This is a genomic window from Marinobacter sp. G5_S1_61_S3 (assembly GCF_054968585.1).
In genome coordinates this window covers 57,672-115,342 of record NZ_JBQKUK010000012.1, presented here as the reverse complement: position 1 = coordinate 115,342, position 57,671 = coordinate 57,672, and the positions used below count along the sequence as shown (strand labels likewise).

The following is a 57,671-nucleotide window of genomic DNA, read 5'->3' as shown; positions in this document are numbered from 1 at the left end:
GCGAAGAAAGTGTGCGTTCAACTCGTTGTAACCCGTACCCTCCATGTGTTGCAGGCCACTCATGGTTCGCTCATCCATCAGAGCGGCGTCAATTCGCCCGCGCCTGAGCAGGGCTGGCAACTGGCTTGGTGATGACACGCTCAGAAAAATGTTATAACCATTGGCTTCGAGCCAGGCTTTCTCGTTGCTGCCGTCGACAACGCCGATACGGGCGGTGTCTGGGATGGGGCCGGGTTCTGTGTTGAAAAGGTACCACTTCTCCAGCGATACGGGGTCACTTCTTCTTGCCGTGATATCCAGCTCTGTGGACGGATCTATGGCAAAGTATCCGTCAATGAGATTGCGGCTGAGTGAGTGCGCAGCCCGGTTCTGGGGAGCGAGCCGAATGTTCGTGGACCAGCCGGCCTGGTTGGCCGCGCAGGTCACGGTATCTACGGTTTCGCCAACCACATTCGCTACGCCATCCGCTGTCTGCGCAGACATCTGGTAAGGCGGGGATTCAAATGTGTAGAGAGTGAGTGTGGGAGGCCCGGCGTGGCACACGGAAACAGCTAGGGTGCCGAGTACGCTCAGGGCCATAGGCCGAAGATCCATGATGACCGTGTCATCCCTTTTGTTGACAATGCTGACTGAAGACTAGCATTTGGATGTGGGTTTTGCCTTACTTTGTCTGACAGCGGCCCGACAAAGTTCAGGCATCTCCCCGCTCGAATGAATAACAATAAAGGCTTATGAATGTCTGATGTAAAAACATCGATTCTGGTTGTTGACGACGACCTGGCAATCCGTGAGTTGTTGCATGAGCACCTGTCTCGTGTCGGCTACGATGTCATGACCGCGGCCGAGGGCGACAGTATGCGCCGCACTCTGTCAGAGGCACGGGTCGATCTGATTGTCCTTGATGTCATGTTGCCGGGCGACGATGGCTTCACGCTGTGCCGTGAGATTCGTGAGCACTCACAGGTGCCGATCATCATGCTGACCGCGAGCTCGGACGAAACCGACCGTGTGGTCGGCCTTGAAATCGGTGCCGACGACTACCTGGCCAAGCCCTTCAGCGCCCGGGAGTTGCAGGCCCGGGTCAAGGCACTGTTGCGACGCTCCGGGTTCAATCGTGCGGACAATCCCCGGTTCGTATGCTTTGATCGCTGGCGGCTGGACACCCAGGCCCATGAGCTTATCTCGGACCAGGGAGAAGCCACTCCGTTGTCCGGCGCGGATTTTTCGTTGTTGCAACTGTTCCTGGCACACCCCAATGAAGTCCTGGACCGTGACACCATTTCCGGCGTTACCCGGGGGCGGGAGTCCATGCCGCTGGACCGGGTGGTGGATGTGGCGGTCAGCCGCCTGCGCCAGCGCTTGGGAGACCAGGGGCGGAGCCCCAGGCTGATCAAGACGGTGCGAGGGGCAGGGTATCTGCTGGCGGCAACGGTGACCCATGGCGCGGAATAACGAGGGAGCCTTAGAAACCGGCCGCAAGGTCTGGCGTCTTGTGCCTTCGTCGCTTCTCGGGCGCATTCTGTTGCTGACTCTGCTGGCAATGGGCGTTGCCCAGATCGCCTCCAGTGTGATCTGGGTGGGCACATTTCGCGCCCAGCAGGTGGAGGGCCTGGTCAGCACCACCCGCAACCTGGCCTCATCAGCGGCGGCAACAACGCAGTTCTTCAAGTCCCTGCCACTGGAATACCGGCATATTGTGCTGGACCAGCTGCGGGATATGGGAGGCTCCCGCTTTTTTGTCTCCCTCAACGACAAACACATCGATATGCGTGCGTTGCCTGACAGTGAACGCAAGCGGCTGGTGACAGACGAAGTCGTGGCGGTGTTGAAAAGCCGGTTGGGCAAATCGATAAATCTGCACGTAGAGTTTGTTCACCCCGATGACCTGCGAATACTGAATACCCAGTTGCCATTGGATGCGTTGCCGAAATCCTGGGCTCACTATGCTTTGACGCTGGAACCCATCAAACCGCCCGTTCTGGTGACTCAGGTGGAGATTGCCACAGGAGAGTGGCTGTACCTGGCTTCGCTGTTGCCGGCGCCCTATGTCTCGCTGGATGATGAAAGCATCCCGGGCCAGCAGATCGTGTTTATCCTGGTGATGATAGGGGTTCTGTTCCCGGTGCTGGCCTGGCTGGTGCGTCGCCAGACCCGACCATTGCACAAGCTGGCCAGGGCAGCGCGGGACCTGCCGCTGGATGAACACCGATCACCATTGAGAGAGCAGGGTAGTGCGGAAATTGTGGCGGTAACCCGTGGCTTCAATACCATGCATCGGCGGCTACAAAGTTACATCAGCGACAGGGATCAGCTGTTCCGCGCAATCTCCCACGATCTGAAAACCCCGATAACCCGGCTTCGCCTGCGCGCCGACCTGATTGACGATGCCGACATTCGCGAGCGATTCGAGAGCGACCTTCAGGAGCTGGAATTGCTGGTGAAGGGGGCCTTGCAGGGTATGAAGGACACCGACATCCATGAAAACGTGGAGTTGGTCGATATTGACGGCATGTTACGGCGAATGGCGGAAGCGTATGGAGGAGAGAGCCCGCGGGTGGTCGTGGAAGGAAACTGCGCGGCTTATCGCGGCAAACCACTGGCGCTCAAACGATGCCTGGGTAACTTGGTGGACAATGCCGTCAAGTATGGGGACTCTGCGACCATCAGTGTGGAGGACTCCCCTGAGCAGTTGACGATCCACGTCCGGGATTACGGGCCGGGTATTCCGGAGGCCGAACTTGGACGGATTTTCGAGCCCTACTACCGCCTGGGTCAGGAACACCGGCGAGGGCATGGGCTTGGTCTCGGCATAGCCCGTAACATTGCCCAAAGCCATGGTGGCGACCTTGAAATCGCGAATTGGCCAGGCGGTGGCCTGGACGTCACCCTCACGCTGCCCCGACATTGAGGCGGCATGTAACAACCGTGTTACATCGGCCTTTCAGTTTGATACGTTCCTCCCCGAGGTATTGCCATAGACTCCGATATTGCTAATACAACAAAAACAAGGAGTCATTATGAATACCCATAAAACGTATCGTTCTGCCCTGATCCTGGGCGCCAAGCCTCTTCACAGACTGACAGCCGCCGTAGGCGTGGCGTCGTTGGGGTTGTTTGCCGGCCAGGCGCATGCCCAGGAGAGCGTGGAAGAACGCTTGTCCGCCCTGGAGCAACAATTGGCTGAGGTCGAACCCCATGCCAAGGGTGAGCAGGGCTTCTCCTTCAACACCTACGCCCGTTCGGGCCTGCTGCTCAACAGCGATGGTAAAAGTGCCCCCGGCGGCCCCTACCTGACCCCCGCCGGCTCTGTTGGTGGGGCCGTGGGTCGGCTGGGTAACGAGCCGGACACCTATCTCGAGGCCATCCTCAACTACAAAACCGTGGCGGAAAACGGCACCAAGGCTCACTACCGCCTGATGATTGCCGACGCTACAACCTCCAGCAACGACTGGACTGCTGATGATGGCGCCCTGAACGTGCGGCAGGCCTATGTCCAGTTCAGTAACCTGGCCAGCTTCACGGGTATCTTTGAGGACGCCTCGATCTGGGCCGGAAAGCGCTTTGATCGCGACCTGGATTTCGACATCCATTGGCTCGACAGCGATATCGTCTTCCTGGGAGGCACCGGCGCCGGTATCTATGACGTGACGTTCAGCGAGTCAGTGACATCCAACTTTTCCTTCTATGGCCGCAGTTTCCTGGACTTCCCCTCCGACCCCACCACCACTGACGGCACTTCCGACACCGACAACCTGATTCTTACCGCCAATAACTATTTCGGTAACGTTGAGTGGCTGATCAGCGGCATGTCCGCTGCGGATAACGACGAGCGCATCGTCAATGGGGTTATGGAAGCGGCCGACACCGGTGTGCATACCATGCTGGCCTACCACGGCGACAGCTTCTTCGGACTCTCCGATGGCAGCTTCAAGGTGGCGCTGCTGCATGGCCAGGGGCTTGGCGCGGAGGTCAAGAACATTGGTGCCGATGGCAACCTGCATGAAGATGCCGCCAGCACACGAATCGCCGCCTACGGCACCACCCGACTGGGTGATAGCTGGCGCATTGCCCCGGCGATCATGGCGGAAACCAGCAAAGACCGTTATGTGGAAGGGGACGAGTACCAATGGTTGACCTTCAATACCCGCCTGGCCAATGAGCTTGGCGCCAACTTTGAAATGCAGTACGAAGCCTCCTGGCAGGTGATGGACCTGCAAACCGAAGGCTTCGAAGGCCGTGGTGATGTGGATGGCGACTACGCCCGCTTTACCATTGCACCGACTTTCAAGCCTCAAGTCGGCGGCTTCTGGAACCGCCCGGAAATTCGGGTTTTTGCTACCTACTCCACCTGGGATGACGAGCTCAACCGCTACGACGGTGGCGATGCCCTGGGGCAGGAAGACTTTGGCGGAAGCCAGTGGACCTTTGGTACCCAGATGGAAGTCTGGTTCTAAGCCTGACAAACGTCTCCACGACAAGAATAAGGAGTCATGATATGAAATCGTTCAAGCGTCATCTTACAGCTCTGGCGGTCTCTGCCGCCCTGATGCCAACAGCGGCCGTTCAGGCCGGAGAAGTTGAGGTTCTGCACTGGTGGACCGCCGGCGGTGAAGCGCGTGCTGCGGCCGCCCTCAAGAAAATGATGGAAGAGCAGGGCCACACCTGGAAAGACTTTGCCGTAGCCGGCGGTGGTGGTGAAGCCGCCATGACCGTCCTGAAAACCCGCGCCGTTTCTGGCAATCCTCCTGCTGCCGCCCAGATCAAGGGCCTGGATATTCGTGAATGGGCGGAGCTGGGTTTTCTGACCAGCCTCGACAGCGTCGCTGAGGCGGAGAACTGGGATCAGCTCATACCGCCAATGATTTCCGACGTTATGAAATACGAAGGCGAGTACGTGGCTGTGCCCGTGAACGTCCACCGGGTGAACTGGTTGTGGGTGAACCCGGAGGTCATGAAAGATGTTGGTGTTGAGGTTCCCACTACGCTGGACGAGTTCTTCGAGGTGGCCGACAAGCTCAAGGCCGAGGGCTACATTCCCCTGGCGCACGGTGGACAGCCGTGGCAGGACGCAACGGTGTTCGATGCTGTGGCACTTGCCGAGCTTGGCCCCGATGATTACCGCAAGGCTTTTGTCGACCACGACATGGACGTGATCAACAGCGACAAAATGGAAGAGGTCTTTGCACAATTCGCCAAGGTCATGAGCTACGTCGATGACGATGCCGCGGGCCGCGACTGGAACACTGCCACCGGTATGGTCATTCGAGGTGAGGCCGCCATGCAGATTATGGGCGACTGGGCCAAGGGCGAATTCACCGCCGCAGGTCTGACACCAGGAGAGGATTACGTGTGCGCGCCGGCCCCGGGCACAACCGGGCAGTTCACCTTTAACGTGGACTCATTCGCCATGTTCACGCTGTCCGAGGAGGAGGATATCAAGGCACAGAAGGATCTCGCCCGAACCATCCTGGAACCGGAATTCCAGACCCTGTTCAACCAGAACAAGGGCTCAATCCCGGTTCGTACCGACATGGACATGAGTGATTTCGATACCTGTGCCCAGGCGTCGATGGATACCTTCAAGTCCAGCGCGGATGACGGCGGTCTGGTGCCAAGCTTCTCCCACGGCCTGGCGACCACCAGCTACATCCAGGGCCAGATCTTCGATGTGGTCACCAACTTCGTAAACTCCAACAACCCGGACCCGGCAAAAACCACGGACCAGCTGGCAGCCGCCATCCAGTCCGCCATGTAATGCCGTATCAGGCCGCCCGATGGGCGGCCTTCGGGTTTCTTCAGGGGATTCCTCATGGAACACACTCAACGTCGCCCCACCGGGGTGGCCAGGGCATCGTCTGGCCTGATGGATGGCCTGCAGCGCTGGTTGCCCAAACTGGTGGTGGCCCCGACCTTCCTGCTGGTTGGCATCGGGATCTATGGCTACATGCTATGGACGGGCGTGCTGTCATTTACCAATTCCAGCTTCCTGCCCAGTTACAGTTTCGTCGGCCTTGAGCAATACGCCAAGCTGATGGAGAGCGAGCGCTGGATCGTCGCTTCATGGAATCTGGCGATATTTGGCGGGCTCTTTATCGGCATCTGCCTGTTGATCGGTGTGGTGCTGGCGATCTTTCTGGATCAGCGCATCCGCCAGGAAGGCGCGATCCGGACTATTTATCTCTATCCCATGGCGCTGTCCATGATTGTCACCGGCACCGTCTGGCGCTGGATTCTTAACCCGCGCCTGGGCCTGGAAAAACTGATGCACGACTGGGGCTGGACGTCCTTCAGCTTCGACTGGCTGGTGAATTCCGACTTCGCCATCTACACCATTGTGATGGCGGCGGTCTGGCAGGCCTCCGGCTTTGTGATGGCGCTGTTTCTGGCCGGGCTGCGGGGCGTCGACTCTTCCATTATCCGTGCTGCCCGAGTGGATGGTGCCAGCCTGCCGGTGATCTACTGGAAAATCATCCTGCCGTCCTTGCGGCCGGTGTTCTTCAGCTCCGTGATGGTGCTGGCCCACATTGCTATCAAGAGTTTTGACCTGGTGATGGCGATGACGGCGGGTGGCCCGGGCTATTCCACCGACCTGCCGGCGGTGTTCATGTACGCCCATACCTTTACCCGTGGCCAGATGGGGCTGGGCTCTGCCAGCGCCATGCTGATGCTGGGTGCGATTCTGGCATTGCTGGTGCCTTACCTGTATTCCGAACTGAGGGAGAAACGCCATGACTGATATGGTTCGTACCGGCTTTCGCCCCAGCCGCATTGCCATCTATGGCGTGCTGCTTCTGGCCTGCCTGGTGTACCTGATTCCGCTGATCGTGATGTTGATCACCAGTTTCAAGACGCCCATGGATATCCGCTCTGGCAACCTGTTGGCACTGCCCACCGACTGGACAACCATCGGTTGGACCAAGGCCTGGTCCGAGGCCTGCACCGGTGTGCAGTGTGAGGGCGTGAAAGGGTATTTCTGGAACTCGTTCAAGATGACGGTGCCAGCGGTGATGATTTCCACCCTGTTGGGTGCCTTTAACGGCTACGTGCTGTCGAAGTGGAAATTCAAGGGCTCGGATCTGTTGTTCGGGATGTTGCTGTTCGGCTGCTTTGTGCCCTTCCAGGTGGTGCTGCTGCCCATGGCGGCCACCCTTGGCAAGCTGGGCATGGCCAACACCACCGCTGGATTGGTACTGGTCCACGTGATCTACGGGGTGGCCTTTACCACGCTGTTTTTCCGCAACTATTACGTGGCCATTCCCGACGCTTTGGTGAAGGCGGCCCGGCTCGACGGCGCCGGCTTTTTCACCATCTTCTTCCGCATCCTTCTGCCCATGTCCACACCCATCTTCATGGTGTCACTGATCTGGCAGTTCACCCAGATCTGGAACGACTTCCTGTTCGGCGTGGTCTTCGCCAGCGGCGACAGCCAGCCGATAACGGTCGCGCTGAATAACCTGGTGAACACCAGCACCGGGGTGAAGGAATACAACGTGGATATGGCCGCCGCCATGATTGCCGCCCTGCCAACGCTGGTGGTGTACATCGTGGCCGGCAAGTACTTTATACGCGGCCTGACGGCCGGCTCGGTTAAAGGGTAAAACAACATGTCACAACTTGAACTGCGGGACATCCGCAAGACATACCCGGGGGCTCTCGATGAGACGCTCAAAGGCATCAATATTGACATCGCATCCGGTGAATTCCTGACCTTGGTCGGACCTTCCGGCTGCGGCAAGTCAACCCTGATGAACAGCATTGCCGGCCTGGAATCCATTACCGGTGGGTCGATTGTGGTGGAAGGCAAGGATATATCCACCATGGAGCCGAAGGACCGGGACATCGCTATGGTGTTCCAGTCCTACGCGCTGTATCCCACCATGTCGGTGCGCGAGAACATTGCGTTCGGCCTGAAAATTCGCGGTATGCCGAAAGACGAGATCCAGCAGGAGGTGGAGCGGGTGGCCGACCTGTTGCAGATTTCCGCATTGCTGGACAAAAAACCAGCCCGGCTTTCAGGCGGTCAGCAACAGCGGGTCGCCATGGGGCGCGCCCTGGCTCGAAGGCCGAAGATCTATCTGTTCGACGAGCCGCTGTCCAACCTGGACGCCAAGCTGCGGGTGGAAATGCGCACCGAAATCAAGAAGCTGCACCAGCGCCTGAAAACCACCATTGTGTACGTGACCCACGACCAGATCGAAGCCATGACGCTGGCGGACCGGATCGCGGTGCTCAAAGACGGCGAACTGCAGCAACTGGGCACGCCGAAGGAAGTGTACGACACGCCGGAGAACCTGTTTGTCGCGGGCTTTATGGGCTCGCCGTCCATGAGTTTTATCAATGTGACGGTAGAGCAGGCTGGAGCAGGCCTGGTGGTCAACGTTGAGGGCAGCGATGGCCGGAAACTTGCCCTGCCAGTGCCGGATTACCTGCAGGGGTGGGCCGGTAAACAGGTGGTACTTGGCATCCGGCCGGAGCACATAAGCCAGCCAGATGAACAGAAAAGGGATAGCCAGATGGTGGCCGAGAGCCGGTTTACGGTGGAGGTGACCGAACCCACCGGGCCGGACATCCTCGCCGTGATTCGCCTCAACAATGTTGATGTGCAGTGCCGGCTGGATGCGGAACACCCGGTGAACTGGGGGGAAGAGGCGGAACTGATGTTCGACATGAGAAAGGTCGTGTTCTTCGACCCGGACAGCAAGAAGCGCATCCGCCCATAGTCGCCCCAGTCCCTCTCTGTTTTCAGAGCTGCTCCAGATGTGCCAGCAAGTTGTCGGCACGCTGGAGCAGCGCCTCCCGCCTTTCTGGCTTCTGCTTGTCCCAGTTGCGGTAGATCATGCCCATGCGCGGATTGCTGGCAAAGTCTTCCCGATGACGATTGATGAAATGCCAATAGAGCGCATTGAACGGGCAGGCGTCGTCTTCCGTGGCCTTGTTGACCTTGTAGTGGCAGTTACTGCAGTGGTCCGACATGCGCTGGATGTATTTGCCGCTGGCGGCATAGGGTTTTGATCCCAAATAGCCACCGTCTGCGTGCATCACCATGCCCAGCACGTTGGGTAGCTCCACCCAGTCGTAGGCATCGGCATACACGGCCAGGTACCAGTCACAGATCTCCTCCGGCTTGACGCCGGCCAGAAGCGCAAAATTACCGGTCACCATCAGCCGCTGGATATGGTGTGCATAGGCGTTGCGACGGGTGGCATCAATGGCCTTGTGCATGCAGCGCATCCTGGTGTCTCCGGTCCAGTAGAACCAGGGTAGGGAACGGGTATTACCGAGCCGGTTTTCCTGTGCGTACCCTGGCATATGCAACCAGTAGATACCCCGCACAAACTCACGCCAGCCCAGGATCTGGCGGATAAAGCCCTCCACTGCGTTAATCGGCGCACGCCCCGAATACCAGGCCTGTGCGGCGGCCTCGCAGACGGCCAGTGGATCCAGCAAGCCGCAATTGATGTAGGGCGACAGGATGGAGTGGAACAGCCAGTCTTCATTGTCGGACATGGCATCCTGAAAGTCGCCGAAACAGGGCAGGGCGAAATCGATGAAGTACTCCAATGCCTGCTCTGCGTCCTCGTGGGTGACGGCAAAGTGAAAATCTTCCGTGGTGCCGAAGTGTTCGGTAAAGTGTTGCTCTACCAGCTCAATCACCTCCCGAGTCACCTTGTCGGGCTCAACGCGGTAGGGAGCCGGAGCCGCCGGTTTTCCCGTCCACTTGCGGCGGTTGTCGGCGTCGAAATTCCATTCGCCGCCCTCAGGCTTGCCATCTGGCGTCATCAACAAACCGGTTTTTCGTCGCATTTCCCGGTAGAAGAATTCCATGCGCAGCTGTTTACGCCCCTCTGCCCAGTCCGAAAACGCCTGCTTGCTGGCGATAAAGCGCGTATCCGGCCGGATCTCGACCGGCACACCCAGGCGCTCATGCCAATGGCTAACTTGCTCGTGCAATCGCCACTCGCCGCACTCTGTCGTGATCACCCTGTCAGCGCCGGTTTCTTTGAGCTGATTGGCGATGACAGACTCGAGATTTCGGGTTTCGTTATCGGGGTGGTAAGTCTGGTAGTGAACCTGCCAGCCGTCATCCTCCAGCCGCTGTGCGAAATGGCGCATGGCGCTGAACAGCAGAACCAGTTTTTTCTTGTGGTGATTGGTGTAGCTGGCCTCGTCGTGGACCTCTGCCATCACGATTCTGTCTCGTTCCCTGTCAGCGTTGTCGAGTGCGCTGATGGCGGTGGTCAGCTGGTCGCCGAGTATCAGAATCAGATTGGACATAGCGGGAAACGACCTCCGTACCTGGGGCAGCAATCACCCATGATCGCCACGATGTGGTACGAAGGATACGCCAGCGGCGCACGGCTGGTTCAGCTGGAAGCTAGCCGCCGGTCATATTCATGAAGCGAAGAATCTGAACGTCACCCTCGCTGGAAAAGTGATGGCGCTCCGGTTTCAGGTCCATGGCGTTGATGATGGTTTCACGGAGTTTGTCATCGGTTTCCGGGTGGCCGCGCAGCACGCGGCGCAGATCAACGGAATGCTCGTTGCCCAGGCATAGCAGCAGACGGCCTTCCACCGTGACCCGAACGCGGTTACAGGTAGAGCAGAAATTGTGGGAATGGGGCGAGATGAAACCGACCCGAATGTCGCTGTCCGGCATGCGGTAGTAGCGGGCGGGGCCGCCGGAATCTTCCGGTGTGGGAACCAGCTCATGGCGCTGGCTGATGATATCGCGCACTTCGTCGCTGGTGCACAGCACCTGACCGCGATCATGATCGGAAATTTCACCCAGTGGCATTTCCTCAATGAAGGTAATGTCCACTTTCTTTTTGCGGGCAAACTCAACCAGCTCTGGTACTTCCTGGTCGTTGCCACCTTTCATGACAACGGTATTGAGTTTGATGCCCTCAAACCCCGCTTCTTTTGCGGCGTCTATACCATCAAGAACCTGGGCAAGCCGGCCGGTGCGGGTGATGCGGCTGAATTTCTCGGCATCCAGGGAATCCAGGCTGATATTCAATCGTTTGAGCCCGGCCTTGCGCAGTGGCTCTGCCATGGTGGGCAACTGGCTGCCATTGGTGGTCATGGCGAAGTCCCGCAGGCCAAATGTGCCGATTTCCTTGACCAGTTCCAGAATGCCCCGTCTGACAAGTGGCTCTCCCCCGGTCAACCGAATCTTTTCGGTGCCCAGGGATACGAAGGTCTTTGCCACCTGGGCAATCTCTTCAAGTGTCAGCACCTGCTGCCGTGGCAGGAAGGTCATCTCCTCGGCCATGCAGTACACGCACCGGAAATCGCAGCGGTCTGTGACGGACAGACGCACATAGTTGACGGTGCGACCAAAACGGTCTGTCAGCGTGGCGTTGGGCATGGGTAAATTCCCCGTCTGGCTTTGTATACAACAAGCATAACCAATGTGTGGCGAATAACCCAACCCAATATCGACAAAAGAACCATTCGGGCGTAAGAACCGGTTTCATGAATTCTGCGTATACAAGTATCGGTTTGGCCACTTTCGGTGTGAACCTGATATCGATGACTTATTGGAGTTGATGAATGCATATCACCCGTTACACCGATTACTCCCTGCGTGTTCTGATTTACCTGGCGGTGCAGGGTGATGAGCTGGCGACCATTCAGCAGATCGCCGACAGCTATGAGATCTCCAAGAATCACCTGATGAAAGTCGTTCATCAACTCAACAAGAAGGGCTACATCGAAACCGTTCGTGGCAAGAAAGGAGGGATGCGCCTGCACATGGCGCCGGAGGACATTAACGTTGGCATCCTGGTCAGGGAAACCGAACAGGATCTCAGTGTTGTGGAGTGCTTTTCCTCCAGGAATGCCTGCCGCATCACGCCGGTCTGTGGGTTGAAATCAATGTTCGGCGAGGCCTTGGCGGCATTCCTGGAAGTGCTGGACCGATACACGCTGGCCGATATTATTAACGACCAGCATCGCCCTCAGTTACTACGACTTTTGCAGATCGCTTAACTCAAGGCCCGGTTGCTGAATTCCGGTAGCAGCCGGTTGCGCATCCGGTCCGGCAGTGAATAGCCGAAAATGCGTTTCAGCACGGTTGAATACTGTTTGGCGAAGGTGCCGGTGTTGTACGGAATACCGTGCTTTTTACACACCGCTTGAACTTTCTCCGACATTTCGGGGTAGCGGTGGGCTGGCAGGTCCGGGAACACATGGTGTTCAATCTGGTAGCTCAGATGGCCGCTCAGCAGGTGCACCCACTTACCGCCGGTAAAGTTGCTGGAGCCTGTCAGTTGGCGCAGATACCAGTGGCCCTTGCTCTCACCTTCGCATTCCTCCTCGGTAAACGTCTCCGCATCCTGGGTAAAGTGGCCACAGAAAATGACCGTGGACGACCACAGGTTACGGATCAGGTTGGCGCCAATGTTGCCCGCCAGTACCACAGGAGCCACCGGAAAGGTGATCAGCGGGAAGAACACATAGTCCTTGAAGGCCTGACGGCCGCCCTTGCGGAAGAAGTCTTTCAGGAACGGAATCTTTTCCCGTACCGAGATTTCCCGGCGGCGGATCCGTTCAGACTCCAGCTCATGCAACCCAACGCCCCACTGGAAGAACACACTCAGCAGAATATAGTTGATGAACTGCAGAGTATGAGCCGGCTTCCATTTGTCGTCGTCGCTCAGGCGGAGCAGGGCATAGCCGTAGTCCCGATCCTTGCCGATGATATTGGTGTAGGTGTGGTGCTCGTAGTTATGGGTGCGGCGCCAGGAATCGCCAGTGCACACCGTATCCCATTCATAGGTCTGGGAGTGCAGCGATGGGTCGTTCATCCAGTCGTACTGGCCGTGCATGACGTTGTGGCCGATCTCCATGTTTTCGATAATCTTGGAGATACCCAGCGCCGTGGTGGCGGCGAGGAACACGGGCGGGATAAACCCGAAGGGCATCAGCACCCGGCCGCCGATTTCCAGGGACCGGTGGAGCCGAACGATCCTGCGGATGTAACGTGCATCCCGTTCGCCAAGATCGGAGATCACCTGGTCACGAATGGTGTCCAGGTCGTTTTCAAGCTCTTTCAGTTGTGTTTCGTTCATCGTCTTCATGGTGACTCCTTGCAGAATGGTCGAACCATGTCTGCCAATAATGGGTTCAGGCGTTGTGGTGCGGCCGGTCAGAGTTCAACAGACACCGGCCCGCTCGGAACAGACACACAAAGCTGAATGGTTTCCTCGCCCGGGCCGGATGCTTTCCCGGTCAGGCGGTTGATCACAGTGCCGCTGGTCTTGCGGCAACTGCACTGGTGACAGATGCCCATGCGGCAGCCGTAGCGTGGCGACAGTTTCGCGACCTCGGCAATGTCCAGCAGCACCGCATCGCCTTCGGACGAGACATCCAGGTTGCTGCGTTGGAAATGCACGGCTCCTCCGAGGGACTCGGTGTCGAGATTTGCGGTCGGTGCGGAGAAGAATGTGCTGTGAATGCGGTCTTCGCCAATCCCCCGCCGATACAGGAGATCGTTGGCCAGATCCATGAGCCCTTTCGGCCCGCAGAGGTAGCACCGCCGGGCCGCAATGCCGGGAACCTCATCCAGATGTTGCTCGCTGAGGAACTGGGGCGGGTGGGTGTCGCTGGTGGCAAACACCTTCAGGGTGACGGCCGGCCAGCGACTGGCCAGCGCGTGCAGCTTTTCAGCAGCAATCACATCGGCCTGGGTGCGCACGAAATACAGCAGGGTCACCGGCGCCCGATAGTCTGATGCCGCCATGGTTTCCAGCTGGCTCAGCACCGGGGTGATACCGCTGCCACCGGCGATGTATAGGGCTGGCTCCTGCGGATCGGGAATCTGGAAGTCGCCGAACGCCTCGCCCAGCCCGATGACCGCGCCTGGCTCCAGGTGGTCGTGCATCCAGTTGGTCACCAGGCCACCGGGAAGCCGTTTGATGGTCAGGGTGACGGTGCCGTCTGCGCGCCATTGAATGGGCGAACTGGACAGGCTGAAGGTTCGGTTGCGACGCACGCCGTCAACATCGATGCCAATATTGACGTGCTGGCCGGCGGCAAAGCCTTTCCAGCGCCCGGCCGGCGCCAGGACAAAGGTTTTGGTGTCGGCGGTTTCGTTGTAGATGGCCTTCACTCTGGCCGGCGTGTATTGCCGTACCCACATGGGGTTGATGCGCTCCAGCAGGGGATCAAAAAAGGCAGCCGGGTCGTCCCGGTTAAAAAGCTGCCTGCCCAGCCAGTGCAGGGTCGGTGACTTTTCCAGTACAGATATCATGATTGCTCTCCTTTGTACTGATGTGTACAAGTGTTCACTAATGTGTACGACTGTACACACCGAGGTGTTAGGCGGCAATCAAGCCACTAACATTGTCCTGTAATGACAAGTTCGGGTTATTTTTAGTGTGGGCCTGTGTACACTTGTTGGCTTGTGATCAACCGATGAGCTAGTTCCAGGCGATGGCAGAAAAACAACGACGTAAGCCGGGTGAAACCCGCGAGAAACTGATGAACGCGGCATTGGCCCTGGTGGGAAAGGGGCGGCACTTTGCCAGCCTGGGCATCCGCGAAGTCACCCGACAGGCAGGCGTGGTGCCGACGTCTTTTTACCGGCACTTCCGCAACATGGATGACCTTGGGCTGCAGTTGGTGGACGAATTGGGGCTGGTGCTTCGACGGATGATGCGCGAGGCGCGGGCGAACGTATTGCAGGCGGACAAACTGATCGACGAATCAGTCGGTATTTTTATCTCCCATGCCCGCAATAATCGCAGCTTTTTCATGTTTATGGCCCAGGGGCTGGCGGGGGAGAGCCGGGCGGTACAGGAAGGCATCCGCAGCGAAATGCGTTATTTTGCCAGCGAACTGGCCAATGATCTTCGGCGTCTGAAAGTGGCGGATCACCTGAGCGATGCCGACCTGGATATGACCTGCGACCTGGTGGTGCGCAGTGTGGCCTTCAGCCTGACGGACATCCTGGGGATCTCTCCCGACGACGACTATCAGGAAGAACAGGTGCGGCAGCGAACCGCGCGCTTTCTACAGCTGATATTTGTGGGCGCAGCCAACTGGAAGAGTCAGTCCTGAGCCCACGTTGTGTTCCGGGTCACATGACGCTTTCGGCATCCTTGTAGAGGGATCGCACAGGCTGAGCGAACACCCGTTGCACCATGGGCTCGAAGTAGGAAAGCGGTAACGTTTCCGCATCAGGGTCGAACGCGGGTGAGTCATACTTGTGAACAAACTCGATGGTGCGTTCGAAGTGTGGATGGTCCCGGTACTGGTCTCTCATATCCCGGTTCATACCGAGATAGTGAAAGAAAAAGTAGCCCTGAAAGATGGCGTGGTGTTTTACCATCCAGTGATTAGCGTCGCTGACGAACGGTTCCAGTAGCACTGCGGCGACATCCGCATGGTTGTAGGTGCCCAGGGTGTCACCGATGTCGTGTAGCAGGGCGCAAACCACATACTCGTCGTCCTTCCCGTCCCGGTGTGCCAGGGTAGCCGTTTGCAGGCAGTGCGTCAGCCGGTCAACCGGAAAACCACCAAAGTCGCCCTCCAGCATTTTGAGGTGCGATAGAATTCGATCTGGCAGGCCTTTGGCGAATTCCCCGAAAGACGACGCGATGACCTGCCAGTCTTCGGCATTGCCGTCTTTCATATGAGTAAACGTGGCCTGGTTCTTTGTCGGTTGGTTCATCCTGTTCTCCCCCTTATTCCCGGAAACTGGCATCAATGCGGTCGAGCTTTCGTAGCAGGCCCGGCCAGGCCAGCTTGCCGCCCAGGCCTTTGGTCACCTGATCCGCCTGTTGCCGGATGGTATCCACAATGCCGGCAGGAATTGGCGTCAGCGGGCGATCGCCCGACAGTGCCCTGATCTGAATCTGACAGGACGTTTGCAGTATGTACATGGCCAGGAAGGCATCGGGAATACTGGAGCCGGTGGTCAGCAGGCCGTGGTTGCGAAGAATCATGAAATTGGTATTACCGAGATCCTTTTGCAGGCGGGCCTTCTCGTCTTCCCTTAGCGCCACACCTTCATAGTCGTGATACGACAGGCTCGCCAGTGCAAACAGGCTCTGCTGGGATAGCGGCAGCAGGCCCTCCTGTTGGGCGGATACAGCAATACCGTCGGTGGTGTGCAAATGCATGACGCAGGCGGCATCGTCCCTGACCTGGTGGATGGCGCTATGGATGGTAAAACCCGCGGGATTGATATCGAAGTCGTCGGGGTTGATCTTGTTGGCGTCCTGATCCACTCGCACCAGGCTGGAGGCTGTAATTTCCTCGAACATCATACCGTATGGATTAATAAGAAAGTGGTGCTCGTCACCGGGTATCCGTGCGGAGATATGGGTGAATACCAGATCGTCCCAGCCGTATAGGGCGACCAGACGATAGGCCGCGGCGAGGTCGACTCGGAGCTGCCATTCTTCCTTGCTGACCTGATCTCTTTTTGACGGAATTGAAAGTTGTTCGGACATGGTGCGGCCTCTCAAATCGGGTGTTCTTGTTGTGGTGAGTGTTTAGCCATTCATTGAGTGTAGGTGCGAGTGATCGGCGAAGACTGTCAAATCGTTTACAATTCTTTCCCATGAAGAATATCAAGACTGTCCTTGCCCGCTGCCCTTTATTCTCCGGCTTTTCAGAGTCGGCGATTGATGACCTGGAAGGTATCGCACGGATTCGCCGTTTTGAGGCTAACGAACTCATCTACAGTAAAGGTTCGGCAATATCGACCCTCAACATCATTGCCAGCGGGGTGGTTCGCATCAGTTCTGTGAACCCTGCAGGTCGGGAAGCCACCCTGATCATGTTCAGCGCGGGTACCTGGTTCGGAGATTCAGTGTTTTCTCCCGGGATGCGACGGGTATACGGCGCTACTGCCCACGAGGCCGTAACGCTGATAGAAATACCGGGCGAGGCATTTCGCGAACTCATGGCGACATACCCGGAAAGCTACCCGGTTATTCTTGATATGGTCAGCCGGCGGCTATGGGCCGCTATGTCCATTATTGAGGATGATGCACTACGAGGTGTTGCCGCCAGGATAGGGCGACGACTGTTGTTTCTGGCGGAAATCCAGGGCAATGGCGACGTCGGCACTGACCCGGTCACGATCTGGATCACCCGCGAGCACATTGCCAATATGATGGGCATGACCCGCCAGGGCGTGCATAAGTGGATTAAAGACTTTGAGCGTTCAGGGCTGCTGGAGCTGGCTTATGGCCGGATCGTATTACCGGATCCGACCGCATTGCAGCGACACCTGGAGACCATTGAGTAACTCAGCCCCACGGGCATCGGAGCCCTGTTAGCTCTTTTCCGCAGTCTTTTTGCGAGGCGCCTTTCGAGCGTTGGATTTGGTCTGATTCGGTGGTGGCGAAACCAGGCTTTCCAGTTCATCCAAAGCCTCACCGGTGTAGACCGCCAGCTTCTGCATACTGGGCAACGTATCGCGGCAGCCCGTGAAACCGAAGTTGAGCGAGCCGGCGTAGCTCAGGCAAGTAATGTTGAGCGCACCGCCGTGGGCAATAAGCGAAACCGGGTACATCGCCTCCAGTCGTGCTCCTTCATAGTAGAGGGTTTCCCCTGGCCCTGGCACGTTGGAGATGGTCACGTTGAAAACCGGGCGCATTCGCCCGCCCAGGCCTGACATCAACTGCAGGATGTAGGGCGACATCAGTAGCATGGTGTATTGGGTCAGGGCTTTACGCGGCAGTTTCTGAAGGTGCTGTTTGGCCCTGCGGGTAGAGTGTTTGATGCTCTTCAGTCGCTCGAGGGGGTCGGCTTCGTCGGTCGCCAGTGAGGCAATCATGAAGCTGATTTGGGTGCCCGTGCCCTGGTCATCGGAGGGGCGGATATTCACCGGAATTCCGGCGGTGAGTGGCGTATCCGGCAAACCATCCTGTTCAACAAGAAAGCGGCGCAGGGCAGTGCCACAGAGGTAGAGCACAATGTCGTTCAGGGAGCCGTTGGACGCCTGGGCGACCTGTTTGATCCGTTCGAGCTGGTAGTGCTGAGTGGCAAACCGCCGCTGACCGGTGACCCGGTGATTGAGGGCGGAAACCGGGCCGGCAAAGGGCGCGGTCAGCCCCTCTTCCGGGTGCCGTGCGGACTGGATCAGGCGGTTCATCGCATTCCAGAGCCTCGGTGCCATGTCGGCCTGAATTCTCAGGGCTTCCATGGCCTGGGACAGGGCGGCTGAAATGCTGGCTTCGGAATCTGTCTTGCTGCCCCGTGTCCGCTCCGGGCGTACCGACCATGGCGGCAGCATATTAATCTCACCGGGGTCCTCGCTGAGCACCCGCTGCATCAGCCGAACACCGCTGATGCCATCAATCATGGAGTGATGCATCTTGGTGTAGAGGGCAAAACGGTTGTTCTCCAGGCCCTCGATAATGTGGCATTCCCACAGCGGGCGGGAAAAATCCAGCGGGTTGGAATGCAGCCTGGATACCAGGATGCCAAGTTCCCGTTCACTGCCGGGGCGCGGCAACGCCGAGTGTCGAACGTGGTAGTCGAGATCCAGCTTCTTGTCGATCTTCCAGGACGGGGCGACCAGGCGGCCCAGGAACCCCGAAAAGGCGAGCTTGTAGCACCAGGGTGGCGCTACATCGGCATCTGCTTTCATGCGGGCGAGCATGTCTCTTAGAAACGTCTCCGGAGCATCTTCCGGTAGTGAAAAAATCTGCAGGTTGCCGACGTGCATCGGGGTGTCTTCCGATTCCACCGCCAACCAGGAAGCGTCCAGTGTGCCCAGGCGTTTCATTGATCGTCCTCTTGCTTTATGAAGCTGCCAAACTGCACTGAATCTGATGCGTTTGGATTCGTATAGTTGTTGTTCGAAAGTATACGCAACAACCGGGACAATCACACGAACAAGCAGGTTGAAAGGTTCAGGTTTTTGCGCGCAATCCCATTCCTACCCTTTGCGCAATTACATGTTGTTGCGAATCCATATTCACTCTTTTTCGGCAGCTTATGCTATTTTCACTAGCTGGCTAATCTAATCACAACAACAATCCTTGGAGGCTTTGTGGAATCGAGTCCACTGATCTCTGCGGGGCTGCCGATTGCCCTGTTTATCATCATGATCGGTATAGGTATGACCCTGACGGTCAGGGACTTCCGCCAAGTGGCGGTTTTTCCAAAAGGTATGGTGGTGGGTACCGTTGCCCAGATACTGCTCATGCCCATGGTGGCCTTTGCCATTGCCTCCATGCTCGACCTGTCATCGGCCATTGCCGTGGGGCTGGTAATCATTGCGGCCTGTCCGGGCGGCACTACCTCCAACCTGTTCGTGTTGCTGTCCCGGGGGAACATTGCCCTGTCGATCGTGTTGACGGTCACCGCCAGTCTTATAACCATCGTGACTCTGCCGTTATTCACCAACTATGCGCTTCAACTCTATGCTGGCACCGAGGAGTCCATCACGCTGCCGGTGGGAAGAACGGTAGGTATGCTGGTGGGTATTGTCCTGTTCCCTGTGGCGATTGGGATGATCTTCCGCACCCGGGCACCAGAGCTCTCGCGCCGTGCTGAAAGCGCAGTCAGCGTGTTCGGGGGTGTGGTTTTGGCGTTGCTGGTTGTCGGTTTGATCTGGGGCGTACGCGATCAGATCTGGGACCTGCTGCGACAGGCCGGCCCGGCAACCCTCCTGCTGAACATTGCCGGTATATTCCTGGGGCTCCTGGCGGGCCGCGCCGTGGGTCTGACCCAGCGCGAATCCATTGCCGTTGCTGTGGAGTTGGGCATTAAAAACAGCACCATTGCCCTGTTGGTAACGCTGACGCTGCTGGAGTCCAGCACCATGTCGATTCCCGCAGCGGTATACGGCGTGCTGATGTTCCCGATCGGTTTCCTGCTGGCGGCCTATGGCCGGAAAGTGATTCCAGCGACTACCATCACGACCACCACCCCGCCGCGCACAGAGACCAAGGCCGGGTAGGCACGGCGCTGCTTAGTGGCTATGCTCCTGACTTGGGCCGTTTTTTCTGTCGGGAGCCGCCACCATGAACTTTCTCAACGGAATAACCCTGCTGCTGGTGTATCAGTTGGTAGGGGAAGTCACTGTTCGTCTTCTCTCACTGCCGATTCCAGGGCCCGTGCTGGGTATGGTGATGTTGTTCCTGACGCTGATGATTCGGGGCGCCTCGCCAGAGCCACTTGAGAACGCTTCCAGCGCATTGCTCAGCCATCTGTCGCTACTGTTCGTGCCGGCGGGTGTTGGCATGATGAGTCATTTTGGCCGGATTGCGGATGAGTGGCTGCCGATCACGCTGGCCCTGTTTCTCTCCACTATTATCACCATGGTCGCCACCGCCGGCATTATGCAGGTAACCTCGCGATGGTTTGCCCGACCCGAAAATGCGGGAGGGCAGCGGGATGAATGAGCCGGTCATTCGTGATATCTGGGTTTATCTTTCAACGTCGCCGTTGCTTGGCCTGACCATTACGCTGGTGGCCTATGGCCTTGCCTATCGGCTCTATCTCAAGTCCAACTCCAGCCCCCTGGCCAATCCGGTGGTTACCTCAGTGGCGATGCTGATTGCCCTGTTGATGCTCACTGGTACCTCCTACGAGGAGTACTTCGAAGGCGGGCAGTTCGTGCACTTCCTGTTGGGGCCTGCCACGGTGGCGCTGGCGGTTCCCCTTTACCAACAGTTTTCCCGGCTGCGCCAACTCTGGTTGCCGGTATCCATTTCCCTGGTGTGTGGTGTTGTGATTGCAGCGGGCAGCTCCATTGGGCTTGCCTGGCTTCTTGGCGGCTCCACTGAGATCCAGGTGTCCCTGGCGCCCAAATCCGCCACGGCACCGGTTGCCATGGGGATCTCCGAAACCATCGGCGGCATTCCGTCCCTGACCGCCGTTCTGGTGGTGGCCACTGGTATTGTCGGTGCGGTGCTCGGTACCAAACTGTTTGAATGGATGCGTATCACCGACGACAGTGTGAAAGGCATCGCCATGGGTGTGGCGGCCCATGGCATTGGCACAGCACGGGCATTTCAGGTCAGTTCCCAGATGGGCGCTTTTTCGGGGCTGGCGATGGCGCTGTCGGCGTTTGCGACGGCATTGATTGTGCCCTGGTTGGTGGATTTACTCGGAATTTAGACCGGCAGCAGGAGGTAAAGTGATCGTTCACAGGAGATTGGTTGTGGTCTTTTCAGCGCTGATATCCGCTGGAACATGGGCTACCGCCAATGCGCAGCAAAGCGTGGAGTCGCAAGACAATGTCATCAAGGTGACGTCGCCCCGCCTTGAGAGAGACCTCTACGAGACCCCCGCTGCGGTGTCCGTGACCAATGCCCCGGACATCCAGGAGGGCCAGCAGAGGCTGCAACTGGACGAGTCCCTGGATACTGTCCCTGGCCTGTTCTTCCAGAACCGCTACAACTTCGCCCAGAATCTGCGGCTGTCCACCCGTGGTTTTGGTGCCCGGGCGCCATTCGGCATTCGCGGCATTCGTATACAGGTGGATGGCATCCCCTACACGTTGCCCGATGGGCAGTCTCAGATTGATGCGGTGGACCTGGACTCGGCACAGCGCATTGAAGTGATTCGCGGGCCGTCGTCGGTTCAGTACGGTAACGCCTCCGGTGGGGTGATCGACATTACCACGGCCCGTGGAGACGAAATGCCGCCGGGCGCGCGCCTGCGTCAGGATGTGGGAAGCAACGACAATTACAAAACCACGTTCCAGGCCAACGGAAGTGAGGGGGCGACGAGTGGCATCGCAACTGCGTCCTGGCTTAACTACAACGGTTACCGCGATCAGAGCCAGGTTGAGAAAGGCCTTTTCAATGGGCGGGTGTCTCATGGTTGGGGAGCCGGGCAGCGTTTAACGGCCACCTTCAATGCCTTGCACACGCCAAAAGCAGAAGACCCCGCCGGCCTGACAGCGAGCCAGGTGGAACAGGATCGCCGCCAGGCGACGGCCAATGCCGAACGGCTCGACGCCGGCCAGGACGTTGACCAGCAGACGCTTGGGTTGCTGTATGAAACCGCCGAGATGGGTACTGGGGACCTGGCCGTTAGTACCTTTTTTACGCACCGTGATTTTGCCCAGCAACTGCCGTTTCCCGGCCCCAGCCGAATTGCCTACGACCGGCAGTTCTACGGCGTCAGTACGGATTACCAGCAGGGCAGCAAGGTAGCGGGCCTTCCGCTGACCTGGGTGGTGGGCGTTGACCTTCATCGCCAGGTTGATGAACGCCGGCGCTATTCGGTGTCGTTTAACGGTGATGTCACCGGACAAACCCAGGACGAAACCCAGAACGGCACTACCGCCGCGGTGTTTGCCCAGGGTGACCTGGCATTGACGGAGCGCCTGAACGTGTCTCTGGGCACCCGGTTTGATCGCCTGCGGCTGTCGGTGGATGACCACAGGATCAGTGACGGAGACGATTCCGGCAGCCGCACCTATCGGGAATTCAGTGGTTTTGCAGGAGTCAGCTATCGGTTGGCGCCACGCCAGCAGTTCTACGCCACAGTGGGCACGGCCTTTGAAGCACCCACCTTCACGGAGTTTGCCAATCCCGACGGCAGCGGTGGCTTCAATCCAGACATTGAGCCCCAGCAGGCGCTTAACCGGGAAGTCGGTATACGCGGCGGCCTGGGGCAGGGGGTCCGTTATGACCTGGCACTGTTCTCCATCCGGGTGGACGACGAAATCCTGCCCTATGAGATCAATAACCGTACCTTCTACGAAAACGCAGGGCGCACAGAACGGAATGGGGTGGAGCTCGGCCTGAAGTGGGATATCTCCTACACCTGGCGGGTAACCAGTGCCGTGACCCTGGCGGACTACACGCTGAAGGACTTTACCGACGAACAGGGCAATGACGCCGATGGCAATCGCCTGCCGGGGTTACCGCAGGAGCAATGGGTTACGGAGGTTGAGTGGCGCGGTGACGGGCAACGGTTTGCTGCCCTGGAGTGGCAGTACGTGGGTGACCTGTACGCCGAGAACAGCAACCAGACCAGGGTCAGTGACTACTGGCTGCTGGGGATTCGGGCCGGTGACAGCGTTCGCGTGGGCAGTCAGAAATTCAGCGTCTACGGCGGTATCCGCAACCTTCTGGATGAGGATTACTTCAGCAATATCCGCATCAATGCCAATGCAGACAGGCCTATAGAAGATCGCGGCTACTATGAACCCGCGCCCGGCAGAACTTTCTATGCCGGGCTGGAGTGGGCATTCTGACAATTAATAGCGACATTCAATCCGCGTCGTCCGGTTCCCGTTGCGGGCAGTGGCACTCCTCCATGACCACGCCGTTGTCGACGCTTTCAAGGTGGACATCAAAGCCCCACAAACGATGCACGTGACGAAGCACCTCGTCAGTGTCGTCGCCAAGTGGAACCCTGTCGACGGGGATGTGCCGCAGGGTCAGTGATCGATCCCCCCTGACATCCACATTCCAGACCTGGATATTGGGTTCGCGGTAGCTCAGGTTGTATTGCCGTGCCAGCTTTTCCCGAAGGCTGCGGTAGCCGGGGTCATCGTGGATGGCGGTGATCCGGTAGACGTCTTCCTCATCATCGTTCTGAATGGCAAAAAGCTTCAGATCCCTCATCACTTTTGGGGACAGGAACTGCTGGATGAAACTCTCATCCTTGAAATTCTTCATGGCGAAATGCAGGGTTTCCAGCCAATCAGAACCGGCAAAGTCCGGGAACCATTCGCGGTCCTCGTCGGTGGGATTCTCACAGATCCGCCGCAGGTCGGTGAACATCGAAAAACCCAGAGTGTAGGGGTTGATGCCCGAATACCAGGGGCTGTCAAACGGTGGTTGGTAAACCACGGCCGTATGACTTTGCAGAAACTCCATCATGAAACCGTCGTTCACCAAGCCCTTGTCGTACATCCGGTGCAGCAGGGTGTAATGCCAGAAGGTGGCCCAGCCTTCGTTCATCACCTGGGTCTGGCGCTGCGGGTAGAAGTACTGCCCCAGCTTTCGAACGATACGGATGATTTCCCGCTGCCAGGTTTCCAGTAGTGGCGCGTTCTTCTCGATGAAGTAGAGGATGTTTTCCTGGGGTTCTTCCGGGTAGCGCTTCTTGCGGCTCACCGGGTCGTCATCCTCGCCCATTTTGGGGATGGTGCGCCAAAGATCGTTGAGCCGGCGCTGCTGATATTCCTCGCGTTCCTTTTGCCGGCGCAGCTCTTCGGCGGCAGAGATCGGCGCGGGGCGTTTGTAGCGGTCAACGCCGTAGTTCATCAGCGCGTGGCAGGAATCCAGGATTTCTTCCACCGCATCCAGGCCATAACGCTCCTCGCACTCGGCCACGTAGTTACGGGCGAATACCAGATAGTCAATGATGGCGCTGGCGTCGGTCCAGGTGCGGAACAGGTAGTTGCCCTTGAAGAACGAGTTGTGGCCATAGGAAGCGTGGGCAATCACCAATGCCTGCATGGGCAGGGTGTTCTCCTCCATCAGGTAAGCGATGCAAGGATCGGAGTTGATCACGATCTCGTAGGCAAGCCCCATCTGCCCCCGCTGATACCCTTTGGAGGTAGACAGGAACTGCTTGCCGAAAGACCAATGGTGGTAACCCACGGGCATACCGACGGAGCTGTAGGCATCCATCATCTGTTCGGCGCTGATCACCTCCACCTGATTGGGGTAGGTGTCGAGACCGAACTCCGCCGCGCATTTGGCGATTTCCTCGTCGTATTTCTCGATCAGCGGGAAGGTCCACTCGGAACTGGTCGAGATAGGTTCCCGGGTTTTCGGCTCGTTGGGTCTGTCGATGGTGTCGGTCATGCGGCTTTCCTCTCGAACAACTGGCGGAAGACCGGATAGATTTCACCAGGGTCGGCGATCTGTTGCAGCGCGAAGCTCTGCGGGAACCGCTCCTGAATTTTCTCGTATTCGTACCAGAGCATCTGGTGATCCTGGGGCGTGATCTCCACATAAGCGTAATACTGCACCAAAGGCAGGATGCTGTCGGCCAGCAACTTGCTGCAGATGGGAGAGTCATCGTTCCAGTTGTCACCGTCCGAAGCCTGGGCGGCATAGATGTTCCACTCCGCAGGGGAGTAGCGGGACTCGATGATCTTGTGCATCAGTTTCAGAGCACTGGATACGATGGTGCCGCCTGTTTCCCGTGAGTAGAAGAACTCTTCCTCGTCCACTTCCTTGGCGCTGGTGTGGTGGCGGATGAAGACCACTTCGATCTTCTTGTAGTTCTTCTTCAGGAACAGATACAGCAGGATGAAGAAACGTTTGGCGATGTCCTTGTGCATCTGGGTCATCGACCCGGACACATCCATCAGGCAGAACATCACGGCACTGGTGGCTGGCTGGGGCTTCTTCACGTGCTGGCGGTACCGCAGGTCAATCTCGTCAATGAACGGGATACGCCGGACATTGGCCTTGAGATCGGCAATCTCATCCTCCAGGGCTTTGATCTGGTCCTCGTGGCTGAAGGCCGGGTCCAGATCCTCCGGCGCGCTTTTCAGCGCGGCCAGCTCTTCCTCCATTCGGCGGATTTTCTTGCGGCGCGCGCCACCGAGGCCAAGACGTCGGGCATGGGCGCCCCGCAATGAGCGAACCACGTCCAGCTTGGCGGGTATGCCCTGGGTTGAAAAGCCGGAGCGAACGTATTTGAACGCCTCGGTGTCTTTCAGCTTTTTACGGGCGAGATTGGGAAGTTCCAGATCATCAAACAGAAAGTCGAGGAATTCTTCCTGGGTAATCTGAAAGGCGAACTCATCCATGCCTTCGCCATCCGGGCTGGCCTGGCCCTGTCCCTGGCCTCCGCCGCCACCGCCCGGGGGTTTGGGCACCGTGTCACCCGTCACGAACTCCTTGTTGCCGGGGTGGACCATTTCCCGCTTGCCGCCCTGGCCATGGTGGAAGATTGGTTCGTCAGTATCCCTGGACGGAATACTGACATTCTCACCACGCTCAATATCCGTAATGGAGCGCCGGTGAACCGCGTCCGCCACGGCCTTCTTGATGTGATGGCGGTAACGGCGCAGGAAACGTTCCCGGTTTACCGCGCTCTTGTTCTTGCCGTTCAGTCGCCGGTCGACTACGTGGGTCATACCCATAGTTTCACTCCAGTTCAGCGTATGAAGGCTGACTTATTGAGACTTACGAACCCGCAGGTACCATTCCGCAAGGAGGCGGACCTGTTTCTCCGTGTAGCCTCGATCGACCATACGTTCGACGAACTGCTTGTGCTTGTTCTGATCCTCCTGGCTGGCCTTCGGATTGAAGGAAATAACCGGCAGCAGGTCCTCGGTATTGGAGAACATTTTCTTCTCGATCACGCTGCGCAGTTTTTCGTAGCTGAGCCAGGACGGGTTGCGACCCTGGTTGTTCGCCCGTGCCCGCAACACGAAATTGACCACCTCGTTGCGGAAGTCTTTCGGGTTGCTGATGCCGGCCGGCTTCTCGATTTTCTCCAGTTCGTCGTTAATGGACGAGCGGTCGAGAATTTCCCCGGTTTCCGGATCACGGTATTCCTGATCCTGAATCCAGAAGTCGGCATAGGTGACGTAGCGATCGAACAGGTTCTGGCCGTATTCGCTGTAGCTTTCAAGGTAAGCCGTCTGGATTTCCTTGCCAATAAACTCAACGTAGTGAGGCGCCAGGAACTCCTTGATAAACCGCAGGTAGCGGTCGTGGGTCTCGGCCTGGAACTGCTCCTGCTCAATCTGTTTTTCCAGCACATAGAGCAGATGAACCGGGTTAGCCGCCACCTCCGTGGTGTCGAAGTTGAAGACCTTGGACAGAATCTTGAACGCGAAACGGGTGGACAGTCCGTCCATGCCCTCATTCACGCCGGCTGAATCGCGATATTCCTGGATCGACTTGGCTTTGGGGTCGGTATCCTTGATGTTCTGGCCATCGTAAACCCGCATCTTGGAAAAGATACTGGAGTTTTCCGGCTCTTTGACCCGCGACAGGATGGAGAACTGCGCCAGCATATCCAGGGTGTCCGGTGCGCAGGGGGCGCCGGAAAGGGAACTGTCGCGCAGCAATTTGCGATAAATATCAATCTCTTCCGTCACGCGCAGGCAGTAGGGCACCTTGACGATATACACCCGGTCAAGGAAGGCCTCATTGTGCTTGTTGTTACGGAAGGTCTGCCACTCGGACTCGTTGGAGTGGGCCAGGATAATACCGTCGAACGGCACGGAGCCCATGCCTTCGGTGGTGTTGTAGTTGCCTTCCTGGGTGGCGGTCAGTAACGGATGCAGCACCTTGATAGGCGCCTTGAACATTTCCACGAATTCCATCAGGCCCTGGTTGGCCTTGCACAGGCCGCCGCTGAAGCTGTAGGCGTCCGGGTCATCCTGGGAGAAGTCTTCCAGCATGCGGATATTCACCTTGCCTACGAGGGCGGAGATGTCCTGGTTATTGTCATCGCCCGGCTCGGTCTTGGATACACCCACCTGGTCCAGTACCGACGGGTACATCTTCACCACACGGAACTGACTGATGTCGCCGCCGTACTCGTGCAGGCGTTTTACCGCCCAGGGCGACATGATGGACTTGAGGTAGCGGGACGGAATGCCGTATTCCTCTTCCAGAATACTCGCATCCTCAGCGGGATCGAACAGGCCTAGTGGCGACTCGTTAACGGGTGAGCCCTTGATCGCATAGAAGGGCACTTTCTGCATCAGTGACTTGAGTTTTTCAGCGAGAGAGGACTTGCCGCCACCGACGGGGCCAAGCAGGTAGAGGATCTGTTTCTTCTCTTCCAGGCCCTGGGCAGCGTGGCGGAAGAAGGAGACGATGTTTTCCACGGCCTCTTCCATGCCATAGAACTCGGAGAATTCCGGGTAACGCTTGATCACTTTGTTGGAAAAGATACGTGACAGCCGGGAGTCACGGGATGTGTCGATATGCTCCGGCTCGCCGATGGCCAGTAACATCCTTTCTGCGGCAGTGGCGTATGCCGCCGGGTCCTTTTTGCAGATCTCCAGGTATTCCTCAAGAGTGTATTCTTCTTCTTGAGTTGCTTCATACCGGTCTTTGAAATGCTGCATTATGCTCATAGATGGCCCCTCGCTTGCTCTCTTGCCATGAAAAGACAGCTTTTAGTTCACACAATATCCCCGTTGCTGTTGGGTCCGCCGCTCCAGGCGGTCGTTATGGTTATGGGTGGAAGTAAAGGGAGTAACAGACCGATTTACGCTGACGCGTTTATGTCGGTCTTGTTACTGTGAGCTTAGTTCAAGCTTCGGGACTTGGACAGGAGTAAAAGCGTTAAGGTTCATTAAATTGTGTATCAGCGCTTTCTGAGACGGAACACACTCTCCGTCGCGCCAGCAAGCCCTTTACGCTTGGTAAAAGGGTGATCTTTTGCCAGCGTATTGGTGAGTATATGTTCGATCTCGTAATCAGCGGAGTATAGTTTCAGTACTTCTTCGTCACTGACATTGAACGGCGGGCCCTTGATGTCGGTGTCGTAGTCCAGGGTGATCAGAAGTATGCGGGTGCCATCCGGAATCACGGCGGTCAGGTGGTCGACATAATCCTGGCGCATGTGGGGTGGCAGGGCGATCAGGGCAGCACGGTCGTACACCAGCCGAACGTGCTTCAGGTCCTCCGGGACCAACTGGAAAAAGTCGCCGCACCAAAGCTGGAGATCGTCGTGGGCAAATTTGGTGAAGGGTTCACCCGGGTGAACCTTCGCTTTCTCCTGGCCCTCTTCGAAGAAGTCCTTGCAGGCAACGTCACTCAATTCCACGCCGATGACAGCGTGGCCGCGGTCATGGAGCCACCACATGTCATGGGCCTTTCCGCACAGGGGAACGAGCACGGTACCGGTGCCATTGCCGGCGAGCTCTGGCCAGTGGTCATGGAGGTACTGATTGACGGTGCCTTCGTGGAAGCCGATTTCTTTCTTGGCCCAGCGTTCGTGCCAGAACTGATGTTCCATGTGTGTTCCCCTTTTCGCCAATTGGAGGTTTCGCTCAGTCTAACTTAATCTGGGGCTCTGTTGGTCGGCCAAAAACTTCATGAATAAGGAACGACGAATGAAAGCCGTATTTCTGGACGCAGACACACTGGGTAACGATGTGGACCTCTCGCCGATTGAGGCAGTGACCGGGGAGATGGTCAAACATCCGCGAACGTCCCCCGAGCAGGTGCAGGAGCGCATACGGGGATTCGACACGGTATTGGTGAATAAAGTTGTGCTGTCGCGGGAGCACTTCGAGGCCAGCCCGGAGCTAAAGACGGTTGCGGTGGTGGCGACGGGGCTGAACAACATTGATAAGGACGCGGCGAAAGACTACAGCGTAACGGTGATGAACGTGACCAACTATGGCCGCTCCACAGTGGCGCAACACACCATGGCGTTGATTCTCGCGCTGGCCACGCGCTTGGTGGATTACGACAAGGACGTGCGGGCCGGTCGCTGGGGGCAAAGCTCGATGTTCTGCCTGATGGATCATCCCATCATGGAACTGGAAGGGCGCACGCTGGGGGTTGTTGGCTATGGCGACCTTGGGCAGGGCGTTGTGGAGCGCGCAAAGGCGTTTGGGATGAATGTTGTGCTTGGCGCAAGGCCCGGACAGGCAACTGGTGAGGTGGATGGTTACCCCCGGATTCCCCTGGATGAGCTGCTGCCCAAAGTGGATGTGCTGTCGCTTCACTGCCTGCTGACGGACGACACCCGGAATATGATAGGCGCCCGCGAACTGAAGATGATGAAAAAGGAGGCGCTGCTGATCAATACCAGCCGTGGCGGCCTGGTGGACGAGCAGGCGCTGGCGGATGCCCTGCGGGCGGGGACTATTGGCGGTGCCGGCTTTGATGTGCTGACGGAGGAGCCGCCCCGAAATGGCAATGCGTTGCTGGCGGATGATATTCCCAACCTGATTGTGACGCCACATTCGGCCTGGGCGAGTCGGGAAGCGCGGCAACGGATTGTGGAGATTACTGCAAGTAACTTATCGACAATCTAATAAACCAATAAAAAATTACTAAATATTACCTTTGTAGAGGGGAAAGTGACGGCTCACTGAGCTATCTTTGGCGCCTAACAGAAAGTTAATGGTGGTAGGTCCAAGGAAATCGTTGTGATAACAGCGCAACGGTAGCTTCATCTCAGGGAGTCGTGATGCCCCCCAGTCAGTTTCATTTCATTTCAGGCCTGCCCCGGTCCGGGTCGACGTTGCTTGCAGGAATTCTGAGACAAAACCCCCGGCTTTACGCTTCTATGAGTAGTCCTGTCGGAGGGTTGATAAATGGCGCTCTGGAGCAGATGGGTGCCGGCAGCGAATTCTATACCTTCTTCGATGAAACCCGGCGTAAGCGCATATGCCGTTCACTCTTTGACGCCTATTACGAAGACGTCGGCCAGAGACCGGTTATTTTTGACACCAATCGCCACTGGACGTCCCGCCTCCATCAACTCGTGGAGTTGTTTGATGACTTTAAAGTGATCTGTTGCGTTCGTAATCCGGCCTGGATTATGGACAGCTTCGAAGTCATCCACCGAAAAAACCCCTTTGATTACAGTCGGATGTTTAATTCCGGCAATCGCCAGACCGTCTATAGCCGATGTGACGCCTTGATTAGCGCTGGCGGCGCGGTTGGCTCTGCCTGGACAGCTTTGAAAGAGGCCTACTACGGGGAGTTCTCGGACCGTCTGCTGCTTCTGGATTATGACTTGCTGACTCAGCATCCGGGCCGTTGTCTCGAGCTGATTTATCAGTTTATCGGCGAAGCCCCTTTTGAGCATGATTTTGACAGGGTGGAATACCAAGAAACTGAATTTGACGAAACCCTGGGCGTGAAGGGGCTTCATGCCGTTAAGAAGAAAGTGGAATTCAATAGCCGCCGCACCATCTTGCCGCCCGACCTGTTTTCGAAATATCAGGAAATGGATTTCTGGCAGGACAACACGGGTACTGCTGCCAACATCATCGCACCGAAGAAAAACTAGGCACGCCCCCAAGTGGTGGCGCGGAGAGGAATTATGCAAAAAAAGACTGTCCTGAATGGGCTTGGCGCATTGATGGCGCCTATGGGTATGTATGCCGCCGCTGCTACTGCATCGGCGGGTACCTATATGCCTCGGACCTATCTGCGAACCGCCCAGGGCATCCCTGATACCGCTGCTCAGTTGCCGTCGTTGAGCTCGCTGCCGAGAACTGCAGGCGAATTCTTGATCAATCAGCCAATACTAAGTGCTGACTTTCTGCAGGTAGAACAGGGGCAGCCGCTGCGGGAGTTGGTTCTCGTTGACGCCGGAGTGCCGCAAAGCGAGTGGTTTGATTACGCGACCAGGCCAGATACCGAGGTAGTCCACCTGTCTGACGGAAGCGGGCGACTTCAGCAGATCATCGACGTGCTTTCTGCTTACCGGGATCTGACGGCTATTCACCTTATCTCTCATGGTCAGGCCGGAGCTCTTATTCTCGGCAATGAGCGAGTCGATGAAGCTACTCTTGAGGATAACCCTGATTTCCTTGCCGCTTTTGAGGGGGCCACGCGCCCCGGCGCCGATCTTCTTCTATATGGTTGTGATGTTGCCGCGGGCGACGACAGTATTCTCGACATCATTCGTCGCGAAACACACCTTGATGTGGCGGCCTCATCCAGCCCTACCGGCAATGCCGGCCTTGGAGGCGACTGGGTTCTTGAAGTTGTCCGTGGGGATATTGAAACCACGTTGCCCTTCAGCGAAAAAGCTCTGAGGGACTTCTCTGGGGTACTTGGCAGCTTCTCGCCCCGTAATTTTTGTAACGACAGCAATGGCGGCAGGTACCGCTCAAACATAAATACTATTACGTCGGAAAATGGTGACTTCACCGTTACAACGTCCCCGAGTGCATTCCATTGCGGTTACAGCGGGCAGCTCGGTTATCTCAACCCTATCCAACCCTCTCATGCCATTTATCTGGCTAGCAACTCCGGAGGGGTTGAGTTCTCTTCACTTGTATTAGGGGGAGGATGCAGTGTCGTCGATGTTGCCGGCTATTCCGGGGGAGCACCGGTTGCTACTTCCCTGAACAACACTCCAGAAACTATGAGCAGTAACACCATTAACCTGAGCACATTCTCAGGAAAGAATGTAGATAGTTTGGCCCTCTATCTATCATCGTGCTCAGGCGCCACAGGAATATCTTCGTTCTCAACAGTGGAACCGAACACCGCCCCCACCGATATCGCTCTTGGATCAGCGAGTATCAACCAGTCATCAACAGGGGCTGGGGCGGTCATAGGTTCTCTCTCAACAACGGATGCAGACAGCGGTGACAACCATAATTACAGCCTTGTCTCAAATGGCGCATCAAGTAATGGTAGCTGCGGTGCTTCTGGCGATGACGACAATGCGAGCTTCCAGGTAGACAACGCCAACGATGACCTGGAGACGGCTGGCAGTCTGGCATCGGGCTCCTACGATGTGTGTATTGAAACTAGCGACGGTACGGCCAGTTACCAGGAGTCGTTCGCTATTACCGTGAACGATAATGTTGCGCCATCTTATCAAAACGGCACTCCGTCGGTTTCGGGGACCACAGCCAATCAGACAACGTTGACTACCCGCCTAGACGAGGCTGGTGTTACCTATTGGGTTGCCCTATCCGACGGCGCGGCGGCTCCCTTGGCAGTCAACGTCCGGAATGGGACTGACCGATTAGGCAACCCTGCTCCTTTTAGCGGTAGCTACAATGTCTCCTCCAATGGTGTGGACTTCACCGATGACATTACAGGTTTGTCGGCCGGGACATCCTATGACTTGTGGGTGGTGTCGGAAGATGGTGTGCCGAATTTGGGGAGCCCCACAAAAATAGATGTGACAACTCTCCGTGACAGTGATGGCAGCCTGATCACTGCGGCAGGCGTTGCTGAGCCGGTTGCACTGTTTACTACGGTCGATACGGTGGCCGAGACCGTCAATGTGTTTGACTTCACTCTTGCAGACGGAGGCACCAGTGACAACCTCCCCCTGAATGTCACCGAAATCACCTTGAACGTCTCCGGGAGCAGCTCGGATACGGAGCGTTCAAAGATCACCTGGCGGCTTAATGGGCCGGATGTAAGCAACGTAACGGGCACCTACAATGGGGGCTCCGATACGATTACTTTCTCCTCGTTGGGTGTTTCTGTTGCACATGGAGCCAGCGAAACCTACACCGTCAACGCTTACTACAACGACAATACCGGCCTGACCGAAGATCGAACGGTCATCCTGTCGGTGGATGGCGATACCGATCTCACGGTAGGCGGCTCTGGCACCCAGATGGGCTCCACCTCCACGGTTACCAACGGCACCGGAACAGCCATTGAAGTAGTGGCTTCGCAACTGGCATTTGCAACTCAGCCTTCTGGTTCGGTTTCCGGCAGTGCACTGACCACCCAGCCTGTGGTGGTCGCTCGTGATGCCTTCGGCAACATAGATGCTGATTTCACTGAAACAATCACCCTGGTGGAAGCCAGTGCGGGATCAATGTCAAACAACACCCAGGCGTCCGTCAATGGTGTTGCAACCTTTACGGGTCTGACTTACTCCGCCACCGCTGACCAGCAGAGTTTCACTCTGACGGCCGACGATCAAGCCGGTGTTGGCAGTGATCTGCCAACAGTCGATGCCAATGCCGTCACTTCCGACGTCGTGGCCACAAAGCTGATCTTCGACAATCAGCCTGCTCCCACCACGTTAACGAGTGGTGTGGCTACCGCCTTTACCACTGTCCCGGTTATATCGGCCGTTGACGGCAATAACGTTCCCGATACCGGATACTCGACCGACATAACGCTTGCGGAAGTCAACGGAGCCGGAAGCGCTAGCCTGACGGGGACGGGCGACACTGATGGTAATGGGTCTACTGTCACCCTGACACCCAGTTCTGGCACCGCGACCTTTACCGGTTTTCAGGCCACTTACACTGCGTCCGGATCCAGTGATGAAACTTTCAATCTGCGGGCCTCTTCCGGCGCGTTGACCGCTGCGGACAGTAGTCAGTTAACCGCCAGTGTAACCCCGACCATCAACAGCGTTTCCGTTCCCTCCAACGGTACGTATGCAACCGGGCAGAATCTGGATTTCACCGTCAATACCAGCCAGCCGATGACCGTAAACACGGCGAGTGGCACTCCACGCCTTTCCCTGACGATTGGTGGCTCGGTCGTCTACGCCAGTTATATTTCTGGTAGCGGCACCAGTGCCCTGACATTCCGCTATACCCTCCAGGCGGGCGACCTTGATGCGGATGGCATCAGTGTCGGTGCTCTGGAGGCCAATGGCGGAACCCTGCAGGATGGCGCCGGTAACGATCTGGATACAACTCTGAACTCAGTGGGGAGTACCGGTTCCGTTCTGGTGGATGCAGTGGCCCCGACTGTCAGCAGCGTCTCGGTACCGTCAAACGACCTGTATGTTGCAGGCGAGAACCTGGATTTCACCGTTAATACCAGCGAGAACGTGACGGTCAATACCGCTGGCGGAACACCGCGAATCCCGCTGACGGTAGGAAGTACCACCCGCTACGCCAGTTATCTGAGTGGCAGTGGAACTTCCGCCCTGGCGTTCAGATACACAGTGCAGTCGGGAGATGAAGATGCGGACGGCGTGGCCGTCTCGGCAGTGGTCGATCTGAATGGTGGCACGCTACAGGACAGCGCGGGGAACGATCTGAATACCACCCTGAACTCGTTGGGTAACACCAGTAGTGTGCTTGTAGATGCGGTAGCGCCGTCTGGCTACTCGGTTAGCTTTGATGACAGTACCCTGAACGCGTCCGAATCGGACTCTGTCAGTTTCACATTTGCGGGTGCAGAAGTGGGGGCCGATTACAGCTACAGTATTTCCAGTAACGGGGGAGGCACCCCAGTCACCGGGACGGGCACCGTGTCTGATGGCGCCCAGCAGATTACTGGTCTGGATGTCGGAAATCTTGGTGATGGAACGCTTACCTTGTCTGTTGCGCTGACGGATGAGGCTGGTAACCAGTCCTCTTCAGTCACTACAACAGCCACCCTGGATGCGACGGCGGCCTCTGTCACTCTGGACTCGGCGGCGGATCCGGTGACCCATGCCGAGTTCACGGTGTCCATCACGTTCGATGAGCCAGTCAATGGTTTTGCGGTCGGGGACATCACGGTGTCCAATGCCACTGTGGGAAGTTTTTCCGGTAGCGGGGCCAGTTATACGGCCACCATTACGCCCACCGATGATGGTACTGTCACCGTGGATGTTGGTGCTGGCGTTGCGCAGGATGCAGCGGGTAACGATTCTACGGCAGCAACTCAGCTCAGCCGAGTCTATGACGGTACAGCACCGGTGCCTGTTATCACCACGGATGTGACGGCAGACGTTACCAACGCGCCTATTGGCGTGACGGTCGACTTCGGTGAAACCGTTACCGGTTTCGTGTCCGGAGATCTATCAGTCAACAACGGCTCTGTTACCGGGTTTACTGACTCCGGCAACGGCTTGTTTGAACTGACGGTTGAAGCTGCGGGTGATGGCGATGTAACCATTGAATTGCTTGCGGGCGTTGCCGAGGACGAGGCAGGTAATGCCAGTGAAGCCTCTGATCCACTGATTCTCGCGTTCGACGGCTCAGTCCCGGTTCTCCAGAGCTCTGTGCCGGCAGCAGGCGCCAGTGACGTTCCTTATCAGAGTGATTTGTCACTGACGTTTGACGAGCCCGTGTTTGCAGGTGTTGGTGAATTGGTGGTCCAGGATGCCACCGACGGCGTCGAGCACACACGCCTTGTCATTACGGACACACAAGTGTCTATAGACGATGCTCAGGTCACTATTGCCCTGGACGAGGTCTTGGTGCCAACGCACGAGTATTACGTAACATTCGCCGCGAACAGTTTGGAAGATGCAGCCGGCAATGGCTGGGCAGGCATCGTGGGCGATACTGCCTTCCGCTTTACCGTTGGGAACCAGGCACCGGAAGCTGACAACGACAGCGCGAACCTTGACCAGGGCGCTCGCCTGGCGCTGGATGTTCTGGCGAACGATCGCGACGAGGAAGGGCGCCTGAATCTGGCCAGCGTGCGGGTTGTTGCCCAACCGACCCACGGCCGTGTGTCAGTCGAGACCGGCACGGGAGCCGTAACCTATGAGCCGGAAACCGACTACACTGGCCCGGACAGCTTCACCTACGTGGTGGAGGACGAGTTCGGTGGCCAATCCAATGCGGCGACGGTCAGCCTGATTGTCGAGCCGGCCGGCCTTCCTCCAGTCACTCGTGGGGATGTTGCTACAGTAGTTCCGGGTGGCACGGTGACTCTTGCGCCGCTGGATAACGATTACGCCGGAACCTCGGGTGTGAGTCTGGACCCGCAAAGCGCCGAACTGATCCTCCGCCCCCATCACGGCACGGCACAGTGGGCCGATGGGAAGTTAACCTACACCGCGGAGAGTGATTTCGAGGGTGTGGAAAGCCTTGCCTATACCGTGTCCGATGCAAACGGTGTCCGCTCCGCAGTGACCCGTCTGTATATCAACGTGGCTGATGGCGCCATAGCGCCGCTTGCGCGGGATGATTCTGCCGACACTGAGATGGCCGCTGAGATTGCGGTGAATGTGCTCACAAACGACGAAGCCACAGGTAGCGCGCTTGCCAGTGGCACTGTTGAACTGGGCAGTCTGCCGCGCCACGGTGTGGCCGAGGTTGACCCAGCCACAGGTGCAATTGCTTACATGCCGGACGCGGACTTCCGGGGCGAGGACGCTTTCCACTACACCGTCCGTGATGATCGTGGACTGGTGTCGGAATCAGCACTTGTCACGATCAACGTTGGTCTTGCGGGTGTGCCGGTGGCTGGAAACGATCAGGTTCAGGCCATGGACGGTGCAACTATCGCAATCAACGTGCTAGGCAATGACCGTGGTTTGGGCTTGGCGTTGAGCCCGGCAACCCTGAGTGTAGTGGATAGCCCTGCTCAGGGACTGGTAACACTGGACACCGGGGCCGGCGTTTTCCGCTATACCCCGAATGACACCTTCGATGGCTCCGATACCTTCACCTATACCGTTCAGGATGAGGATGGCCAAGTATCTGGCCCAGCCACTGTCACGGTAACCGACCAGCCAGGTAACAACCGGCCTTTGGCCAATGATCGTGACGTGACGGTAGCCGAGGACAACGATACCAGCTTGTCACCTCTGACTAATGACCAAGACCTCAACGGTACTCTGGATACGGCGTCACTGCAGGTTGAACAGCAACCGTTGAATGGCACCTTGTCCGTAGGTGCCGGTGGCACAGTCAGCTACACGCCAGGGGAAAATTTCTACGGTGAAGACCGATTTACCTATACGGTGGCAGACGATTTCGGCCGCAGATCCCGCCTGGCTGTGGTCCGTCTCGTGGTAGCACCGGTTCCGGATCAGCCACAGATCTCCGGCTCGCCGACCTCGACCGTTTCAGCCGGAAACGCGTATCGTTTCACCCCGGTGGTGACCGATACCGATGGCAACCCACTGACCTTCAGTGTCGTCAACCTGCCCGCATGGGCAACGTTCGATGAACAGAATGGTCGTGTTAGCGGCACACCGGAACTGGACGATGTGGGCCGTTATGGTGGCATCGTGATCAGCGTAAGCAACGGCGATGAGTCTTCGGAGCTGGCAGCCTTTAGCGTTCGGGTAACCGGCAATTCCGGTGGTTCCGACGACGGTGGTCAGGGCTCTCCTGAAAGCCCGGTGACGCCAGGGTCGGATGAGGGCGCGGACATTCCTGTCGTCGACTCGGATAACCCTGTCGTTGAGGTAGGCAATGACAAATGGCCGTCCTACACCGACGATCAACCCTCGAAGGCGCTTTACGAAGCCACCTTCGTGGACGCCGCTGGCGAAAAGCGGAGTGTGTCAGTTCTCGTGGATGATCCCCAGGCACCGCTGCCTGCGACAGAATCGCCCGATGCGTCCGGGCGGCAAACGCTGACCTTCTCGCAATCTGACGGCAGTGAGCAAACCGTTGCCGTGTCTCCCTCTGGCGAGACAACAATCGCGGTGTTCGGCCAGGCCGGTGATGCCGATCCAGTCAGCAAGCTGACCAGCGATGCCGCCGAACTGATTGTCACGGCCCTGGCTGGGGGTGACATGCTTAGCAAAGTGGTCATCGAGAATAGTGACGGTGGCAGTAGCGAAATGACGATCGTCCAGTCAGTCATGGAAAGGGTATTGGTCTCCGGAACCCGCTATTCGGCGGACGGTGCCGTACTTGAAACCACGGCTGTCCAGTTCGATATGGTGCCCGCGGACATTGAGCTGGCTGCCGACGGCACGGTTTCACTGAGGGGTGAGGCGACCAGTGGCAGCGAAACGACCGCTGTAGAGTATCGTGTGACGCCCGCTGGAACAGTCAGCGCTGTCAGCCAGTACGCGGATGGCATCATTACGCCGGTTTCTTCAGGTGTAACGGTTCGTCAAGGTGGTTCCGTGGGCATGGTGATGGTCGATGGTTACATCGCCCTTGATCAGCCTTATCCGAACGCTGGCGTCGAGCACATGGCTCGTGTGGCCAGTAATGGTCAGGTGGAGTATATCGACGGTAGCGCCAATACCACCAATCTGCCAGCCGGTTCGATTCTCATCATTGATGGCGATCAGGCAACTACCGGTGGCCGCGATCTGGACCCCGACGGTAACGAGTTGAATCGTGCCGGCGAGATATTAGGGGCGGCGAGTGGACAACCCATCATCAGTCGGCTGGAGGTTACGGACCTGTCCAACGGCAACGAGTCGGTATTCGTCAGTCCCGCGGTGAATGGTGATGGCATCAATGCGTCTCGTTCGCTGCCTGGGGGCGAACTGTCGGCCAGGATTCGCCTCGACGGCACATCGGTCCATCGACTGTCAGGACGTGTTGACATGCGGGATAACCAGGCCCGTTCCCTTATCCCAGGCAGCCTGTCGTTGTTCTTCAACGACCGCGTGGTAACCGTGGTTGACGAAACCGACGCCACGTTACTGACAGAGCTACTGGGTAATGGCGAGGTTCGGCATGAAGTGGCCGCGGGCGGGGCATCCACCCGTGCCTTCAGTTACCTGCCAGGCTCATCCACGGTCATGGAGCGTGACGATGATGGTGATGCCCGGGTGGTGACACGTGCATCCGCAAACGGCCGTTCCCTTGAAGCAACCGCCAGTGCTGACGGCAGCGCCAACCATCGGTTGATCAATCGCCTGGGTGAGCGCTCTGAAGCGGACATCCGGGTTCCCGGTGCCTTCACCAGCTTGAACGAGGATGGCAATCTGCGCAGCCGCGTGAGGCTAGACGGCAGTGATGTGTGTGCCTGGGTGGAAACCTTCGGTAACGGTGAAGCCGGCACAGGCTTCGGAACATACGATCCCGATACACTGACCTGCCAGAGCGTGGAAATGCCCACAAGTCGTGAAAGCCTGTTCGAGGCCGGCAACACTGTCGAGGTTGAGAGCGAGTCCGGTAAGCATACTATTACCATCGAAACCCGCGTGACGCGGCCGATCCGGTTCTGAGGAGATGATGATGAATTCAATAGCCTGTGAGTCCGTTCGTCACGCTTTCCGCGCCAGTGCGTTGATTGTGATGATGTTGCTTTCCGCCTGTGGTGGGGGGTTCGACGAGGAACCGAACAATGCGAGATTGTTCCTGCAACCGGGAGATGAAGTGGAGGTCTTCAGGGGTGATGAGCTGACCAGCCCGTCGGAAGATTCGAGGATTACGGTACGCCATGAACAGCAGGGGGACCGCAAGTTTGTAACGGTTCTGGCCGGAACGGCGGAGTTGGTCCGGGGAAACTATTATGCCCAGCGATAAGCGTCGGCAGTGGTTGGTCGCCTCTCTTCTGGTCGGGGCCATCTTGGCTCCGGCCAGTGTTGCGGCAGCCAGCGGTGCTCTCTTCGTGGGCGCCCAATTGGGCGGCTCGTCCCTGGCTGCAGACATCGAAGGACCAGGTGCGGCTTTTTCCAACCTGGATCACGGCACAACGCTGTCTGGTTCGGTTTTGGCAGCCTATGAGGGTGACCATTCTGGTCAAGGTTATCGGGTAACCGGGACCCTGGGGCATGCAAAGTGGGATAATGCGGGGTTGCTGGAAGCATTGGGCGGAGTGGATCTTCTCTGGCGTCAGGAAGATGGTAGTGGCGCTGTCTATGCTGGACCAAGACTGGGAGCGATTCGTTTTAGTGATGACATCACCGATGACAGCAATACCCGGTTTGCCTGGGGCGCCGAAGTGGGTGTCCTGACAACATTAGGCGCTGGGCCTGGTGGCGGTGACCGACCATTGTCCGCGGGCCTGTTCCTGCGACACACGGTCATCGATGCCCGCCAGTCCGGTGTAACCGGCAGTGGCCTTGATCGTGACATAAAGGTGAGCAGCCAGACTTCATTCGGTATTCAGTTACTCCTTCCGTTATAGCGAGCCGAGAGTGGGCTTTCGGCCCACTCTCGCTTACGCCCCTCATCTCATCCCCTTAAAGTTTGCACGCGTATGACGCGCCGACCCTCGCCTCCTGCATAAACTGCCAGTGGCATGTCTCATTTGAGGCATGGGATTCCCAACGCTCAAACAATAACAACAGGGCGATACCTATGATCAGACCTCTCCTGGCTCTTGTGCTTTCCTGTGTTTTCTTTTCTGCACCGGCATTCTCCTTTGAACGCGGTGAATTGCTTATCTGGATCAACTCCGACAAGGGGTATGAAGGGCTGGCTGAGGTTGGTCGACGCTTCGAAGCCGAAACCGGCATTCCTGTGACCGTGGAGACGCCGGACGATCTCACCTCCGAGTACGACCATTATGGCTATTCCTCCAAGGCGCCCGATATCGTGATCTGGCCCCATGATCGTTTTGGAAGCTGGATCAATGAGGGCCACCTGCGCCCCATCGAGCCGTCCGAGCAGGTGCGTGAGGCTATTGCACCCTTTGCCTGGCAGGCGGTTTCCGTGGGCGATCGGGTGTATGGCTACCCAATCGCCATGGAAGTGGTCAGTCTGCTCTACAACAAGGATTTGGTCTCAACACCGCCCGCCACTCTGAAAGGCGTGAAAGCTGAGCATCAACGACTGAGCGCACAGGGTATTGAGGCCATCTCCTGGGACTACAAGAATGTGTATTTTTCCTGGCCAGTGTTCGCCGGATCCGGTGGGTACAGTTTCGGCCTGGAAAACCAGGTTTACGACCTCTCCGATGTTGGTGTGGACACAGATGGCGCTGTCGGTGCCGTGGCAGGCATAAAAGACTTGCTGGATTCCGGTGTGCTGTCGGCAGATGCGGATTACGGCACCATGATGGACGGCTTCAAGGCCGGTCAGACTGCGATGATCATTAACGGTCCCTGGGCCTGGAGTGAGATACGGGACGCCGGTATAAACGTGGGCATAGCCGACGTGCCCACTGTCAGCGGTGAACCTGGAAAACCCTTTGTGGGCGTGCTGGCCGCGGGGATCAGCGCGGTATCCACCAACCATGAACTGGCCCGTCAGTTCATGGAGGACTATCTGCTGACCGAATCCGGCCTGCACGCCGTGAATGACGACAAGCCCCTTGGCGCCGTGGCCCATCTGGAAGTGGTGAAAACCCTCAGCGAAGACCCGTTTATTGACCATACCTTCCGCTCCGCCAGTCGTGGGGAAATCATGCCCAACATTCCTGAGATGAAACGCTTCTGGGATCTGATGACCATCCGCTTTGACGGCATGCTGGCCGATGATTACCCCATAGCGTCCACGCTCAAGGAGGCTGCAGGTCGGCTTGAAAGGCTGGATGACATGCGGGGCTGGACACGCCGGCATTACGTTACGAACTGAGTGAGCTCGCTATGGCATTCCCCCGATTAGAATTGACCATCCGTTCCCGGGTGATCCTGTTGTTTACCCTGTTGATTGGCCTGTCCGTTGCGTCATCGGCCCTGGTTTACCAGCGCATAGCCGGCATTGGTGACAGTGTTGATCAGCAGGCACGCGGCATCGCCGGCCAAATGGTTGCCATTGATGAGCAGTCCGAGCTCATTGACCAGCAAAGGGCGTTGGGCAAGCTGTCCGAACGCGTTACGGTCGCCCAGCAACATATGGGTGCGATGCAGTATTGGTATTTTCACGCCGCTCTGAATGCGGACATGGAGTCCCTGGACAAGGCTCAAGCCGCCTCCGAACAGTTGGTGGGCGAACTGGCTGCCATGGTGGCGGCCGATAGCAGCCTGCAGGCGGAGATCGCGGAAATGACAGAAACCGTGGAGCAGTACCGTACGCTCGGCGAAAAAATGTTCGAGTTCTTTGAAAAGTCCATGATGCTGATGGGGCGTTCGATGGCGGAGGCCGCCCGGGAACAGGCCGTTAGTCTCACGGCTAGCCTCAACGATATCCGCAGCGGCTACCAGCAACGGGAGGCCGTACTCACCGAGGGCGTGTTGGAAGCCGGAGAGACAGTCAGGCGTGCCAGTGATCAGGTCGCCATAAGTGGCGGTGCTATTCGACACGAAATTGATCGGGCTGGATCGGTCAGCCTGATAATGGCTGGCGCGCTCGTTATCTCGGCATTGTTGCTGGGCACGCTGTTCCTGCGTTCACTGCTTCGTCCGGTGCGTAGGTTGGGGCAGCGTATTGGCGAAATACAGGCCGACAATGACCTGCGGGGCAGCCTCGAGTACCGCAAGAACGATGAATTAAGCGTGATCACCCGCGCCTTTGACCAGATGCTGGCGCGATTTGGCGGTCTGATCGGTCATGTCGCTGCCTCCACCAATGAATTGGGGGATATGGCGGCTCAGGGACGGGAAAGCAGTCAGAGTCTTGCCGACCAGGTTGGGCGCCAGCAACAGGAAACCAGCCTGGTGGCGACAGCTGCAAACGAAGTTACTGCCACTGCGGAAGAAGTCCGGAAGAGTGCCAACCACGCGGCATGCCTTGCCGATGAGGTTGGTGGATTGACGCACAGTGGCGGTCAATCGGCGGATGAAGCCGTTGCCGCCATGGCTAGGCTGGAAACACGAGTGGAAGCCGTGGCCGAAACCATCGCCGGGCTGGCCAGCCAAAGCCAGTCTATCGGCCAGGTCGTGGATGTAATCCGGGGCATTTCGGAGAAAACCAACCTGCTGGCATTGAACGCTGCCATTGAAGCGGCCAGGGCCGGTGAAATGGGCCGGGGGTTTGCCATTGTGGCCGACGAAGTGCGGGGCCTGGCCAGCCAGACGGCGAACTCGACCGGGCAGATAGACGATCTCGTGTCATCGTTGCAGGCACAATCCCGTGATGCCGTTGAAGCGGTGGAGGCCGGGCGTGAGGAGAGCCGTACAACCGTCCAGCGCATCCGGCAATGCAGCGAGAGCCTGGGGCTGATCGATGAGAAGGCGGGCGAGATGCGTTTGCTCAACCAACAGGTCGCCCAGGCTGCGGCTGAGCAGAGCGAGGCTGTTAGCAAAATCGACGAAAACCTGATCAACCTCAAGCGCCAGATTGAAGACATTTCAGACAATGCCCGCGATACCGGAAGCATGACCGATTCCCTCGCGTCACTGAGCGAAGTGCTGAGAGGAAATATCAGCCAGTTCCGATACTGAGCCGAAACCGCTAGTAAAAGCCACACAATACGCCATACTTTGTTGTGATTTGGTATCTGACTGATAATCTGTACAAAACACTGGCAAACAGGACGTTGTGTGGCTTCATTTCAATTCAAAGATCGGCTTCAGTCTGCGGAAACCTGGATTCTCGCCAACCCCAATCCACCGCAACACTGGCCATGGACCTGGCTTTATAAAACCGGGCGTACCGCTTATGCGCTGGTGCGGGACGTCGTTAGTGGCAACCTGACGCTTCATGCCATGAGCCTGGTGTATACCACCTTGCTGAGTATTGTGCCGTTGCTGGCCTTGAGCTTTTCGGTGCTCAAGGCGCTGGGCGTACACCAGCGTATGGAACCCTTCCTGTTCCAGTTCTTTCGGCCCATGGGCCCCCAGGGCGTCGAGATTGCCGAGCAGATTCTGGGCTTCGTGGATAACATGAAAGTGGGTGTGCTCGGCTCGGTCGGCCTGGCACTGCTGGTTTATACCGTGGTGTCACTGGTGCAGAAGATCGAGCGTTCTTTCAACATGATCTGGCGGGTGCCGGACATGCGCTCGATGGCCCAGCGCTTCAGTAATTATCTCAGCGTTATCATGGTGGGGCCGTTGTTGATGGTGTCGGCCATCGGTATCAGTGCCACCATTTTCTCGTCGGCGTTCGTGCAGGCGCTGATGGAAATCGAACCGCTCGGCTCCATGATTGTCTTCGCCACCCGCTTTACCCCATTCATGCTGGTGGTCGGGGCGTTCACCTTCGTATACGTGTTCATTCCCAACACCCGGGTGAAGCTTCGCTATGCGTTCATCGGTGGACTGGTGGCAGGTATATCCTGGCAGGCGGCGGGTATGCTGTTTGCGTCGTTTGTCGCCGGTTCCGCCAAGTACGCTGCCATCTATTCCAGTTTCGCAATCGGCATCATCCTGTTGATCTGGGTGTACCTCAACTGGATGATTCTGCTGCTGGGGTCCAGCATTGCCTTCTATCTCCAGAACCCGGGCTCGGTGGCCAAACGCCGCCAGGTGCGGTTGTCGCCGGAACTTCTGGAAAAAACCGGGCTGGCGTTGATGTGGCTGGTGGCGAAACCCTTCAGCGAGGGCCGGCCGGCACCGCAGCAGGAAGCGGTTGAGCAGCAACTCAGGGTGCCGGGGGAGGTGACCCGTGGTATCAGCGACAAGCTGATCCGCGCCAGACTGCTGACATTGGCCGGTCGCAACGGCGATTGCCTGGCCCCGGGCCAGTCCCTCGAGAGGATCACCGTTGGCAGCGTGCTGGAAGCCATACGTCGTGATGAGGATCGGGTTGCTGACCGTTTACCTTATGCCGTGCCGAGCCATCTGATGGAACGCCCTCCGGAGCACGAATCGGTGTCCTTCGCCGAACTGCTGAAGCAGGAAGGGGGTTACGGAGAAAAAACCTAGGCGCGGGTTTTTGCACCCGCTTCCAGGGTATCGAGGATCACCTTGCGTACCCGCGTAAACTGCTCCCTCGAGATGTTAGTAATACGCAATACGTCGTCTTCCGGCATATTGCGCTGGTGGGCATGGCGTAACACCTCCCGGGTGCCGATAATAATACCGTCGTTCAGCGGGGTGTGTTGCTGCCTCGGCGCCGGCCGCTCCGCCGCCAGAAGCTGGGCGTGGTATTTAGGCGGCAGCCCCCATTCATTGGCCAGTAGTTGTGACGTGGCCCACTGGTAGCGGGAAAGGGCGATGTGGATCAGCGAGGGTGGCGGTTCCGCCAGCCCAGATTCCGTCCTGCAGACGCGCTGCAACTCCCTTCGTAGTGTGATGTAAGAGAGTGCTGGCAGTAGGCCTGCCATGAAATAGACGCTGCTATCCTGGCCCTGAATCTTCGCAATCAACTCCGCACTGCGGGCACAGGTGAGCCCCCAGCGCCATACCCGTTGTGCAAAGAGCGCTTCCCGACTGTTCCTGGCTGCCATCATCGGCCGCATGATGGCGGCGGAAATAACGTTGCGAATACCGTCCATACCCAGAACAAAGACCGCCTGGTCCACCGAGTCGATGGACTGGTCGCCGGTGCGGAAGTAAGGGCTGTTGGCAATTTGCAGTAGTTGGTCGGTCAACGCGGGGTCATTGAGGATGATCTCCGTCAGTTGGTTACGGCCTGTATTGGCATCGGAGAGTGCCCGCATTAGCATCGGCAGGGTCATGGGTTGGCGCGGTAATTCGTCCAGTTCACTATTGGCGATTCGCCAGCGCAGTTTTTCCAGCACTTCATCCCATTGCCCGGTTTCTGAGCGCAGCGTGGCAGGGGGTGAGTCAAGCAGCCAGCAAAACAGACGTTCTTCCAATTTGTCGATCAGGGCCGGGTCTATGTCCGGGCTGTCGTTTGTTGAAACAACCGGGTTGAGCAGGCGGGATTCAGGTGCTGTTGCGGTTGTTGGTTTGTCGGACGAGAAAAGTCCTGAAATCCAGGAAATAAAGCCTGGCATCCGATGCCTCCGGGAAAAGAATAGTCGCCGGGAAATACATACCCGTACACCGCGAGTATAGAATGAGCTAGCGGCTATGCACAGTATAACAGCAGGCTTTTTGGCACTAGAGCTTCAGAAAACAGAGCCTCCGAAGACGAACACCAATTGGCAGATACCGGCGGCGAAACCCAGGAAGGCGCCCACCAGGATCAGTTTGATTTCGTCCTCCTGGAAGCAGGGTCGAAGAAGGTCTTGAAATTCCTCAGATGAGAGGGCAATCATGCGCTCCACCATGATGCTTTCCACGGCCCTTGCCCGGTCGGTTTCGAACACCGGGTTATTGAAGGAGGTTTGCGAAATTTCGATGGCTTTTTTGCCGACCTGGTTCTTTAGGGTCGCAAAGCCTGTTGGTCCAAACGCCATCTGAGTCAGGGCCTTACCCATGCCGGCGGTTTCGTCCACCAGGGGTTTAATGTGCTTTTTGACCATGTTGCGGGCCCGGTCGCCCTTTGGGCCCTCCAGTATGGCGTTGATGATGTTGCCAACCGTGAGTATTTCGTGGGTTACGATGTGGCAGAAGGATTCGGCGACTTCCTGCTGGCGTTTGAGGAACAGACCCTGGAATCGAAAGGGGCCGACTTTCTTTTCGTGCAAGGGCCGGAAGATCACGTTCAGCGCGATCCAGTTGGTCGCCCAACCCACCATCAGGCCGAAGAAAGGCAGTACCCACCAACTTTGGTAGAAATACCAGACGGTCATCTGAACCAGGCCGAACAGGAAGCCGAAATAGAAGCCGGAGTTGATGATGAAACGGAATTCCACTTCCCCGCACTCGATGAAGATCCGGTTCAGCAGCCGTTTGTCCTTGGCCAGGCGTTCGATGACCATGCTTTTGATGTCGAGCAGGTCTTCGATGTTGTCGGAAACGTCACCCACCAGGTTGTCCACCAGTTGCGGGGTGGACTTGCGTACTCGGTCGTAGACCATGTTCCTGGCTGAGGAGGGCAGGTTTTCCCAGAAGGTGGGGTATTCCTTGAGCATCAGTTCGTCGACGTATTCTTCGGTGCGGGGTTCGACGGTGTAGAGGATGTGGGCTGCCAGTACCTGGGGATCGATCTGCTGGAAAATTTCCTGCACGGTGCCAATCTTGGAGATGGTGGCGTCGACGCTGATGGCGGCCATTTTTCGGGCCTTTGAGGGGATGATGCCCTGCCAGCCCAGTAACGGGGGCTTGCCGACGAATTCCAGCGGGTAGAAGGTCATTTTGATGGCCAGCCAGTTCGTGGTCCAGCCGATCAGGGCGGCAATGACGGGGATACTGAGGTATTGCCAGAATTCTGGGGTGCTTAGCAGGCTTGTCATCCGGTGTTCGCTTTTTGGGTTCTGGAGTTTGCTGCATTACGGGGAGGCCTTTCCAAAACACGCTCCTTGCGGCACATCCCTGTGGCGCTTGGGCTCCGCCATCCATGGCTCCGCACAGTTTTGGAAAGGCCTCCCCGTAATACAGCCCCGACTACAGAGCTATCCTCAACAGACTTATCACTCGACAGGGATAATGTTGTCGGGGGCCGGCTCTGTCAATGACTTGCGCGCCAGATTGAGATGGCGGCACAGTCGGTAGGCTCAACCGCCGATATCACCCCACAACCACTGACACAGCGCCATGGCGGCAACCGGGGCGGTTTCGGTGCGTAAAACGCGGGGGCCGAGGGCAACGGGGAGGAAGCCGGCGGTTTCGGCAGCGGTGATTTCGTCCGGGCTGAAGCCGCCTTCGGGACCGATCATTAGCGCGACGCGGGCGGGTTTGGCCAGGGTGTCCAGGGATTGTTCGGTGCGGTGGTGTAGGACCAGGCGCAGGTCACAGTCCTGGGTGTGGTCGAACCAGTCGGGCAGTGCCATCACGGGCAAAATCTTAGGCACCCGGGCGCGGCCACACTGTTCGGCAGCGCTGATAGCAACGGATTGCCAGTGGCGCAGGCGTTTGTCTTCACGGTCGCCTTTGAGTTTGACGTCGCAGCGTTCGGTGGTGAGAGGGACGATGCGGGTAACGCCCATTTCCACAGCTTTCTGAACGGCGTAGTCCATACGGTCGCCTTTGGAGAGGGTCTGGCCGAGTACGATCTCCAGGTGGGACTCGGTGGCATTGGCGGACGGCGTTCCTACCTCGACCGACACGTGTTTCTTGCCGGCCTCGGTGATGGTGGCGGGGTAGTCGTTGCCGTCGCCGTTGAGCAGCAGCAGTTCCTGGCCGGGCTGCATGCGCAGCACACGGCCGACGTGTTGCGCTGCATTGTCGTCCAGGCCGGCTGTGGCGCCTTCACTCAGGGGTGAGTCGGTGTAGATGCGGGGGATGCGCATGGTGTTTGTCAGTCCCGTACGGCGATTTCGATGCCTTCTGTGGCCACTTGGGCCAAGTGGCGGATCTGTTCTTCGGTGATCACGTAAGGGGGCATAAAGTAGACTACGTTACCCAGTGGCCGCAATAGCGACTGGCGGGTGAGCGCATGCTGGTATACGCGGATGCCGCGCCGCTCCTGCCAGGGGAAGGGCTCTTTGGTGGCTTTGTTTTTCACCATTTCCACCGCCAGAGTCATGCCGTGCTGGCGGATGTCTCCCACGTTGGGGTGGTCCGCCAGATGCGCGACGGAGTCTGCCAAGCAGGTGCTCAGGCGTTTGTTGTTTTCGATGACGTTGTCATCGCGGAAGATGTCCAGGGTGGCCAGGGCAACGGCACAGCCGATGGGGTTGCCGGTGTAGCTGTGGCTGTGCAGGAAGGCCTTCAGGGTTTCGTAATCGTCGTAGAAGGCGTTGTAGACGGTGTCCGTCGTCAACACCACCGACAATGGCAGGTAGCCCGCGGTCAGGCCTTTGGACAGGCACATGAAATCCGGAGTGATACCGGACTGCTCGCAGGCGAACAGGGTGCCGGTGCGGCCGAAGCCAACCGCGATCTCGTCGGCGATCAGGTGCACGCCATATTTGTCGCAGGCTTCGCGCAGTTTGGTGTGGTAAATCGGATGGTGCATGCGCATGCCGCCCGCGCACTGAATCAGGGGTTCGACCACCACGGCACAGATTTCGTCATGCTTTTCGGCCAGTAACGCGTCCATGGCCTCGAACTGCCGCAGCGCGTACTCCTCGTCGGTCTCGCCCGGCTCCTTGTTGAACGCATCCGGGGAGGGCGCGGTCATGACTTCCATCAGCAGCGGCTGATAGGTGTCCTTGTAGAGGGCAACATCGCCCAGTGCCAGTGCCCCCAGGGTTTCGCCATGGTAGCTGTTGCTCAGGTTGACGAAGTTTTTCTTGCCCGGTTTGCCCTGATTCTTCCAGTAGTGGAAGCTCATCTTGAGCGCAGCTTCAATAGCAGATGAGCCGTTGTCGGCGTAGAAGCACTTATTGAGGCCTTCAGGGGTCACTTCGATCAGTCTCTCGGAGAGGCTGACCACCGGCTCGTGGGTAAACCCCGCCAGGATCACATGCTCCAACTGACCAATCTGCTCCTGAATAGCCGCGTTGATTCTGGGGTTCGCATGGCCGAACAGGTTGACCCACCAGGAGCTCACGGCGTCGATGTAGCGGTTGCTTTCGAAGTCCTCAAGCCAGACACCTTCGCCCCGTTTGATGGGCACCAGGGGCAAGGTGCCTTCGTGGTCTTTCATCTGGGTGCAGGGGTGCCATACGGATTTGAGGCCGCGGGCGACGAGGTCAGCGTTGCGCATGATAAATCTCCGTCAAACGGTGGGGTTCTGTCAGGTTCCAACAAAAGGTCAGCTGTTAACCAGTGCGAATATTACAGTTAACAACGCCTGCTGACCACTATGCCATCCACCGATGACCGGCGGGCCAATGTGTGAATGAAACTCACCGCGCACAATCAGGCCATTCTTATACGGAGGCCTTTATGGAACTGGAATTGAGACATTCATACGATGCTGGCCTGGACCGGGTGCTGGGTGCGTTCTTCGACGAGGCCCATATCCAGGAGAAGAACCAGCGGCTGGGTTCGCGCAATGTGAATATACCGGAGCTGACCCGTGACGACTTGTCCGCGAAGGTGGTGGTTGAGCGTGAAATGACAGCCTCCACCGAGGTGCCCGGCATCCTGGCGAGCTTTCACAAAGAGTGGAATCGCGTACGCCAGGAAGAGCACTGGTTCCGCAAGGACGACGGGGAATGGCATTGCGAGTTCCGGGTAAAAATTGAAGGCGTGCCCGCGAAGATCAAGGGCAATATGCGCCTGCAGGGCACAGACCAGGCCTGCATCAACTACGTTACGCTGAATGTCTGGTGCGAAGTGCCGTTACTGGGCAAGAAGATTGCGCGGTTTCTGGCGGATGATTCCCATACCAAGATCGAGAAGGAGTATAGGATCACCCGCCAGTTGTTATGACATTGCGGTTAACGTTATTGGCGATCAGGCCCGCCAAAATAGCGACCAATCTGCAGGCCCAGATAGCGAGCGTCCCGATCATAACTGTCCAGTTCGGCTCGAATGAACCAGGCGGATTCCAGCGGTCGGTATTGAACGCCGACACCCAGTGCCAACTGCAGTGTTGACTGCTCGTCATAGCCGATTCTGCTGTCGCTGGCGCTGTTCTGAATCAGTGACGCACCCACCTTAACGAAGGCGTTGAAGCGGTGGCCAGGCTCCCGAATCCAGTAGCCGGCCATGAGTGACGGAACCTGGTAGTCGATATGGGCGTCGGGAGTCACTCGCTCCAGAGCTGGGTTTCGGTTGCCAAGACCGGCCTCACCGAGATCGCTGTATGCCAGCTCCCAGAACCAGTGGGGCGCAAAGTGATGGCCAACCGCAACCTTCCAACCCCAGTCAGAGTCGTCGTTGGTGCGCCAGCCATTGCTTTCGCCTTCTGGATCTATGTGGGTAACTCCCAGCCCTAGGTTGCCATAAAAACAACCCGAGAACTGCGCGTCGTCCTCACTGTCGTCATCCATAACGATTTCATGGTTTGAAGACAGCTGGTATCCGCACAGACCTGCGTCTGCCTGGGAAAGCCCAGGCAAACCGAGGGCCACTGCTGCGACCAGCAGCGGACGTGCGTGTTTGTATCCAGCGCGGCGTACCAGTACGAGTGCCAACAGTGCGATCAACATCCAGATACCGACACCCCCGGCTCCTCTGACAGCTGTTTCCAGTTCGCCGCCGTTGTCGAGGCGGTCAATCTGCCCGTCACCATCGAAGTCGCGTCCTTCAAGATCATCGTTGTAGCCATCTCCATCGGAATCAATGTCACGGTAGTCTTCACGTCCGTCCCCGTCAAAATCAGTGGGAGACCAGCGACGGGAAGTGTTGCCGTTAATTCCCAGCAGATCCACCATGCCATCGCCGTTGCTGTCGACCTGACGAATATCGACGCCCTTGTCAGCTGCTTCCACCAGGTCAACAATGCCGTCGTTGTCCGAATCGAGATCCCGGAAGTCTGCAGTGCCATCGGCATCTGAATCGATGGGCAGGGAATCCGCTGCTATGCGATCATCGAGACCATTAAGGTCGGCGTCGAGGAACTGGTCGACGTAGGTGTCTGAGTCTGCGTCCAGCCGCCCCCGATTGGCTTCAAGTACATCGCTGATGCCGTCGTTATCGCTGTCCGGATCAAGACTGTCTGGCAGGTTATCGCCGTCGGTATCGACGAGACCGCTACCTTCCGCGACGTCAGGAATGCCGTCGTTGTCGTCGTCCAGGTCAGCACGGTTGTTGATGCCGTCCAGATCGTAGTCTTCCAGAGAACCGAATCCGAAGTCGCTTTCGTCAACAATGTCGGCGATGCCGTCACCGTCCCGGTCGGCCGAATCGTCGACAAGGCCATTATTGTCGGCATCGACAGTGGCGGCGTCATCGCGATTGCTGATGTCGAAGGGCCCGCTTCCGTCGTTGGCAGGGTTCGAGCTCTCGATGTCACGGTAGTTCGGCAGCGCGTCAGCGTCGTCGTCCGCAGGATTAAACAGGGTGCCCTGGTTGTTGGCCGGATCGTCGATCAGGCCATCTTCCGGCGCGCTGTCTGTGCCTCCGGCTTCGCGAACGTCGGTCAGGCCGTCGTTGTCGCTGTCGAGGTCACGATAGTCAGGCACGAGGTCGCCATCGGTGTTCACCAGGGTGGTCAGGGCATCATCAATGCCATCGTTGTTGCTGTCCGTACCACCTGTGTTGGTGACATCGAATTGATCGTGGATGCCGTCGCCATCGCTGTCGAGCAGCGGCAGCAGGTTGGTTTCGACACTATCGGGAATGCCGTCGTTGTCACTGTCGATGTCGAGCATGTCGACGGTGCCGTCGAGGTCGGTGTCGAGCAGGGCAACGATGTCATCATCAATACCGTCGTTATTGCTGTCGGTGCCGCCGGTGGTGTTGACGTCGAAGGTATCGTCAATGCCATCGCCATCGCTGTCACTGCCGGTTGAGAGGCCGTTCTCCAGGGCATCGGGAATACCGTCGTTGTCGCTGTCGGTATCCAGGTAGTCCGGGATCAGGTCACCATCGGCATCGGTCAGGCCGTTGAGGGTTTCGACCACATCGGGCACCCGGTCGTTGTCGCTGTCAGTGTCGCGATAGTCCGGCTGGCCGTCGCCATCTACGTCACGCGGGTTGTCGGCGTCTCCACCCAGTTCCTGGGCGTCGGAAATGCCGTCGTTGTCGCTGTCGGTATCGAGCGCATCGATAACGCCGTCGCCGTCACTGTCGCGTGGGTTCGACAGGTCACCACCGAACTCCTCCGCATCCGGAATGCCGTCGCCGTCGGAGTCGGCGACCGAAGGATCTGTGCCGGCCGCAATTTCAAAGCCATCGGGCACTCCGTCTTCATCCTCGTCACAGCGAGAGACGGTGTCGTCCGGTGAACAGACGTCTTTTACAAGGTTCACCTGGTCGGTGGCCTGATTGGTCGCCGTGTCACGGATAATCGCGTTAATGGAGATCGGGCCATCGTCGAGCTCGGTTGTATCAAACACCACCGAGAATGAACCTCCACCGTTGCCGTCATCGGCACAGGCAATGCCTGTCCGGGAGAGAGTTGTGCTGGCATCGCTGATATCGAGATCAAGGCTGTCATTCACCGCACTACAACTGCCGGCCACGGTGTAGGCCGGGGTGGTGGTGCTGTCCGGCCCTACGGTGTTGTCCAGCGATACGGTGGGCAAAGTGACGTCGACAGTAAGTTCGTCGGCGGTGACGTCGGTGCTTTGCTGGCCAACGGAGTCGGTGACGGTAGCCACCACCTCATACTGCCCGTCGCTTAGCTCGGCGCTGGCAGGAATCACAAGCGTCCAGCTATTGCCGGTCAGCGTGAGATTGCCATCGCCTTCCGTATAGTTTCTGGTGTTGACACTCACGGTCAGCGAAGCACCGGAAAAGACCACTGCACTACCGGTCAGTTCGGGCGTGCTGTCGTTGGTCAGCAGGCTGTCCACAGTGGGGCGTTCAACCAGAGTGATCGTACCGGTGTTGCCGATGGCGACGCCGTTGATCGTGCCGGTGATGTTGGAGCTGCCGGTGGTGTTGCCGGAGGTGAACGTGGCGCTGTAGCTGCCGTCGCCGTTGTCCGTCACGTTGCCAATGGTGCCAAGCGTTGCGCTCAGGGTAACGGTGTCACCGCCGGTGGTCAGGGCATTGCCGTTTTCATCGATGGCCTGAACCGTTAGGCCACTCTGCGTGTTGCTGTCTGCGACCAGAGTTGGCAATGACGTGGCGATAGTGCTCTGACTGCCATTGGCATCACCGGGCACAAACTCCACGCTGGCCGTATCACTGATCTGTGCTGCATCGAGAGTACCTCTCACCAGCGCTGTTCCGGCCTCGGTAGACGAGCTCAATGTGGCTGTGTAGGTACCGTCGCCGTTGTCGGTTACCGGGCCAAGACTGCCTGAAGAGGTGGTGAGGACAACCGCGTTTCCACCCGAATCGAGGCTGTTCCCGTTTGCGTCAACGGCTTGAACCGTCACAGTAGAGGTTGTGGTGCCGTCCGCGGTAATTGTTGATGGTGCAGCCGAAATGATCGTGTTGGCGGCTGTGGCTGGCCCCGCAACAAAGGTGACGCTGGCGCTATCGGTGATCGAAGCTGCGTTCAGTGTACCGCTGACTGTGGCCGTTCCTTTAACCGTGGATGAGGTTAGCAGAGCCGTATAGGTGCCATCGCCATTGTCTGCGAAGTTGGACAGTGTTCCGGCGTTTGAGCTCAGGGAAACAGTGTCACCGCCTGCAGTCAGGTTGTTGCCGTTGGCATCCTTGGCTTGCACCGTAATCGTGGTGTTGGACGTACCATCAGCAGTAATGGAAGAAGGGGTAGCCGTAATCGTGGATGTGGCTGCCGAGGCGTCACCTGGCACAAATTCCACACTGGCAGTGTCGGTTATGTCGGTGCCATTCACCGTGCCGGAAATTGATGCGGTTTCAGCGGTTGTTGACGAAGTCAGCGTCGCCGAATAGGTACCGTCTCCGTTGTCGGTGATGTTGCCCAGAGTACCCGCGGTTGTTGCTAGCACTATGGCATCGCCACCGGAGGTGAGGGCATTGCCATTGGCATCGATTGCCTGGACAGTCACGGTAGAAGTGGTTACGCCATCGGCGGTAATCGACAGTGGCGCAGCCGTCAGCGTGGTGTTGGCCGCCGATGCCGGGCCCGGGGTGAAGGTAACCGTGGCGTCATCGACAACGGATTCACCGTCAATAGTGCCGGTAACCGTTGCATTACCCGCGGTTGTGCTGGATGTCAGGATGGCAGAATAGGTGCCATCACCGTTGTCTGTCACGGTGCCAAGGGTACCGCTGGTGGTTGAGAATGTAACGGTCTGGCCACTGAACGACGTGTTGTTCCCTGCTACGTCCCTGGCCTGGAGCGTGACTGTGGACGTGGAAACGCCGTCGGCGACAATAGAAGCGGGGTTGGCTGACAATGTTGAGTCTTCTGCGGTGCCCGGTAGCTCCGGCCCCTCGTTCTGTACATGGGTGAAGCTGACAGAATTGAAGTCCTGCTGGACAGGGAAGCCGCCATCGTCATAGAACAGCAGCGCTTCGATGGTGTAGGTGCCGCTTTGCTCATCGATCTGGTATGTCGGGCTGTAGGATTTGGTCAGGGTTTCTCCAGCCGTTGCGGAAAAGTCTTCGGAGAGAACACCAATGTTGTTCCCGTCCGGATCAATCACGTTCAGTTCCACGCGATAGTCGCCGGTGGTGTTGATGTCTATAACCGCATCGACATCCATGGTGACTGTGGAGCCGGCAATACCGTAATTGGTGATGCTGAATGCCGTAGTGTCGGCATCCTCTTCCGAGCCACCGTCGACCAGTAATTGCCCCCAGTAGACCGTGAGCTGCCAGTTGGTGCCATTGCCGGAAGAATCAGCGATGGTAATTTCCACCAGGTTGTTGCCCGGCTGGATAATGCTGGGGTCCACCGAGAAGCGGGTGGTGTTGTCAACGTTGTTCTCTCCCGACAGCCTGCCCAGCTCAACGCCGTTCAGAAAAACGGTGTCGGTCTCGCCAGCCTCTTCGTCGACATCGTTGGCGTTGATGGTCAGCACGGCACTGGTTGTTGGCAGAGCGCCGGTGACATCGATATTGAACTCGATCGGGTAAATGGCGCTGCCGTTACCGAGACGAAAATCCATGTCGCCATCGGCAGAGCCGGAGCCTGCATTGTCTTCGTTGTCTGTGTCGGTGTAATAGGTTTCACCGGCAAATGCTTGCGCACTTACCTGAAAAACCAGGAGACACAGCAAAAGCCTGAAAATGATCGCCGGAAAACGGCATCCTTGGTTTGATGACACGGGAATCCCCCTCCATTTTTTATCGTATAAAGCTCTTCATCGAAGGCTCATAGGTGGTAGAAAACGATCCGCGCATACAACTCCGTTGATCACTTTTCAAACACCGCTATTAGACTTAATAAACGTTAATAAACCCAGAAAAGTTGCACTTCGAACTGTTAAAAAATGTAATTTTTTTAGAGGGTTATTTGAGGGGGTATAGGAGAAATTATGAGTAGGTTGCTACTGTTAAGGCTGGTGTAAAAAGCGGGTTGAGTGATTGAGGCCCCCGGTTTCGGGGGCTTGGGTCGTAAGTCAGTGCGCCAACACCCGGCTCAGGAATGCCTGGGTGCGTTCATTCTGCGGATTGTCGAACACATCCGCCGGTTTGCCTTCCTCGACAATCTGGCCTTCGTGAATGTAGATCACGCGGTCGGCCACTTCCCGGGCGAAGCCCATTTCGTGGGTGACCACCATCATGGTCATACCTTCCTTGGCCAACTCTCGCATCACGTCCAGCACTTCGCCGATCATTTCCGGGTCCAGCGCGGAGGTGGGTTCGTCGAACAGCATCAGCCGGGGTTCCATGGCCAGTGCGCGGGCAATGGCTACGCGCTGCTGCTGGCCGCCCGAGAGCTGGCTGGGAAACTTGTCAGCCTGGCTGCCGATACCGACGCGGTTCAACAGTCTCTCCGCCGTGGCGTTGGCGACAGTTTCGGGGGCATCCTTGACCTTTCGGGGCGCGAGCATGATGTTCTTTTTCACCGTCAGGTGCGGGAACAGGTTGAACTGCTGGAACACCATGCCGACTTCCTTGCGGATTTCAGCCAGGGCTTTCGGGTTGCCACTCTTCGGGGCAAGCTCGTTACCGTCCACCACCAGCTTGCCGGACTCGAACTCTTCCAGGCCGTTAACGCAGCGGATGAGGGTGGATTTGCCAGAGCCACTGGCGCCGATAACCACCACCACTTCGCCGGCTTCAACGGTCAGGTCAATTTCCTTGAGGACATGCAGGGTACCGAAGTACTTGTTCATGCCCTGCATTTGCACGATCTGTGTCATGGGTACCTATCCTTCAGACAGAAGCCAGTCCGCGCCGCTCTATCAGGCGGAGCACGAGTGAGAGGGAGAGGGTAATCGCGAGGTACATGATCGCCACCACGAAGTAGACCTCGAAGGCAGTAAAGGTGTTGGCGATGTACACCTGGCCCTGGCGAACCAGCTCGCCCACACCGATGACCGAGAACAGTGATGTGTCCTTGATGCTCACGATCGCCTGATTGCCCAAGGGCGGAATCATGCGGCGGAAGGCCTGGGGCCAGATAATCGACCAGAAGGTCTGGGAGCGCGACAGGCCCAGGGAAAGGCCGGCTTCGGTCTGGCCCTTGTCGATGGATTGCACGCCGCCCCGGACCACTTCGGAAATATAGGCGCCGGAGTTCAGGGCAATGGCGGCGATACCGGCGGTCAGCGGGTCAATCGGGCCGCCAACAAGGTCGGGCAGACCGTAAAAGATAAACAGCACCTGCACGAGAATGGGGGTGCCGCGGAAAATTTCGATGTACGCGGTTGCGGGCCAGCGAAAAAACCATTTTTTGTTGATGCTCAACAGGCCGAAAATAATGCCCAGCACAAAACCAATGGCAAGGCCGCCAAAAGAAATAAGCAGGGTATAGGGAATACCTTTGAGCAAATAAGGAACGGCGTTGATGGCTGCCTGCCAGTCAAACTGAAACTGGAATTCCACAGTGGATGTCTCCGTTGGATGGGGAGTTACCAGCCGGGGTGTTGTACACCCCGGCTGTGGTTTTCAGTTTTACATGTCTTCCGGCATGGGGCCGAACCACTTCTCGTAGATTTTCTTGTAGGTGCCGTCTTCCTTGATGGAAGCCAGGGCTTCGTTAACGTCATCCACCCACTCACTGCCGTTTTTCAGGGCGATGCCGTACTGCTGGCCTTCGTACAGCTTGCCAACGGTTTTAACTTTGCCTTCACCACGGGTGCTGGCGA

Annotated in this window: 43 protein-coding genes (2 of these 43 cut by a window edge); 23 read left to right on the top strand and 20 right to left on the bottom strand. The window is 57.6% G+C overall.

Features of this window, described 5'->3' with window-relative positions:
• On the bottom strand, positions 1-594 hold the 5' portion of the coding sequence (locus ACTRWH_RS13400) for a substrate-binding periplasmic protein (RefSeq protein ID WP_151982992.1). It extends 654 nt beyond the left edge of the window; the window shows 594 of its 1,248 coding nt (coding positions 1-594); it begins with the start codon at positions 592-594; its stop codon lies off the left edge, out of view.
• 141 nt (positions 595-735) lie between these two features.
• On the opposite strand from ACTRWH_RS13400, the gene ACTRWH_RS13395 reads away from it, so the two are divergent.
• The 7 genes from ACTRWH_RS13395 to ACTRWH_RS13365 all read left to right on the top strand — a co-directional run bounded on the left by ACTRWH_RS13395 (position 736) and on the right by ACTRWH_RS13365 (position 8,720).
• A complete protein-coding gene (locus ACTRWH_RS13395; RefSeq protein WP_091642905.1) occupies positions 736-1,452 on the top strand; it encodes a response regulator in 717 nt (238 codons plus the stop codon).
• On the top strand, positions 1,439-2,908 hold the full coding sequence (locus tag ACTRWH_RS13390; protein ID WP_449288124.1) for an ATP-binding protein: 1,470 nt from the start codon (positions 1,439-1,441) through the stop codon (positions 2,906-2,908). Before ACTRWH_RS13395 ends, ACTRWH_RS13390 begins: the two co-directional genes overlap by 14 nt.
• A 109-nt stretch (positions 2,909-3,017) precedes the next feature.
• Entirely contained in the window at positions 3,018-4,454 is a 1,437-nt protein-coding gene (locus tag ACTRWH_RS13385) for a carbohydrate porin (protein WP_228210155.1), read from the top strand.
• Positions 4,455-4,495: 41 nt separating this feature from the next.
• Positions 4,496-5,755, top strand: coding sequence for an ABC transporter substrate-binding protein (locus tag ACTRWH_RS13380; RefSeq protein ID WP_041334025.1), 1,260 nt, complete (start codon positions 4,496-4,498; stop codon positions 5,753-5,755).
• 54 nt (positions 5,756-5,809) lie between these two features.
• Positions 5,810-6,736, top strand: a complete 927-nt coding sequence (locus ACTRWH_RS13375; RefSeq protein WP_462826507.1) for an ABC transporter permease subunit — start codon at positions 5,810-5,812, stop codon at positions 6,734-6,736.
• Positions 6,729-7,598 carry a carbohydrate ABC transporter permease gene (locus ACTRWH_RS13370; protein ID WP_036208880.1) on the top strand — a complete coding sequence of 290 codons (870 nt, stop codon included), beginning with the start codon at positions 6,729-6,731 and terminating at the stop codon, positions 7,596-7,598. Before ACTRWH_RS13375 ends, ACTRWH_RS13370 begins: the two co-directional genes overlap by 8 nt.
• 6 nt (positions 7,599-7,604) lie before the next feature.
• Positions 7,605-8,720: a sn-glycerol-3-phosphate ABC transporter ATP-binding protein UgpC gene (locus ACTRWH_RS13365; RefSeq protein WP_462826506.1), complete on the top strand. Its 1,116-nt coding sequence runs from the start codon at positions 7,605-7,607 to the stop codon at positions 8,718-8,720.
• 22 nt (positions 8,721-8,742) lie between these two features.
• Here ACTRWH_RS13365 and ACTRWH_RS13360 read toward each other — a convergent pair whose 3' ends face one another.
• Positions 8,743-10,275, bottom strand: coding sequence for a cryptochrome/photolyase family protein (locus ACTRWH_RS13360; protein ID WP_462826505.1), 1,533 nt, complete (start codon positions 10,273-10,275; stop codon positions 8,743-8,745).
• A 100-nt stretch (positions 10,276-10,375) separates the two neighbouring features.
• Positions 10,376-11,368 carry a GTP 3',8-cyclase MoaA gene (moaA, locus tag ACTRWH_RS13355; RefSeq protein WP_036208888.1) on the bottom strand — a complete coding sequence of 331 codons (993 nt, stop codon included), beginning with the start codon at positions 11,366-11,368 and terminating at the stop codon, positions 10,376-10,378.
• A 185-nt stretch (positions 11,369-11,553) separates the two neighbouring features.
• Here moaA and ACTRWH_RS13350 point away from each other — a divergent pair, with 185 nt between their 5' ends.
• Positions 11,554-11,991, top strand: coding sequence for an RrF2 family transcriptional regulator (locus ACTRWH_RS13350; RefSeq protein WP_036208891.1), 438 nt, complete (start codon positions 11,554-11,556; stop codon positions 11,989-11,991).
• On the opposite strand, the gene ACTRWH_RS13345 is transcribed toward ACTRWH_RS13350, so the two are convergent.
• Positions 11,988-13,082, bottom strand: a complete 1,095-nt coding sequence (locus ACTRWH_RS13345; RefSeq protein ID WP_228210159.1) for a fatty acid desaturase family protein — start codon at positions 13,080-13,082, stop codon at positions 11,988-11,990. The genes ACTRWH_RS13350 and ACTRWH_RS13345 overlap by 4 nt on opposite strands.
• A 68-nt stretch (positions 13,083-13,150) precedes the next feature.
• Positions 13,151-14,254 carry an FAD-binding oxidoreductase gene (locus ACTRWH_RS13340; protein WP_462826503.1) on the bottom strand — a complete coding sequence of 368 codons (1,104 nt, stop codon included), beginning with the start codon at positions 14,252-14,254 and terminating at the stop codon, positions 13,151-13,153.
• A 182-nt stretch (positions 14,255-14,436) separates the two neighbouring features.
• On the opposite strand from ACTRWH_RS13340, the gene ACTRWH_RS13335 reads away from it, so the two are divergent.
• Positions 14,437-15,063: a TetR family transcriptional regulator gene (locus ACTRWH_RS13335; RefSeq protein ID WP_036208900.1), complete on the top strand. Its 627-nt coding sequence runs from the start codon at positions 14,437-14,439 to the stop codon at positions 15,061-15,063.
• A 19-nt stretch (positions 15,064-15,082) separates the two neighbouring features.
• On the opposite strand, the gene ACTRWH_RS13330 is transcribed toward ACTRWH_RS13335, so the two are convergent.
• Both ACTRWH_RS13330 and ACTRWH_RS13325 read right to left on the bottom strand, forming a co-directional pair.
• Positions 15,083-15,676, bottom strand: a complete 594-nt coding sequence (locus tag ACTRWH_RS13330; protein ID WP_462826502.1) for an HD domain-containing protein — start codon at positions 15,674-15,676, stop codon at positions 15,083-15,085.
• Between the two features lie 13 nt (positions 15,677-15,689).
• Positions 15,690-16,460, bottom strand: coding sequence for a class II aldolase/adducin family protein (locus ACTRWH_RS13325; RefSeq protein WP_007153342.1), 771 nt, complete (start codon positions 16,458-16,460; stop codon positions 15,690-15,692).
• A gap of 110 nt (positions 16,461-16,570) precedes the next feature.
• Between ACTRWH_RS13325 and ACTRWH_RS13320 the strand changes: the two genes are divergently transcribed.
• Positions 16,571-17,263, top strand: a complete 693-nt coding sequence (locus ACTRWH_RS13320) for a Crp/Fnr family transcriptional regulator (RefSeq protein WP_075194420.1) — start codon at positions 16,571-16,573, stop codon at positions 17,261-17,263.
• Positions 17,264-17,290: 27 nt separating this feature from the next.
• On the opposite strand, the gene ACTRWH_RS13315 is transcribed toward ACTRWH_RS13320, so the two are convergent.
• A complete protein-coding gene (locus tag ACTRWH_RS13315) occupies positions 17,291-18,748 on the bottom strand; it encodes a wax ester/triacylglycerol synthase family O-acyltransferase (RefSeq protein ID WP_462826501.1) in 1,458 nt (485 codons plus the stop codon).
• 267 nt (positions 18,749-19,015) lie between these two features.
• Here ACTRWH_RS13315 and ACTRWH_RS13310 point away from each other — a divergent pair, with 267 nt between their 5' ends.
• From ACTRWH_RS13310 to ACTRWH_RS13295, 4 genes are all read left to right on the top strand, one after another.
• Positions 19,016-19,927: a bile acid:sodium symporter family protein gene (locus ACTRWH_RS13310; RefSeq protein ID WP_036208907.1), complete on the top strand. Its 912-nt coding sequence runs from the start codon at positions 19,016-19,018 to the stop codon at positions 19,925-19,927.
• A 64-nt stretch (positions 19,928-19,991) separates the two neighbouring features.
• On the top strand, positions 19,992-20,372 hold the full coding sequence (locus ACTRWH_RS13305) for a CidA/LrgA family protein (RefSeq protein WP_462826500.1): 381 nt from the start codon (positions 19,992-19,994) through the stop codon (positions 20,370-20,372).
• Positions 20,365-21,090: an LrgB family protein gene (locus ACTRWH_RS13300; protein WP_036208912.1), complete on the top strand. Its 726-nt coding sequence runs from the start codon at positions 20,365-20,367 to the stop codon at positions 21,088-21,090. The genes ACTRWH_RS13305 and ACTRWH_RS13300 overlap by 8 nt, the downstream gene beginning before the upstream one ends.
• Before the next feature lie 43 nt (positions 21,091-21,133).
• On the top strand, positions 21,134-23,182 hold the full coding sequence (locus ACTRWH_RS13295; RefSeq protein WP_462826499.1) for a TonB-dependent receptor domain-containing protein: 2,049 nt from the start codon (positions 21,134-21,136) through the stop codon (positions 23,180-23,182).
• 16 nt (positions 23,183-23,198) lie between these two features.
• Here ACTRWH_RS13295 and ACTRWH_RS13290 read toward each other — a convergent pair whose 3' ends face one another.
• The 4 genes from ACTRWH_RS13290 to tmpT all read right to left on the bottom strand — a co-directional run bounded on the left by ACTRWH_RS13290 (position 23,199) and on the right by tmpT (position 28,881).
• Positions 23,199-24,746, bottom strand: coding sequence for a SpoVR family protein (locus ACTRWH_RS13290; RefSeq protein ID WP_041334047.1), 1,548 nt, complete (start codon positions 24,744-24,746; stop codon positions 23,199-23,201).
• The gene (locus ACTRWH_RS13285) at positions 24,743-26,032 is read right to left on the bottom strand and encodes a YeaH/YhbH family protein (protein ID WP_206512165.1); all 1,290 of its coding nucleotides are present in this window, start codon (positions 26,030-26,032) and stop codon (positions 24,743-24,745) included. The genes ACTRWH_RS13290 and ACTRWH_RS13285 overlap by 4 nt, the downstream gene beginning before the upstream one ends.
• Before the next feature lie 39 nt (positions 26,033-26,071).
• The gene (locus ACTRWH_RS13280; RefSeq protein ID WP_036208922.1) at positions 26,072-27,994 is read right to left on the bottom strand and encodes a PrkA family serine protein kinase; all 1,923 of its coding nucleotides are present in this window, start codon (positions 27,992-27,994) and stop codon (positions 26,072-26,074) included.
• Between the two features lie 233 nt (positions 27,995-28,227).
• The gene (tmpT, locus tag ACTRWH_RS13275) at positions 28,228-28,881 is read right to left on the bottom strand and encodes a thiopurine S-methyltransferase (RefSeq protein ID WP_126811667.1); all 654 of its coding nucleotides are present in this window, start codon (positions 28,879-28,881) and stop codon (positions 28,228-28,230) included.
• A 97-nt stretch (positions 28,882-28,978) separates the two neighbouring features.
• Between tmpT and ACTRWH_RS13270 the strand changes: the two genes are divergently transcribed.
• The 8 genes from ACTRWH_RS13270 (at position 28,979) to ACTRWH_RS13235 (ending at position 44,886) form a co-directional block, all read left to right on the top strand.
• Positions 28,979-29,911, top strand: coding sequence for an NAD(P)-dependent oxidoreductase (locus tag ACTRWH_RS13270; protein WP_462826498.1), 933 nt, complete (start codon positions 28,979-28,981; stop codon positions 29,909-29,911).
• 155 nt (positions 29,912-30,066) lie between these two features.
• A complete protein-coding gene (locus ACTRWH_RS13265; protein ID WP_273624296.1) occupies positions 30,067-30,894 on the top strand; it encodes a sulfotransferase in 828 nt (275 codons plus the stop codon).
• Between the two features lie 33 nt (positions 30,895-30,927).
• The gene (locus ACTRWH_RS13260) at positions 30,928-39,420 is read left to right on the top strand and encodes an Ig-like domain-containing protein (RefSeq protein ID WP_462826497.1); all 8,493 of its coding nucleotides are present in this window, start codon (positions 30,928-30,930) and stop codon (positions 39,418-39,420) included.
• Between the two features lie 10 nt (positions 39,421-39,430).
• Positions 39,431-39,721, top strand: coding sequence for a hypothetical protein (locus ACTRWH_RS13255; RefSeq protein WP_462826496.1), 291 nt, complete (start codon positions 39,431-39,433; stop codon positions 39,719-39,721).
• Positions 39,708-40,325 (top strand): hypothetical protein, encoded by a 618-nt coding sequence (locus ACTRWH_RS13250; protein WP_305937307.1) that lies wholly within the window; start codon positions 39,708-39,710, stop codon positions 40,323-40,325. Before ACTRWH_RS13255 ends, ACTRWH_RS13250 begins: the two co-directional genes overlap by 14 nt.
• A gap of 173 nt (positions 40,326-40,498) precedes the next feature.
• Positions 40,499-41,716 carry a maltose/maltodextrin ABC transporter substrate-binding protein MalE gene (gene malE, locus ACTRWH_RS13245; RefSeq protein WP_085679266.1) on the top strand — a complete coding sequence of 406 codons (1,218 nt, stop codon included), beginning with the start codon at positions 40,499-40,501 and terminating at the stop codon, positions 41,714-41,716.
• An 11-nt stretch (positions 41,717-41,727) separates the two neighbouring features.
• Positions 41,728-43,464, top strand: coding sequence for a methyl-accepting chemotaxis protein (locus tag ACTRWH_RS13240; protein WP_075194432.1), 1,737 nt, complete (start codon positions 41,728-41,730; stop codon positions 43,462-43,464).
• Positions 43,465-43,563: 99 nt separating this feature from the next.
• Entirely contained in the window at positions 43,564-44,886 is a 1,323-nt protein-coding gene (locus ACTRWH_RS13235) for a YihY/virulence factor BrkB family protein (protein ID WP_041334063.1), read from the top strand.
• Here the strand turns inward: ACTRWH_RS13235 and ACTRWH_RS13230 are convergent.
• The 4 genes from ACTRWH_RS13230 to ACTRWH_RS13215 all read right to left on the bottom strand — a co-directional run bounded on the left by ACTRWH_RS13230 (position 44,883) and on the right by ACTRWH_RS13215 (position 49,624).
• Entirely contained in the window at positions 44,883-45,923 is a 1,041-nt protein-coding gene (locus ACTRWH_RS13230) for an HDOD domain-containing protein (RefSeq protein WP_036208938.1), read from the bottom strand. The genes ACTRWH_RS13235 and ACTRWH_RS13230 overlap by 4 nt on opposite strands.
• Before the next feature lie 114 nt (positions 45,924-46,037).
• Complete coding sequence (locus tag ACTRWH_RS13225) at positions 46,038-47,267, bottom strand: DUF445 domain-containing protein (RefSeq protein WP_036208940.1); 1,230 nt, start codon at positions 47,265-47,267, stop codon at positions 46,038-46,040.
• A 261-nt stretch (positions 47,268-47,528) separates the two neighbouring features.
• A complete protein-coding gene (locus ACTRWH_RS13220) occupies positions 47,529-48,263 on the bottom strand; it encodes a 16S rRNA (uracil(1498)-N(3))-methyltransferase (protein ID WP_462826494.1) in 735 nt (244 codons plus the stop codon).
• A gap of 8 nt (positions 48,264-48,271) precedes the next feature.
• A complete protein-coding gene (locus tag ACTRWH_RS13215; RefSeq protein WP_317307979.1) occupies positions 48,272-49,624 on the bottom strand; it encodes an adenosylmethionine--8-amino-7-oxononanoate transaminase in 1,353 nt (450 codons plus the stop codon).
• A 182-nt stretch (positions 49,625-49,806) separates the two neighbouring features.
• On the opposite strand from ACTRWH_RS13215, the gene ACTRWH_RS13210 reads away from it, so the two are divergent.
• Entirely contained in the window at positions 49,807-50,295 is a 489-nt protein-coding gene (locus ACTRWH_RS13210) for a DUF2505 domain-containing protein (protein ID WP_036208948.1), read from the top strand.
• A gap of 14 nt (positions 50,296-50,309) precedes the next feature.
• Here ACTRWH_RS13210 and ACTRWH_RS13205 read toward each other — a convergent pair whose 3' ends face one another.
• The 4 genes from ACTRWH_RS13205 to ACTRWH_RS13190 all read right to left on the bottom strand — a co-directional run.
• On the bottom strand, positions 50,310-55,682 hold the full coding sequence (locus ACTRWH_RS13205) for an invasin domain 3-containing protein (RefSeq protein WP_462826493.1): 5,373 nt from the start codon (positions 55,680-55,682) through the stop codon (positions 50,310-50,312).
• Positions 55,683-55,976: 294 nt separating this feature from the next.
• A complete protein-coding gene (locus tag ACTRWH_RS13200; protein WP_036208977.1) occupies positions 55,977-56,723 on the bottom strand; it encodes an amino acid ABC transporter ATP-binding protein in 747 nt (248 codons plus the stop codon).
• 13 nt (positions 56,724-56,736) lie between these two features.
• On the bottom strand, positions 56,737-57,408 hold the full coding sequence (locus ACTRWH_RS13195) for an amino acid ABC transporter permease (protein ID WP_041334074.1): 672 nt from the start codon (positions 57,406-57,408) through the stop codon (positions 56,737-56,739).
• A gap of 69 nt (positions 57,409-57,477) precedes the next feature.
• Positions 57,478-57,671, bottom strand: the 3' end of a protein-coding gene (locus tag ACTRWH_RS13190) for a transporter substrate-binding domain-containing protein (RefSeq protein WP_075194435.1). Its footprint extends 565 nt past the window's final position; the window shows 194 of its 759 coding nt (coding positions 566-759); the start codon falls outside the window, past its right edge; its stop codon occupies positions 57,478-57,480.

Coding starts and splice junctions, on each gene's coding strand:
- ACTRWH_RS13395 (WP_091642905.1), top strand. CDS start 736: ATGTCTGATGTAAAAACATCGATTCTGGTTGTTGACGACGACCTGGCA.
- ACTRWH_RS13390 (WP_449288124.1), top strand. CDS start 1,439: ATGGCGCGGAATAACGAGGGAGCCTTAGAAACCGGCCGCAAGGTCTGG.
- ACTRWH_RS13385 (WP_228210155.1), top strand. CDS start 3,018: ATGAATACCCATAAAACGTATCGTTCTGCCCTGATCCTGGGCGCCAAG.
- ACTRWH_RS13380 (WP_041334025.1), top strand. CDS start 4,496: ATGAAATCGTTCAAGCGTCATCTTACAGCTCTGGCGGTCTCTGCCGCC.
- ACTRWH_RS13375 (WP_462826507.1), top strand. CDS start 5,810: ATGGAACACACTCAACGTCGCCCCACCGGGGTGGCCAGGGCATCGTCT.
- ACTRWH_RS13370 (WP_036208880.1), top strand. CDS start 6,729: ATGACTGATATGGTTCGTACCGGCTTTCGCCCCAGCCGCATTGCCATC.
- ACTRWH_RS13365 (WP_462826506.1), top strand. CDS start 7,605: ATGTCACAACTTGAACTGCGGGACATCCGCAAGACATACCCGGGGGCT.
- ACTRWH_RS13360 (WP_462826505.1), bottom strand. CDS start 10,275: ATGTCCAATCTGATTCTGATACTCGGCGACCAGCTGACCACCGCCATC.
- moaA (WP_036208888.1), bottom strand. CDS start 11,368: ATGCCCAACGCCACGCTGACAGACCGTTTTGGTCGCACCGTCAACTAT.
- ACTRWH_RS13350 (WP_036208891.1), top strand. CDS start 11,554: ATGCATATCACCCGTTACACCGATTACTCCCTGCGTGTTCTGATTTAC.
- ACTRWH_RS13345 (WP_228210159.1), bottom strand. CDS start 13,082: ATGAAGACGATGAACGAAACACAACTGAAAGAGCTTGAAAACGACCTG.
- ACTRWH_RS13340 (WP_462826503.1), bottom strand. CDS start 14,254: ATGATATCTGTACTGGAAAAGTCACCGACCCTGCACTGGCTGGGCAGG.
- ACTRWH_RS13335 (WP_036208900.1), top strand. CDS start 14,437: ATGGCAGAAAAACAACGACGTAAGCCGGGTGAAACCCGCGAGAAACTG.
- ACTRWH_RS13330 (WP_462826502.1), bottom strand. CDS start 15,676: ATGAACCAACCGACAAAGAACCAGGCCACGTTTACTCATATGAAAGAC.
- ACTRWH_RS13325 (WP_007153342.1), bottom strand. CDS start 16,460: ATGTCCGAACAACTTTCAATTCCGTCAAAAAGAGATCAGGTCAGCAAG.
- ACTRWH_RS13320 (WP_075194420.1), top strand. CDS start 16,571: ATGAAGAATATCAAGACTGTCCTTGCCCGCTGCCCTTTATTCTCCGGC.
- ACTRWH_RS13315 (WP_462826501.1), bottom strand. CDS start 18,748: ATGAAACGCCTGGGCACACTGGACGCTTCCTGGTTGGCGGTGGAATCG.
- ACTRWH_RS13305 (WP_462826500.1), top strand. CDS start 19,992: ATGAACTTTCTCAACGGAATAACCCTGCTGCTGGTGTATCAGTTGGTA.
- ACTRWH_RS13300 (WP_036208912.1), top strand. CDS start 20,365: ATGAATGAGCCGGTCATTCGTGATATCTGGGTTTATCTTTCAACGTCG.
- ACTRWH_RS13290 (WP_041334047.1), bottom strand. CDS start 24,746: ATGACCGACACCATCGACAGACCCAACGAGCCGAAAACCCGGGAACCT.
- ACTRWH_RS13285 (WP_206512165.1), bottom strand. CDS start 26,032: ATGACCCACGTAGTCGACCGGCGACTGAACGGCAAGAACAAGAGCGCG.
- ACTRWH_RS13280 (WP_036208922.1), bottom strand. CDS start 27,994: ATGAGCATAATGCAGCATTTCAAAGACCGGTATGAAGCAACTCAAGAA.
- tmpT (WP_126811667.1), bottom strand. CDS start 28,881: ATGGAACATCAGTTCTGGCACGAACGCTGGGCCAAGAAAGAAATCGGC.
- ACTRWH_RS13270 (WP_462826498.1), top strand. CDS start 28,979: ATGAAAGCCGTATTTCTGGACGCAGACACACTGGGTAACGATGTGGAC.
- ACTRWH_RS13265 (WP_273624296.1), top strand. CDS start 30,067: ATGCCCCCCAGTCAGTTTCATTTCATTTCAGGCCTGCCCCGGTCCGGG.
- ACTRWH_RS13260 (WP_462826497.1), top strand. CDS start 30,928: ATGCAAAAAAAGACTGTCCTGAATGGGCTTGGCGCATTGATGGCGCCT.
- ACTRWH_RS13255 (WP_462826496.1), top strand. CDS start 39,431: ATGAATTCAATAGCCTGTGAGTCCGTTCGTCACGCTTTCCGCGCCAGT.
- ACTRWH_RS13250 (WP_305937307.1), top strand. CDS start 39,708: ATGCCCAGCGATAAGCGTCGGCAGTGGTTGGTCGCCTCTCTTCTGGTC.
- malE (WP_085679266.1), top strand. CDS start 40,499: ATGATCAGACCTCTCCTGGCTCTTGTGCTTTCCTGTGTTTTCTTTTCT.
- ACTRWH_RS13240 (WP_075194432.1), top strand. CDS start 41,728: ATGGCATTCCCCCGATTAGAATTGACCATCCGTTCCCGGGTGATCCTG.
- ACTRWH_RS13230 (WP_036208938.1), bottom strand. CDS start 45,923: ATGCCAGGCTTTATTTCCTGGATTTCAGGACTTTTCTCGTCCGACAAA.
- ACTRWH_RS13225 (WP_036208940.1), bottom strand. CDS start 47,267: ATGACAAGCCTGCTAAGCACCCCAGAATTCTGGCAATACCTCAGTATC.
- ACTRWH_RS13220 (WP_462826494.1), bottom strand. CDS start 48,263: ATGCGCATCCCCCGCATCTACACCGACTCACCCCTGAGTGAAGGCGCC.
- ACTRWH_RS13215 (WP_317307979.1), bottom strand. CDS start 49,624: ATGCGCAACGCTGACCTCGTCGCCCGCGGCCTCAAATCCGTATGGCAC.
- ACTRWH_RS13210 (WP_036208948.1), top strand. CDS start 49,807: ATGGAACTGGAATTGAGACATTCATACGATGCTGGCCTGGACCGGGTG.
- ACTRWH_RS13200 (WP_036208977.1), bottom strand. CDS start 56,723: ATGACACAGATCGTGCAAATGCAGGGCATGAACAAGTACTTCGGTACC.